This is a genomic window from Devosia sp. A369, from assembly GCF_054489345.1.
Genome location: NZ_JBTMWV010000004.1, coordinates 226668 through 283253, shown reverse-complemented (window position 1 = coordinate 283253; position 56586 = coordinate 226668). Strand labels below are relative to the sequence as shown.

General features: G+C 63.4%; 54 protein-coding genes (2 of these 54 running past the window's edge). 27 read left to right on the top strand and 27 right to left on the bottom strand.

Going from position 1 to position 56586, the window contains the following annotated elements:
• A protein-coding gene (locus ACX3OZ_RS07985; RefSeq protein ID WP_459096939.1) for an extracellular solute-binding protein crosses the window boundary here: on the top strand, positions 1–590 show its final stretch. Its footprint begins 1270 nt before the window's first position; only the last 590 of its 1860 coding nucleotides appear in the window; its start codon lies beyond the left edge, outside the window; it ends in the stop codon at positions 588–590.
• Positions 591–702: 112 nt separating this feature from the next.
• Here the strand turns inward: ACX3OZ_RS07985 and ACX3OZ_RS07980 are convergent, their stop codons facing one another.
• The 9 genes from ACX3OZ_RS07980 to hemP are packed head-to-tail and all read right to left on the bottom strand — an operon-like array spanning position 703 to position 7320.
• Positions 703–1695, bottom strand: a complete 993-nt coding sequence (locus ACX3OZ_RS07980; protein ID WP_459104234.1) for an energy transducer TonB family protein — start codon at positions 1693–1695, stop codon at positions 703–705.
• Positions 1695–2144 (bottom strand): ExbD/TolR family protein, encoded by a 450-nt coding sequence (locus tag ACX3OZ_RS07975; RefSeq protein ID WP_459096941.1) that lies wholly within the window; start codon positions 2142–2144, stop codon positions 1695–1697. Before ACX3OZ_RS07975 ends, ACX3OZ_RS07980 begins: the two co-directional genes overlap by 1 nt.
• On the bottom strand, positions 2144–2830 hold the full coding sequence (gene tolQ / locus ACX3OZ_RS07970; RefSeq protein ID WP_459096942.1) for a protein TolQ: 687 nt from the start codon (positions 2828–2830) through the stop codon (positions 2144–2146). The genes ACX3OZ_RS07975 and tolQ overlap by 1 nt, the downstream gene beginning before the upstream one ends.
• A 2-nt stretch (positions 2831–2832) precedes the next feature.
• Positions 2833–3258: a hypothetical protein gene (locus ACX3OZ_RS07965; RefSeq protein WP_459096943.1), complete on the bottom strand. Its 426-nt coding sequence runs from the start codon at positions 3256–3258 to the stop codon at positions 2833–2835.
• Complete coding sequence (locus ACX3OZ_RS07960) at positions 3258–4082, bottom strand: heme ABC transporter ATP-binding protein (RefSeq protein ID WP_459096944.1); 825 nt, start codon at positions 4080–4082, stop codon at positions 3258–3260. The genes ACX3OZ_RS07965 and ACX3OZ_RS07960 overlap by 1 nt, the downstream gene beginning before the upstream one ends.
• 4 nt (positions 4083–4086) lie before the next feature.
• Complete coding sequence (locus ACX3OZ_RS07955) at positions 4087–5190, bottom strand: FecCD family ABC transporter permease (protein WP_459096945.1); 1104 nt, start codon at positions 5188–5190, stop codon at positions 4087–4089.
• 11 nt (positions 5191–5201) lie between these two features.
• Entirely contained in the window at positions 5202–6080 is an 879-nt protein-coding gene (locus ACX3OZ_RS07950; RefSeq protein ID WP_459096946.1) for a heme/hemin ABC transporter substrate-binding protein, read from the bottom strand.
• 7 nt (positions 6081–6087) lie between these two features.
• Complete coding sequence (locus tag ACX3OZ_RS07945) at positions 6088–7143, bottom strand: hemin-degrading factor (RefSeq protein ID WP_459096947.1); 1056 nt, start codon at positions 7141–7143, stop codon at positions 6088–6090.
• Between the two features lie 9 nt (positions 7144–7152).
• Positions 7153–7320, bottom strand: a complete 168-nt coding sequence (hemP, locus tag ACX3OZ_RS07940) for a hemin uptake protein HemP (protein ID WP_459096948.1) — start codon at positions 7318–7320, stop codon at positions 7153–7155.
• 193 nt (positions 7321–7513) lie between these two features.
• Between hemP and ACX3OZ_RS07935 the strand changes: the two genes are divergently transcribed.
• Positions 7514–9709, top strand: coding sequence for a TonB-dependent receptor domain-containing protein (locus ACX3OZ_RS07935; RefSeq protein ID WP_459104233.1), 2196 nt, complete (start codon positions 7514–7516; stop codon positions 9707–9709).
• Positions 9710–9769: 60 nt separating this feature from the next.
• On the opposite strand, the gene ACX3OZ_RS07930 is transcribed toward ACX3OZ_RS07935, so the two are convergent.
• The 6 genes from ACX3OZ_RS07930 to ACX3OZ_RS07905 all read right to left on the bottom strand — a co-directional run bounded on the left by ACX3OZ_RS07930 (position 9770) and on the right by ACX3OZ_RS07905 (position 16832).
• The gene (locus ACX3OZ_RS07930; protein WP_459104232.1) at positions 9770–10666 is read right to left on the bottom strand and encodes a CehA/McbA family metallohydrolase; all 897 of its coding nucleotides are present in this window, start codon (positions 10664–10666) and stop codon (positions 9770–9772) included.
• A 9-nt stretch (positions 10667–10675) separates the two neighbouring features.
• The gene (locus tag ACX3OZ_RS07925; RefSeq protein WP_459104231.1) at positions 10676–12442 is read right to left on the bottom strand and encodes an ABC transporter ATP-binding protein; all 1767 of its coding nucleotides are present in this window, start codon (positions 12440–12442) and stop codon (positions 10676–10678) included.
• 58 nt (positions 12443–12500) lie between these two features.
• Positions 12501–14045 carry an ABC transporter substrate-binding protein gene (locus ACX3OZ_RS07920; RefSeq protein WP_459104230.1) on the bottom strand — a complete coding sequence of 515 codons (1545 nt, stop codon included), beginning with the start codon at positions 14043–14045 and terminating at the stop codon, positions 12501–12503.
• A 102-nt stretch (positions 14046–14147) separates the two neighbouring features.
• Positions 14148–15056 carry an ABC transporter permease gene (locus ACX3OZ_RS07915; protein WP_459104229.1) on the bottom strand — a complete coding sequence of 303 codons (909 nt, stop codon included), beginning with the start codon at positions 15054–15056 and terminating at the stop codon, positions 14148–14150.
• Positions 15053–15973: an ABC transporter permease gene (locus tag ACX3OZ_RS07910; protein WP_459096954.1), complete on the bottom strand. Its 921-nt coding sequence runs from the start codon at positions 15971–15973 to the stop codon at positions 15053–15055. Before ACX3OZ_RS07910 ends, ACX3OZ_RS07915 begins: the two co-directional genes overlap by 4 nt.
• A complete protein-coding gene (locus tag ACX3OZ_RS07905) occupies positions 15966–16832 on the bottom strand; it encodes a metallophosphoesterase family protein (RefSeq protein ID WP_459104228.1) in 867 nt (288 codons plus the stop codon). The genes ACX3OZ_RS07910 and ACX3OZ_RS07905 overlap by 8 nt, the downstream gene beginning before the upstream one ends.
• Positions 16833–16990: 158 nt before the next feature.
• Here ACX3OZ_RS07905 and ACX3OZ_RS07900 point away from each other — a divergent pair, with 158 nt between their 5' ends.
• The 3 genes from ACX3OZ_RS07900 (at position 16991) to ACX3OZ_RS07890 (ending at position 19150) form a co-directional block, all read left to right on the top strand.
• Positions 16991–17716, top strand: coding sequence for an HAD-IIA family hydrolase (locus ACX3OZ_RS07900; RefSeq protein WP_459097026.1), 726 nt, complete (start codon positions 16991–16993; stop codon positions 17714–17716).
• Between the two features lie 9 nt (positions 17717–17725).
• Positions 17726–18592, top strand: a complete 867-nt coding sequence (locus tag ACX3OZ_RS07895) for a MurR/RpiR family transcriptional regulator (protein WP_459096956.1) — start codon at positions 17726–17728, stop codon at positions 18590–18592.
• Positions 18593–18664: 72 nt separating this feature from the next.
• Positions 18665–19150, top strand: coding sequence for a methyltransferase family protein (locus ACX3OZ_RS07890; RefSeq protein WP_459096957.1), 486 nt, complete (start codon positions 18665–18667; stop codon positions 19148–19150).
• Positions 19151–19169: 19 nt separating this feature from the next.
• Here the strand turns inward: ACX3OZ_RS07890 and ACX3OZ_RS07885 are convergent, their stop codons facing one another.
• Positions 19170–19634, bottom strand: a complete 465-nt coding sequence (locus tag ACX3OZ_RS07885) for an SgcJ/EcaC family oxidoreductase (RefSeq protein WP_459096958.1) — start codon at positions 19632–19634, stop codon at positions 19170–19172.
• 117 nt (positions 19635–19751) lie between these two features.
• On the opposite strand from ACX3OZ_RS07885, the gene ACX3OZ_RS07880 reads away from it, so the two are divergent.
• From ACX3OZ_RS07880 to ACX3OZ_RS07850, 7 genes are all read left to right on the top strand, one after another.
• Positions 19752–20105 carry a hypothetical protein gene (locus ACX3OZ_RS07880; RefSeq protein ID WP_459104227.1) on the top strand — a complete coding sequence of 118 codons (354 nt, stop codon included), beginning with the start codon at positions 19752–19754 and terminating at the stop codon, positions 20103–20105.
• Between the two features lie 364 nt (positions 20106–20469).
• Positions 20470–21798, top strand: a complete 1329-nt coding sequence (ugpB, locus tag ACX3OZ_RS07875; RefSeq protein WP_459096960.1) for a sn-glycerol-3-phosphate ABC transporter substrate-binding protein UgpB — start codon at positions 20470–20472, stop codon at positions 21796–21798.
• Between the two features lie 101 nt (positions 21799–21899).
• Complete coding sequence (ugpA, locus tag ACX3OZ_RS07870) at positions 21900–22784, top strand: sn-glycerol-3-phosphate ABC transporter permease UgpA (RefSeq protein WP_459096961.1); 885 nt, start codon at positions 21900–21902, stop codon at positions 22782–22784.
• Between the two features lie 14 nt (positions 22785–22798).
• Complete coding sequence (ugpE, locus tag ACX3OZ_RS07865) at positions 22799–23647, top strand: sn-glycerol-3-phosphate ABC transporter permease UgpE (protein WP_459096962.1); 849 nt, start codon at positions 22799–22801, stop codon at positions 23645–23647.
• 5 nt (positions 23648–23652) lie between these two features.
• Positions 23653–24693: a sn-glycerol-3-phosphate ABC transporter ATP-binding protein UgpC gene (ugpC, locus tag ACX3OZ_RS07860; RefSeq protein ID WP_459104226.1), complete on the top strand. Its 1041-nt coding sequence runs from the start codon at positions 23653–23655 to the stop codon at positions 24691–24693.
• Between the two features lie 28 nt (positions 24694–24721).
• Positions 24722–25462, top strand: a complete 741-nt coding sequence (locus tag ACX3OZ_RS07855; RefSeq protein ID WP_459104225.1) for a glycerophosphodiester phosphodiesterase family protein — start codon at positions 24722–24724, stop codon at positions 25460–25462.
• 1 nt (position 25463) lies between these two features.
• Positions 25464–26234, top strand: a complete 771-nt coding sequence (locus ACX3OZ_RS07850; protein WP_459096965.1) for a DeoR/GlpR family DNA-binding transcription regulator — start codon at positions 25464–25466, stop codon at positions 26232–26234.
• A 49-nt stretch (positions 26235–26283) separates the two neighbouring features.
• Here the strand turns inward: ACX3OZ_RS07850 and ACX3OZ_RS07845 are convergent, their stop codons facing one another.
• The 4 genes from ACX3OZ_RS07845 to putA all read right to left on the bottom strand — a co-directional run bounded on the left by ACX3OZ_RS07845 (position 26284) and on the right by putA (position 31970).
• The gene (locus tag ACX3OZ_RS07845; RefSeq protein WP_459096966.1) at positions 26284–26787 is read right to left on the bottom strand and encodes a YidB family protein; all 504 of its coding nucleotides are present in this window, start codon (positions 26785–26787) and stop codon (positions 26284–26286) included.
• 93 nt (positions 26788–26880) lie between these two features.
• A complete protein-coding gene (locus ACX3OZ_RS07840; protein WP_459096967.1) occupies positions 26881–27408 on the bottom strand; it encodes a GNAT family N-acetyltransferase in 528 nt (175 codons plus the stop codon).
• The gene (locus tag ACX3OZ_RS07835) at positions 27408–28511 is read right to left on the bottom strand and encodes a M24 family metallopeptidase (protein WP_459096968.1); all 1104 of its coding nucleotides are present in this window, start codon (positions 28509–28511) and stop codon (positions 27408–27410) included. Before ACX3OZ_RS07835 ends, ACX3OZ_RS07840 begins: the two co-directional genes overlap by 1 nt.
• A gap of 63 nt (positions 28512–28574) precedes the next feature.
• Positions 28575–31970 (bottom strand): bifunctional proline dehydrogenase/L-glutamate gamma-semialdehyde dehydrogenase PutA, encoded by a 3396-nt coding sequence (gene putA, locus ACX3OZ_RS07830; RefSeq protein WP_459104224.1) that lies wholly within the window; start codon positions 31968–31970, stop codon positions 28575–28577.
• A gap of 116 nt (positions 31971–32086) precedes the next feature.
• Here putA and ACX3OZ_RS07825 point away from each other — a divergent pair, with 116 nt between their 5' ends.
• Positions 32087–32554 carry an Lrp/AsnC family transcriptional regulator gene (locus ACX3OZ_RS07825; protein ID WP_459096970.1) on the top strand — a complete coding sequence of 156 codons (468 nt, stop codon included), beginning with the start codon at positions 32087–32089 and terminating at the stop codon, positions 32552–32554.
• 67 nt (positions 32555–32621) lie between these two features.
• Here ACX3OZ_RS07825 and ACX3OZ_RS07820 read toward each other — a convergent pair whose 3' ends face one another.
• From ACX3OZ_RS07820 to ACX3OZ_RS07800, 5 genes are all read right to left on the bottom strand, one after another.
• A complete protein-coding gene (locus tag ACX3OZ_RS07820; RefSeq protein ID WP_459096971.1) occupies positions 32622–33659 on the bottom strand; it encodes a sulfate/molybdate ABC transporter ATP-binding protein in 1038 nt (345 codons plus the stop codon).
• A 16-nt stretch (positions 33660–33675) separates the two neighbouring features.
• On the bottom strand, positions 33676–34554 hold the full coding sequence (cysW, locus tag ACX3OZ_RS07815; protein ID WP_459096972.1) for a sulfate ABC transporter permease subunit CysW: 879 nt from the start codon (positions 34552–34554) through the stop codon (positions 33676–33678).
• The gene (gene cysT, locus ACX3OZ_RS07810) at positions 34538–35401 is read right to left on the bottom strand and encodes a sulfate ABC transporter permease subunit CysT (protein ID WP_459104223.1); all 864 of its coding nucleotides are present in this window, start codon (positions 35399–35401) and stop codon (positions 34538–34540) included. The genes cysW and cysT overlap by 17 nt, the downstream gene beginning before the upstream one ends.
• A 426-nt stretch (positions 35402–35827) precedes the next feature.
• Positions 35828–36322, bottom strand: a complete 495-nt coding sequence (locus tag ACX3OZ_RS07805) for a group III truncated hemoglobin (protein ID WP_459104222.1) — start codon at positions 36320–36322, stop codon at positions 35828–35830.
• On the bottom strand, positions 36319–36999 hold the full coding sequence (locus ACX3OZ_RS07800) for a helix-turn-helix transcriptional regulator (RefSeq protein ID WP_459104221.1): 681 nt from the start codon (positions 36997–36999) through the stop codon (positions 36319–36321). The genes ACX3OZ_RS07805 and ACX3OZ_RS07800 overlap by 4 nt, the downstream gene beginning before the upstream one ends.
• An 88-nt stretch (positions 37000–37087) precedes the next feature.
• Here ACX3OZ_RS07800 and ACX3OZ_RS07795 point away from each other — a divergent pair, with 88 nt between their 5' ends.
• The 4 genes from ACX3OZ_RS07795 (at position 37088) to ACX3OZ_RS07780 (ending at position 39039) form a co-directional block, all read left to right on the top strand.
• Entirely contained in the window at positions 37088–37690 is a 603-nt protein-coding gene (locus tag ACX3OZ_RS07795; protein WP_459104220.1) for a superoxide dismutase, read from the top strand.
• Positions 37691–37847: 157 nt separating this feature from the next.
• Positions 37848–38186 carry a ferredoxin FdxA gene (fdxA, locus tag ACX3OZ_RS07790; RefSeq protein ID WP_459104219.1) on the top strand — a complete coding sequence of 113 codons (339 nt, stop codon included), beginning with the start codon at positions 37848–37850 and terminating at the stop codon, positions 38184–38186.
• Positions 38183–38734, top strand: a complete 552-nt coding sequence (locus tag ACX3OZ_RS07785) for a flavin reductase family protein (protein ID WP_459104218.1) — start codon at positions 38183–38185, stop codon at positions 38732–38734. The genes fdxA and ACX3OZ_RS07785 overlap by 4 nt, the downstream gene beginning before the upstream one ends.
• Positions 38735–38757: 23 nt before the next feature.
• A complete protein-coding gene (locus tag ACX3OZ_RS07780) occupies positions 38758–39039 on the top strand; it encodes a DUF6894 family protein (protein WP_459096979.1) in 282 nt (93 codons plus the stop codon).
• Between the two features lie 117 nt (positions 39040–39156).
• Here the strand turns inward: ACX3OZ_RS07780 and ACX3OZ_RS07775 are convergent, their stop codons facing one another.
• Positions 39157–40188 (bottom strand): sulfate ABC transporter substrate-binding protein, encoded by a 1032-nt coding sequence (locus tag ACX3OZ_RS07775; RefSeq protein WP_459104217.1) that lies wholly within the window; start codon positions 40186–40188, stop codon positions 39157–39159.
• 329 nt (positions 40189–40517) lie between these two features.
• On the opposite strand from ACX3OZ_RS07775, the gene ACX3OZ_RS07770 reads away from it, so the two are divergent.
• The 10 genes from ACX3OZ_RS07770 to ACX3OZ_RS07725 all read left to right on the top strand — a co-directional run bounded on the left by ACX3OZ_RS07770 (position 40518) and on the right by ACX3OZ_RS07725 (position 56010).
• Positions 40518–45206, top strand: coding sequence for an NAD-glutamate dehydrogenase (locus ACX3OZ_RS07770; RefSeq protein WP_459104216.1), 4689 nt, complete (start codon positions 40518–40520; stop codon positions 45204–45206).
• A gap of 81 nt (positions 45207–45287) precedes the next feature.
• Complete coding sequence (locus ACX3OZ_RS07765) at positions 45288–46235, top strand: class 1 fructose-bisphosphatase (RefSeq protein WP_459104215.1); 948 nt, start codon at positions 45288–45290, stop codon at positions 46233–46235.
• Positions 46236–46371: 136 nt separating this feature from the next.
• Entirely contained in the window at positions 46372–47637 is a 1266-nt protein-coding gene (locus tag ACX3OZ_RS07760) for an AGE family epimerase/isomerase (protein ID WP_459104214.1), read from the top strand.
• 323 nt (positions 47638–47960) lie between these two features.
• Complete coding sequence (gene nadC / locus ACX3OZ_RS07755; protein ID WP_459096984.1) at positions 47961–48833, top strand: carboxylating nicotinate-nucleotide diphosphorylase; 873 nt, start codon at positions 47961–47963, stop codon at positions 48831–48833.
• A gap of 1 nt (position 48834) precedes the next feature.
• Positions 48835–49665 carry a 3'(2'),5'-bisphosphate nucleotidase CysQ gene (gene cysQ, locus ACX3OZ_RS07750; protein ID WP_459096985.1) on the top strand — a complete coding sequence of 277 codons (831 nt, stop codon included), beginning with the start codon at positions 48835–48837 and terminating at the stop codon, positions 49663–49665.
• A 421-nt stretch (positions 49666–50086) separates the two neighbouring features.
• Positions 50087–50635, top strand: coding sequence for a PadR family transcriptional regulator (locus ACX3OZ_RS07745; RefSeq protein ID WP_459096986.1), 549 nt, complete (start codon positions 50087–50089; stop codon positions 50633–50635).
• Between the two features lie 15 nt (positions 50636–50650).
• On the top strand, positions 50651–51919 hold the full coding sequence (locus ACX3OZ_RS07740; protein WP_459104213.1) for an efflux RND transporter periplasmic adaptor subunit: 1269 nt from the start codon (positions 50651–50653) through the stop codon (positions 51917–51919).
• Positions 51920–51921: 2 nt separating this feature from the next.
• The gene (locus ACX3OZ_RS07735; protein ID WP_459104212.1) at positions 51922–55260 is read left to right on the top strand and encodes an efflux RND transporter permease subunit; all 3339 of its coding nucleotides are present in this window, start codon (positions 51922–51924) and stop codon (positions 55258–55260) included.
• A 122-nt stretch (positions 55261–55382) separates the two neighbouring features.
• The gene (locus tag ACX3OZ_RS07730) at positions 55383–55622 is read left to right on the top strand and encodes a type II toxin-antitoxin system Phd/YefM family antitoxin (protein WP_459096989.1); all 240 of its coding nucleotides are present in this window, start codon (positions 55383–55385) and stop codon (positions 55620–55622) included.
• Positions 55623–55626: 4 nt separating this feature from the next.
• Positions 55627–56010: a type II toxin-antitoxin system death-on-curing family toxin gene (locus tag ACX3OZ_RS07725; protein WP_459096990.1), complete on the top strand. Its 384-nt coding sequence runs from the start codon at positions 55627–55629 to the stop codon at positions 56008–56010.
• Between the two features lie 190 nt (positions 56011–56200).
• Here ACX3OZ_RS07725 and ACX3OZ_RS07720 read toward each other — a convergent pair whose 3' ends face one another.
• Positions 56201–56586, bottom strand: the 3' portion of a protein-coding gene (locus ACX3OZ_RS07720) for an ABCB family ABC transporter ATP-binding protein/permease (protein ID WP_459096991.1). The gene runs 1513 nt beyond the window's last position; only the last 386 of its 1899 coding nucleotides appear in the window; its start codon lies beyond the right edge, outside the window; the stop codon is at positions 56201–56203.

Below are 56586 nucleotides of genomic sequence, written 5' to 3'. Positions count from 1 at the left end.
TGAACCTGCTGACCGAGGCGGGCTATCGCCTCGACGGCAATCGGCTGGTCGATGTCAATGGCACCCAGCTCAGCATAGAACTGCTGATGCACCAGACCACGCTGGAGCCCATCGCGCAGAATTTGGCCACCAATCTGCGCCAGATCGGCGTCGAACTCAGCATCCGCATGGTCGACACGCCGCAATATATCAACAGGCTGCGCAGTTTCGACTATGACATGATCTATGGCAGCTGGACCCAGTCCTTCTCCCCCGGCAACGAGCAGCGCTTCTTCTTTGGCTCAGGCAGCGTCGGTGAGGAGGGCTCGCGCAATTATGCCGGCATCGCCGACAAGGGCATCGATGCGCTAATCGACAAGCTGATCGTGGCCGATGATCGGGAAACCCAGCTCGCCATCACGACGGCGCTCGACCGGGTGCTGCTGCATCACCATTACGTGGTGCCCGGCTATGCGCTGACCTATTCCCGCATCGCCCATTGGAACCGCTTCAGCCACCCGGAAACGCTGCCCCAATTTTCCAACGGCTTTCCCACCATCTGGTGGTGGGACGCGGACAAGGCGGCCCAGACCAGCGGCGCGGGGCAATAGGGTCCCACCCCGATCAAGCCGCCGCAGGCAGGCGGAAGGCAATAGGCCGACAGCAGAAAGTTCTGGCAGCGACACACTTCGATTTCTTCAGCGGCGGGTGGCGGCGAGGACGCTAGCCACCAAATGCCAGTGGGACATCGAACGTCCATGACGATCGATTGGCCGCAGCTGGAATGGCTGGGAAGGGCGCTGCCCGGCCGACGGTGGCGAGGCCTGCCTGGTCCAGGGCGCTGTTGCCTGATGAACGGGCGATGCTCACTTCCGCCACCTGTCCATTGGCGAGAACGGTGAAGCGCACGACGACTTCGCCGCGCTGGCTATTATTACTGCGCAACGCGCGGCGCAGCTTGCGCAGGACGTCGCTGGGATAGCGGGCAATTTCGGCGTCGCCACCATTGCCCTGATCTGCCTGCTGGGCGGTGCTCCCGGCGGAAGCAGCCGCGTCTGCATTGCTGGCGCCACCATTGCCTGCCGTATTGGGGGGAGGCGTTGCCGCTTGACGCGGCACTTGTTGTTGCGACTGGGGATTGGTCGGTTTGCTGGGGCGCACAAAGCTTAGCGTCTGGGGAATGGGCGCTTGCTTGAGGTCTTCGCTGCTGACCGCTTCGATGGTCTCGGACGGCGAGGCCGTTATTGGCTGGCTGGCGAGGCTGTTGAGGGCGGTGGATGTAAGCACGGCAACGTCCGTTATGGCCTCCAATGGCATCTGCGGCTCAGGTGGCGGCTCTGCCACATCCGGCAAGGGAGCTTCAACTGGCTCGACACTGTCCGGCTTCATTGCTTCAATGGCGGGCTCATTTATCGGCTGCTGCGTCTCGGGGGGCAGCGGGGCGATGGCTTCGGTGATGGGCTCGATCGCATCGGGTTTGATCGATTCGATAGGGGGCGGCGTTGTCGCCGCTGCCCCGGCAGAAACGAGATCCAGCGTTGAATCGCTCTGGACCAGAGAGGTTGCATTGGCCGAAACCGAGGACATGGTCACGATGCTGACACTGACGGATTCTGCTGCTGGGGCGTCGTCCGGTTCCGGCCAGGAAAAGCCGACAAAGGCGGCGCCGATGACAGCCACATGAACCAGCACCGAGCCGGATAACGCGCGTTGCATTATTCGGCCTGCTTCCGCTCGGTAATCAGCCCGATCTGGCCATAGCCAGCGGCCGACAACGCCCCCATCACTTCCATGATGGCCCCATAAGCCGCAGTCGCATCGCCGCGCACATAGAGGCGTTCGTCAGTTCCCTGCACGGCCAGCGAAGCTACTGCGGGCACCAGCGCCGCCAGCGTCACCGGCTCATTGTCGATGGAGATGGCGCCGTCAGGGGTTACCGTCACGGTGATCGGCTTACGCTCCAACGGCATGGCCTGGGCCTGGGTTTGCGGCAGGTTTACCGGCACACCCATGGTCATCAGCGGCGCCGCGACCATGAAGACGATCAACAGCACCAGCATGACGTCGACCATAGGCGTCACGTTGATATCGCTGATCGCGCCATTGCGGTCCCTGCCCCGGCCGCGACCCCGCGCGCGCTTCGCTCCGCCAGCGGACATGCCCATCAGGCTTTCCCGGCGTCGAGCTGGCGCGACAACATTGCGACCAGCCGGTCGGCGAAGGCTTCCAGCCGGCCGATCAGCTTGCCCGCTTCGGCGTTGAGCTTGTTATAGGCGATGACGGCCGGAATCGCGGCCAGCAGACCCAAAGCCGTGGCCAGCAGCGCCTCGGCAATGCCGGGCGCCACCACGGCAAGACTGGTATTTTCCGCCGAGGCAATGGCGGTGAAGGCGTTCATGATGCCCCAGACCGTGCCGAACAGGCCGACGAAGGGGCCGGCACTGCCAATGGTCGCCAGAAAGCCCAGGCGCTTTTCCAGCGCACTGCTCTGTTCGTTGACCGCCAGGTCTAGCGCGATTTCCAGCCGCATCTGCAACCCGCCAGCGGCTGTCGCCTGCTCGGCATGGCTTCTGTCCCACTCATCCATGGCCGCAAGAAAAACAGCGGAGAGCCCGCTGGCATCCTTCCCGGCATAGTCGCCGCGCAGGTCCGCCAAGGACTTGCCGGAGGCAAAAGCCCGGTCAAATGCCACCATGTCGCGGCGGGCCCTGGCATAAGTCGAGACGCGATTGGCAATGATCGCCCAACACCAGATCGAGGCCACGAGCAGGGCAATCATGATCGATTTCACCACCCAGTCGGCCTGCATGAACAGGGCGAACATGGAAAAGTCGTGCGTTGGAGTGTCCATGGTCAGATACCGAACGCAATATCGAGGCGCGTGCTGGTCTCGAGCGCATCAAGGCAAATCGAAGCGGGCGCGATCTCTCCCTCGCAGGCGCTGATGTCATTGACGAGGATGCGGCCAAGCCCGTCGCATTGCAGGCCCGCCAGCTGGAACTGCAGCACTTTTGTCTTGCCGTTGCTGAGGTCCTTGAAGTCGAGCGTCACGATGCGGTCAATGCTCCCGGCGACATCGAAGAGGGCCAGCTCAACTGCGGCCCGGTCCAGCTGCCCACCCAGTTGATTGGTGGCGAGGAAGCTGACGCGACATCCGGCCTCGGCGGGCTGGAGCGCGTTGAGTTCGAGAGCGAATTTGGGCGCCGCAACGTCCTGTGCAGCAGCGGATGAACAAAGAAGGGCGAGGCCCAACAGGGTGGCGAAGGGGCGTGTGGTCATCAGGCAACCTTGGTGATGGGATTTGACGCGCCAAGGCGGTCAACGGATTGCGGCAGCACGAAGGGGATGCTGGCAGGTGGAAGGGCGTCAACGCGGAGTTGGCAATCGAAAACCTCGGCGATGAGGTCGTCGGTCAGCACGTGCTGCGGCGTACCGAAGCCGGCCACCTGACCGTCGCGCAATGCCAGAATGGTGTCGGCATACATCGCCGCGAGGTTAAGATCATGCAGGATGGCAATGACGCCACCGCCGGAATCGGCGTAGCGGCGGGCCACATCCATGATCATCAACTGGTGTTTTACGTCGAGGCTGGAGACAGGCTCATCGAGGAACAGGTAGCGCGGCACGCCATCCAGCACGGGCATCCAGACCTGGCACAAGACCCGCGCCAACTGCACCCGTTGCTGTTCGCCGCCCGAAATCTCGCCGTAGTAACGGCCACCAAATCCTGCCAGATCAACGGCAGCCAGGGCCATTTCCGGAATGCGTTTCGCCATGCCCAGCGGCACGCCGGAACGCCCTGCCGTCATCCCCATAGCCACCACTTCGTGCACGGTGAAAGGAAACGGCAAATTGCTCGATTGCGGCAGCACAGCACGCAATGTCGCTGCCTGCATGGTGTTCATCTCGGCGAGGTCCTGACCGTTGATGCTCACCGCGCCGGTATAGGAAATATCCCGGCAGATTGCCTTCATCAGTGTCGATTTGCCCGAGCCATTCGGACCGATCACTGCCGTGATAGCGCCGGGTCTGGCCGAGAAGGAAACATCGCGCAGTATCAGCCGATTGCCCAGACTGACCGCGAGCGATTGCACATTGATCATGGTTTCACCAAGCAAAGGCCGCGCGCTTGCGCAGCAGGATCCAGAGGAAAAACGGACCGCCGAAAGCCGCGGTTACAATGCCGATGGGCAGTTCCGCCGGGGCAACGATGAGCCGGCTGATGGCATCGGCCATCAGCAGAAAGGACGCGCCCAGCAGCGCCGTCGCTGGCAGCAGATAGCGGTGATTGGGCCCGATGATCAGCCGCAGCAGATGGGGCACGACGATGCCGACAAAACCGATGCCGCCGCTGACGGCGACCGAAGCGCCGGTGGCACCGGCCACGGCGACGATGGTCATCAGCTTGAACCGTTGCACCGGTACGCCAAGATGGGCGGCTGTGGCCTCACCCAACGTCAGGGCATTGAGCCCCTTGGCTAGAAAGCCAGCCGCAATCAGCGAACCGACAATGATGGGACCGGATGCGGCCACCTTGGTCCAATTGGAACCCGATAGGGAGCCCAGGCTCCAGAAGGTCAGGTCGCGCAACTGGCTATCGGTCGCAACATAGACCATGACGCCAGTGGCGGCGCCCGCCAGCGCCGCAATGGCGATACCGGCCAGCAGCATGGTGGCGATTGCGGTCTGCCCGCTGCGCGTGGCGACGCTGTAGAGCACAAATGTCGTGACCAGCCCGCCCGCAAACGAGGCGATCTGGAGGCTGTAAATGCCCAGCAACGCCGTGAGCGGGGCCAGCATGGTCGTGCCCAACACGATGATGCTGACCGCGCCAAGCCCAGCCCCGGCTGACACACCCACGAGGCCCGGATCGGCCAAGGGGTTGCGAAACAGGCCTTGCATCAACAGGCCGGAAACAGCCAGGCCAGCCCCGACCAGCGAGCCCAGCAGCATGCGCGGCAGGCGGATATTGTAGATGACGGCATGGTCCCGCAGCGCCTGCTCGGCATGCTCCGGCACGATGCCGAACCAACTGCCAATGATGGCCCATGCCGAGGCGCCTGAGGCTCCGGTGGTCATCGACACGACCACCATCACCAGCAACAGCACGGTCAGGACGACGATGGCGAGACGCCCAAGATTGCTGCGATCCCCCTCGGCCCGTTCAGCCGAGGCAGGATTTTCGCCGGACATTGTAGCTGCACTCGCCATGCGTCCGCTTCCTAGTTTGCGCCGTAGAGCAGGTCGGCGACCTCGTCGGCCGCAGCCGCCGTGCGCGGACCAAAGCCAAGCAGATAGGCGCCCTCCAGACGGTAAAAGGCATCATTCTGGCCCGCGGGGGTCAGCGCGATGGCGGGATTGGCCTTGAGATCGGCATCGCTGGCGCTGTGGTCGCCGCCGCGATCCATCATCAGGATGACGTCGGGAGCCGCATCGATGATCGCTTCCTCGGTCAGCGCCTTGTAGCCGGCAAATTCGTCGATGGCGTTGACCGCCCCAGCCAGCGCGATGATGCCGTCGGCGGCAGTCCCCGTACCCGAAGCCTGAATCTTTCCGCCTTCAGCCGACAGAATAAACAGGATGCGCTTGGGCGCGGCGACCGCAGCGGTGCGGGCCGCAAGATCGACGAACTGCTGTTCGGTAGCGCCGGCGAGTGCTTCGGCCTTGTCCTCAGCCCCAAGCGCCTGCCCCACGGCGCGGATCTTGAGCAGAACGCCCTCGGCCGAATAGCTCTCGGGCACGGTCTGGTATTCCACCCCCGCCTGGCTCAGCACGCCGAGCGCCTCGGGCGGCCCGCTGCCTTCGATGACCAGCAGCGCCGACGGGCTGACCGACAGCACGCCCTCGGGCGCCAATTGGCGCATATAGCCCACATCTGGCAGTGCCAGCGCCGCCTCGGGATAGAGCGCTGTCTGGTCGCGGGCGACGAGTTTGCCCTCTTCGTTCAGCGCGTAGATGATTTCGGTGAGCGAGCCACCGATGGAAACCAGTCGCGAGGTGTCGGTGAATTCGTGCAAATCCTGCGCCGCGACGCCGGACAGACCGAAGGTAAGCGTCAGAAAAGTCGCGCGCGCCAGGCGGCGGATGGGAAGAACGTGCATGGTGGCCTCAGGCTGCATTGGACTGGTTGTGGAGCGGCAGCTGTTCTACGGCAGTGCGCCAATCGGCCCGCTCGTCGGTCCCTTCCTGCCGCTTGCCAAAGAACTGGATAATCAGCTCGCGATTGCCGTCATAGACTTCGATCGAGGTGACGTGACCGTCACTGGTCGGCTTGCGCACTGCCCAAACCGAGGCGATGTGGTCGAGCCGGAGATGGAGATGGAAGGTGTCGTCCATGACGTTGATCCATGGCCCCATCGGCTTGATATTGGTGACCGGGCCAGCATGGATCTGGATGCAGCCATGATTACCGACAAAGGCCATAACCGGCAGGTCCGTGCCCGCAACGGCGGAGAACATCTGCTCCACGGCATTGGCATCGAGCTGCCAGGCAAGGTCCTCTCCCACCATTTCGAGGGCAGAGAGACGGTGCAGATTGAGCTTCTTGAGCAGACCGAAAAACTGGTGCGTATCGGTCATCGCCTGCCACTTGTCGCGCAGAGTGGCAACGTCAGCGGTTTCGCCAAGCGCCGGGACCGGCGGCAGTGGTGTGGTAATGATTGTGTCGACCTGCTCGGCGTGACGCAGATTTGTCACCAGCACCGACCAGGCTTCCAGATTGGTCGCCGGACGCGCATGCACCTTGTGCACGGCCTGGCCCTGTGCGTCGAAAAACTGCAACGAGCGTCGGATAGCGCCGTCCTCGCCGGACTTTTCCACCGCAAAGCCGAAGGCCCATTTCGACGGGAAAATGCGCAGATCGATCTGCTCACCCAGCACCATGGAAGCCATGGGACCGATGACGGCCTTCTCATAGGGACCGATCTTTTCGTGCACCGCGCTCTCGTTGCGGGTCAGCGCCATGACCTCACCGACCGCCGTCAGCCCGTTGAGCAGCAGCGTCAGATCGGGCTTTAGCCGGATGGCCGTGCGGCCCACTTCAGCGGCAACCAGATCGGCTTCCGAGATGGCGTGGATACGGGCAAAATCGCGCTCGCGCATTTGCGGATGCAGTGCGCGCAGGTGCCGTATCTCAGCAGCGGTCTTGGGTGTGGTTTTGTTCAATTTGAGCCCCTATTTCGTCAGGATAAGTTTGTCTTGGCGCGTGATGCGCAGGCGGTACTGCTCGCCGTTATGCAAAATGAGAACTTCGTTCTGGCCGTCGAAAAGCGCGGCACTCTCGACAATTCTGCGACCAGAAACCGGGCGGTAGTCGGGCGGAGGCTCAACGGCGGCAGGCATAATATTCCTTATTTATCAGTCTCATAGGAGAGGTCACAGCGGTGTACGCTTCCGTCCAAGAAAACTTGACTTTCATAGACAGCTTATTTATTCGACGCAATAGGTGATTTTAAGAGTCATGTTTTTGACTCGATCACAGCCAGCCAGCCAACCGCCAGCCAGCATCCCAAAAGACGAGAAACTGGAGTTTGAAATGGGGCTGGTAAAATCGCGTGCAGTCGCGCTGATGTGCGGCGTCGCGTTGGCGGCGGTTGCAGTGCAGGGTGCGTCGGCGCAATCGAGTGTCAACACCACCAATGTGACGCTGCTGGAGCGCTTGGTTATTGGTCTGGGCGGCAAGCCCAAAGTGGCAATCGATACGCCGCAGGCCGTCACGGTGGTCAGCCAGGAGGATATCGACAGGCTTCAGGCCACGACCACAGGCGAAATCTTCGACAATGTGCCGGGCGTTACCATTGTCGGTAGCGACCGCCAGCTTGGCGAGGCCTTCAACATCCGCGGCATCGGCACGACGGAAAACTCGTCGGATGGCGCGCGCGTAATCGTCACCGTCGACGGAGCGCCCAAGTTCAACGAACAATACCGCATGGGCTCGTTCTTTTCCGATCCCGAACTCTACAAGCAGGTTGAAGTGCTACGCGGGCCGGCCTCATCGACGCTGTATGGCGCCGGTGCCATTGGCGGCGTGATCAACTTCACCACCAAGGATGCCTCGGACTTCATCGCCGATGGGGCCACCGGCGCCGTGCGCCTCAAGGAAACGCTGTCCAGCAATGGCCTGGGCACCGCGACGTCGGTGGTTCTGGCGCATCGCGCCAACGAAAACCTCGATATGCTGGCGACCGGAACCTGGCGCCGTTCACAGGATATCGACCTGGCTCAGGGTACCCCGCTCACCGGGTCCGCTCTCGATACGTGGAGTGGCCTCGTCAAGGGTACTGCCCGTTTTGGCGACAACAACGAACAGGTCCTGCGCGCATCCTATCAGCGCTGGTACAGCGAAGCCTTCGATCAGGCCTATGCCCAGACCGGCACTGGCGGCCAGGGTGGCCTGCTCGCGGGTCGCCCCGGCACCCCGCCCAGCACGCTAGGTGGCATGTTCGGCATTATCGATCGCAAGGTGACGGACCAGACGGCGGTGCTGTCCTATGAAAATCCGGATAGCGACAATCCCTGGGTCGATCTGAACGTCAACCTCTCCTGGTCCGACACGCAGAACAACCAGTATAACCATCGCAGTTCCGCTGGCGTGCCCACGCCCCAGACCGGCACCAACGTGCTTGCCGACACCGTCTATGGCTACCGGACGATCCAGCTCAAGGCCGACAATACGGTCGAATGGATCGGCGAGAACTTCGAGAACTATTTCACTTTCGGTCTGCAGACCAGCTCGATGGACCGTTCGGTGACGCGCGCCGCCACCGCCCTGCCCCTGCCGGCTCACCCGGAAGGCAATGAAGGCAAGCTCGGCCTGTTCGCCCAGGATGAATTGATCTTGAACGAGCAACTGACCCTGGTCGCCGGCCTCCGCGGCGATTTCCATTGGGTCAAGGCCACGACGGCCGGCATTCCGGAGATCAATGGCTCGGCCTTTTCACCCAAGCTCGCCGCCCATTACGAGATCAACGACACTTTCGCGATCTTCGGTTCGCTGGCGCATACCGAACGGCTGCCCACGATCGACGAACTCTATTCGGTCGGTGATGCGGTCTTGCCGGCCGGGACCAGTCTTGGCAGCTCGGGCAAAATTGCCAGCCTTGATCTGCGCAAGGAACAGGCCAACACCATCGAAGGCGGCTTTGCCCTGAGCGGCTATGACCTGCTGCAGGATGGCGACACCGTGAGTGTCAAAACCACCGGCTTCTACAGCGATCTCACCGATCTCATCGCCTCCACGGGAACCGCGCCCGTCTTTGGCAATCCCGCTCCGGCGTATTATGCCAACATCGCGGCCGCCCGCATCTATGGCGTGGAAATCGAAGGCGCCTACAACTCCGACAATATCTTCGCCAGCCTCGCTTACACCTTCACCGTCGGTGACGATCTGGTGAGCGGCAAGCCCCTCACCACCGTGCCGCAAAACAAGCTCGTTGCCACTTTGGGCGCTCGCAACACCGAGTGGAATCTCGAATATGGTGCCCGTGCGACCCTGGCGGCAGCCGGTGCCTACGCCATGACGCCGGCAGCAGGCGCCGATGGCCCTTCCGACGCCTACCAGACGGTCGACCTGTTCGCCTCGTGGAAGCCCGATGGCGGTCAGTTCAAGGGTCTTGAAGCGCAGTTCGCGGTGGAGAACATCTTCAATGCCGATTACCGCGAAAGCCTGTCCGCCGACCGCTCCAAGGGCCGCACTTTCAAGCTGACCCTGGCCAAGCAGTTCGACTACTAGGACACACAAAAAGGCCAGCAGCCCTCGGCTGCTGGCCTTTTACTTGGCGCCAGGTCTGGCCTATGCGGCGATGAACATGGGCTGGCCCCAGGCGCGTTTGCCTTGAACGTCGGTCACAACCAGCCGCAGCCAGGAGCCGGCGAAGGGCGCCAGATCGAATTTGGCCTCGACCAGAGCTTCGCCATGATGGGCTTGGGCCTTGGCGCCGTGTCCGGCGACCAAAATGCTCTGGGCCGCTGACGTGCGCACCAGCAGCGTGTCGCCATCACGGGTGACGGAGACGATCTCGGGGCCCTGGCTGGCATAGTACTGGCCGGCCTTGAGCGCGGCGAGCAACAGGTCGGGATCGTTGGCCTCGGCCTTCACCATCACCCAGCCACCAAAGCTATCATCGGATTTGAAGTGCGCGTCGTCCGCAGCAAAGCCGGTCAATCGGCGGCCCTCCTGCAGCAATTGGTCGAGCATAACCACCCCATCGGGGCGGGCCGACAAGCGCTCGCAGGTGTGGTTGTAGATTTCGACCGCATGAGCCGCATCCAGCGACAGACCATCCTCGGTGTTGAGGCCATACCATTGCGGGTGCGCCATGCCGACAAAGGCCCCGGCGTCGCGCGCCCGGCGGGCCAGTTCAGGACCAGTCTCGGTTTCGGCTGGAGCGGCAAAGCTGGCGGGCAGACCGACCGCCAATATGTGCCAGATATCGCCCAGATGGGTCGAGGGCGCGTGCAGCTCGGCGCCGATGATGGTGGTGAAGCCATCTGTGCGATAGGGCGCGGTGTCGGTCAGCGGATAGCTGAACTGCGGCAGGAAGTGATCGGACACGCAGAGGAAGTCATAGCCCTTGGCCTGATAGCGGCGGCAGACTTCTTCTGGCGGCAAGGCGCCGTCCGAACGGTTGGAATGGGTGTGCAGATTGCCGCGAAAGAAGCGACCGGGGGCAGCGAAAGTGTCGAGCATTGGTAATTCCTAAGCAGCGAGAACGAGATGGCCATCACCAAGATCGTCGTAACGCAGCGCGGGGGCCGCATAGTCGATTGGGTGAATAGGAGACGGCAGCGGCACGTTGGGCGGCACGCCCAGATTGTGCCGGCGCGGATCGGGATTGGGCACCGCTGACAGCAAGGCGCGGGTGTAGCTGTGTTGCGGATTCTGGAAGACGGCGGCACGCGGGCCGATCTCGACAATCTGGCCCATATACATAACGGCGACGCGGTGGCTCATGCGCTCGACCACCGCCATGTCGTGCGAGATGAAGAGATACGACATGCCCAACTCGGCCTGTAGCTCAAGCAGAAGGTCGACGACCTGGGCCTGGATCGACACATCCAGCGCCGAGACGGGCTCGTCGGCGACGATGAGTTTTGGCGACAGGGTCAGTGCCCGCGCGATGCAGAGACGTTGCCGCTGACCGCCGGAGAATTCGTGCGGGTAGCGCTCCAGATGCTCTTCGGAGAGCCCGACGCGGCGCAGCAGGCCGACGACACGATCCTGAATGCCGCTGCCGGAATCGACATTGTGGATCAGCAACGGATCGGCGACCTGTTCGAACGCGGTCAGGCGCGGGTCGAGCGCGGCATAAGGGTCCTGGAAAATGATCTGCATGTCGCGGCGCTTTTCGCGCAGCTGTTCGGCCGGCAGGGTCAGGACATTCTCGCCATCCAGCACCACCGAACCGGAATTGGGCTGCACCAGCCGCAGCAGGCTGCGTCCGGTGGTGGATTTGCCGCAACCTGACTCGCCGACCAGCGCCAGCGTCTCTCCCGCAGCCAGCGAAAAGCTCACATCATTGACGGCGTGAACATTGGCTACGTGCCTGTTGAATATCCCCCGGCGCACCGGGAATTGCGTCACCAGATTGCTCACCTCAAGCAGGGGCCGGGTGGGCGCCGGCGCGTCGCCATGCGGACCCACTGTGCCGGCCATGGCGCCAAGCTGGGGCACGGCGGCCAGCAACTGGCGCGTATAGGCCTGCTGGGGCGCGGTAAACAGCGTCTGCACCGCCGCTTCCTCAACCTTGCGGCCATGGCGCATGACGACAACGCGGTCGGCGATCTCGGCCACCACGCCCATATCGTGGGTGATGAACAGCATCGCCATGCCCTCCTCGCGCGCCAGCACCCGCATCAGATGCAGGATCTGCGCCTGGATGGTCACGTCGAGGGCCGTGGTCGGCTCGTCGGCGATGAGTAGGCGCGGCGAGCAGGCCAGCGCCATAGCAATCACCACGCGCTGGCGCATACCGCCGGACAGCTCATGCGGAAACTGGCGGAACCGTCGTGCCGCGTCGGGAATGCGGACTTTCTCGATCAGTTCCAGCGCTGCCTGATCGGCTTGCGCCCGAGATACCGACCGATGGGCACGAACGGCCTCCGCGATCTGATCACCAATGGTGAAGACCGGATTGAGGCTGGTCATCGGCTCCTGAAAGATCATGGCGATCTCGTTGCCACGGATTTCGCGTAACTGCGCGGTGCTCGCCTGGACCAAATCGATCGTCGACCCATCGCGCCGCGTGAACTGCACGCTGCCTTTGGCGAGCTTGCCGCCATTATAGCCGGTGAGACCCAGGATCGACATTGCAGTGACCGACTTGCCCGAGCCGGACTCGCCGACGATAGCCAGGCATTGCCCGGGCGCCACGTCGAAACTCAGCGCGTCGACGGCGGTGAACGGCCCCTTCTCCGTATCAAAGGTTACGGTCAGGTCCTTGAGACTGAGCAGTGGCTGGGTCACGGCAGAAACTCCGATGGGAGAATGGCCGGCAGGACAATCCCGCCGGCCAGGATTGGCATCAGTCGATCGACAGAGAACCAGCGCGGAAATCGAGCACATAGGGGATGTGGCCGGGCAGCGGCGCCCAGTTGACACCCTGGCGGACGCCATAGGCCTCATAGGGTTCGTAGAGCGGCAGAACCGGGGCTTCGTCCTTCACATAGGCCATGATCTCGACATAGGCGGCCTTGCGTTCCTCGATATCGGTCGAGTAGCGGAAGCGGTCCCACAGGCCCTGATAGGCTTCGTTCGGCTGCCAGGTATTGCCGATGCGCGCGCCGCCGGGCGCCCACATGGTGCCGTAGGAGCCGGCCGGATCGGCAAAATACATCGGGTTGGACCAGTTGCGGGTTTCAACTTCCGACAGTTCACCCCAGGCATTGGTGACGTTGAGCGTCATCTCGACGCCCACTGCAGCCCACATCTCCTTGATGGCCTGCGCGGCCAGCAGACCGTTGGTGTAATACACCGCGTCAGTGTCGAAGCGGATCGGGCTGCCGTCATAACCGGCTTCGGCCAGCAAGGCCTTGGCCTTTTCGGGGTCGTATTCGAAGGTGTCGAGCTCAGGCATATGGAGCTCGCCAAACTGGGAATAGCTGTGGCTGGAGGGAACCACGGCCTTGCCGAGCCACAGGGCTTCGTTGAGCAGATCGCGGTCGATGGCATAGCTCAGCGCCTGTCGAATGCGCTTGTCTTCGAGCTTGGGGTTCATCGCGTTGAAGATGACCACATGGAACAGTGGCGTCACCGCGCCTTCGACCCGCAGATTGGGATTGGATTCGATCACCCCGGCCTGATCGGGCGGAATATTGGTGATGATGTCGACTTCGCTATTGGCCAAAGCGGTCAGGCGCGTGGCCAGTTCGGAAATGCGGCGCATCTCGAACCCCTCAAGCGGAGCCTGTTCGCCGTAATAGTCGTCGAAGCGTTCGTAAACGAGGTTTTCACCGGGCTGGAAGCTGGCGATGCGGTAGGGACCGGTGCCCATCGGGGCCAGGGCAAAAGCCTCAAAGTCAGCGATTTCAGCGACCGCCGGGTCGCCGGTGAGCCCCATGATATAGGCCTTGGGCACGATATAGCCCTGCTGGGTGTTGAGCAGGATTTCAAACAGCGGCTCGGGCTTATGGGTGGTGAAGCGCACCTTGTAGGCGTCGAGCGCTTCCACCTTGGCGAAATTGCCGAAGAACTGGGTCTTGATCGACTGATATTCGGGCGTGAGGGCATCGATGATGCGGTGGAACGAGAACACCACGTCCTCAGCGGTCATTTCCGAACCATCGTGGAATTTGACGCCTTCACGCAAGGTGACTTCGAGCGTGGTGGGCGAGGTCTGCTCCCAGTCGGTGGCGAGACCAGGCGAAAACACGGCGCCGGCCTGGCTGTAGTCCTTCTGGATCAGCGGATCGAAGGCATTGACGTAGTTCTGCGAGCCAACATTGGAGTGGTCGCGGCCCGGGTCCACAAAGGAGGACATGTTCTGGGTGCCAACGGTCAGTTCGGCGGCGGCAAGACCGGTGCTGCCGAGCAGCAGGGCGGCGAGAGAGGCGATCAGGCGGGTTTTCATTTCCAACAATCCTGGGTTTTGAAGACAAGGCTCTCCCGCTCTGCGGCCATGCAGACTCTGAGAAGCGGGAAATTCGGGGAGCGGCGGCGCGCGGCCGCCGGTTTATTTGAGGCGCACGTCGAGCGTGTCGCGCAGCCAGTCGCCGATCAGCAGCACCAGCAGGGAAACCAGCATGATCATCAGCGACGGCAGCAGGGCAATCCAGGGGCTCGAGGCCAGATAGTCGCGGCCAAGCCCGACCATCGAGCCCAGTGTAGCGGTCGGCGGCTGCACGCCGAGGCCGAGAAAGGACAGCGCGGATTCGGTGAGGATCAAGCCCGAGAAGGTCATGGTCCAGATGACCACCAAGGGCGAAGCGATATTGGGCAGTACGTGCCGCAGCAGGATGCGGGGCCGCGAAGCGCCGGCAGCAATGGCGGCCTCGATGAAGGGCATGCGCGAGATGGTCAGCACCTGAGCGCGGACGATACGGGCATAGCTTTCCCAACCCGCCAGCCCGATGACGCAGACCAGGACCGGGAGCGAGTTGCCCAGCAGGGCGATGGTGAACAGGGCGATCAGCGTGAACGGTACGGCGATCTGGACGTCGACCATGCCCATGATGAAGGCGCCGACACGACCCCGGCCATAGCCGGCGATGATGCCGAGCGTCGTGCCCAGCACCAGGCTGATCAGGCTGCCGATCAGCGCGATGCCCAGCGTCAGTTGCAGACCGTAGAGCAGGCGCGAGGTCAGATCGCGGCCCAACTGGTCGGTACCGAGCAGATGCTTGGGCACCGCCCCTTCCATACCCACCGGCGGCTTCAGCCGGGCGAGCAAGGCCTGGGCATTGGGATCGTGCGGCGCCAGCACCGGCGCCAGAATGGCGACCAGCACGATGCTGACGAAAGCGACGAGGCACAGCTTGATGGGCAGCGAAGTCTTCCGCCAGATCACAGCCAGCCGGTTGCTGGAGGGGCGGCGGGTGGTGACAGGACGGAACGAGGGAAGCGGCGAAGCGATATCTGTCATGATGCGACTTTCACGCGTGGGTCGATGGCTGCGTAGAGCAGATCGACGATGAGAGAGACGACCACCACCATGCCGGCGATCAGGATGACGCCGAATTGCAGCACAGGGTAATCGCGCCCGATGGTGGCATAGACGATCAGGTCGCCGACGCCCTTGGTTGAAAAGATGGCTTCCACCAGCACACAGCGCGCCACCATATTGGCAACCTGCAAGCCGATAACGGTCACCACCGGCACCGCTGCGTTGCGCAGGGCGTGCTTGCCGATAACCTTGTATTCCGGCAGGCCCTTGGCGCGGGCCGTGCGCAGATAATCCTGCCCGAGCACGTCAAGCATGGCATTGCGGGTGAAGCGGATGATTTCCGCCAGCATGGGCAAAGCGAGAACAATGGCGGGCATCAGGAAATGCAGCGGTGTCGCCGCGCCAGAACTGGGCAGCCAGTGCAGCTGGAACGAGAAGACCAGGATCATCAGGATCGCCAGCACGAAATTGGGCGTGGCATAGCCCATGAAGGCCAGCGTCATCACCGACGACCCGACTGGCCCCTTGCGGTCCAACGCAGCAACGATGCCCATCGGTACCCCGATCACCACAGCCAGAAACAGGCCATAGCCAAACAGGCGCAGCGTATTGGGCAGGCGCTCGGCATAAATGGCGATCACCGGTCGACGTTCAGCCAGGCTCACCCCAAAGTCGCCGGTCACCAGGCCCTGAAGGTAGGTCCAGAACTGGACCCAGGCCGACTGGTCCAGCCCATAACGCGCGGCCAGCGCCGCCTGGATCGCCGGGTCAGATCCGGGTGGCAGCATCATCTCGACGGCATTGCCGGTGAGCCTAGTGGCGCAGAATACCGCCACGATGACCACGGCGATGGTGATGAAGCCGCCGACAGCCCGACGGGCAAGGAACTCAAGCATCTTCGCTGACCGCAGCGGCGGCCTCGGCCTGACGGAACGGAGCGTGCGGCGCCAACCAGGGCCGCGCACCGGAAGCCCGGAAGGGCACGCGGGCGTAGAATGGGTCCTGGCCATGCACCGTCAGGCTCAACTGGCCATCGGCGATCTCGAGCAGCGACCAGGCGGCGGCCGGCTCCGGCATGGTGGTAAAGCGCTCGCTCAGCGACTGCACGGTGATGTGCTGGATGCCGCGAACCGGCGTGATGGTGTTCCAATGGACATGCCCGGAAAGCCAGGCCGCGGCCCGGCCAGTCGCTTCCACGGCGGCGCGCACCGCGTCGTGGTCGGGATAGGTAGAGTAGCCCGGATTGCGTTCGAAATAGTAATTGCCGATCTGCGAATGCCCGGACAGCGGCACATGGGTGGCGATGATCGCCGGGCGCTCATCCTGCTCCAGCGCCGCCACCAGCCAATCGAGGTGAGCCGCACCGGTGGGCTGAAAGCCTGGCGGCACGAGGCGTACATCGGGTTGCCAGGCGATCAGGCGAAAATCGCCAAGATCAATGACCCGGCTCGCCATTGAGCAACCGAAGATGGCCTCGTTGTCGGCAATGCTCAGATTGGCAACGTCGTGGTTGCCCAGCAGATGGACGCGCGGTCCGGCGAACCGGGCCAGCCGAGCCACCACTTCGGTCATCGCGGCGGCATCGGCCTCGGGGCCGGTGTCGGAGATATGGTCGCCCAGATCGAGCACCAGATCAGCGCCCTGCCCTTCCGCCCAGGTCACGAAGTCACCGACCACCGCCAGGGCGTCCCAGCCCTCTTTCTTGGTATGCGACAGCGGGCCGTGATGGATGTCGGTGATGATTGCGATCTTCATGTCTGCCTCGCTGCTCGGCGGAGAATTGCCGTTTGGTGAGGCCAGCGATAACGGGCTTATGTGACAGTAAAATGAAACATGCTCATTTAATGATGTTTGACAAATTGAGGAAAACTCAACACCCTAAAGCGATCGACAAGGAGGCTGATTTGCAGCTTATGACGCGCGCCGCCGGCTATCTGGTGGACCTCGATGGAACCCTGATCAGCGGCAATCTGGTGCTGCCGGATGCGCGCTGGCTGCTGGCGCAGGCCGCCGACCGCTACATGCTGGTCTCCAACAATAGCGAGCACACGCCCGAACTGCTGTGCCGGCATTTGCGCCGCATGGGCCTGCCGGTGCAGCCCGATCGTATCGTGCTGGCCGGGACTTCGGCCATTGACCTGATTGCCCGCAACCAGCCGGGCGCAAGCCTGCTGCTGCTCGGTAGCCAGGCCTTGCGGAACTACGCCAAGCGGCAGGGACTGGATGTGGACGGCACAACCTATGATGTGGTGCTGGTGGCGCGCGACCGGCGCTTCAGCTATGCCCGACTGGCCCGCGCTGCCGAAGCCTTGGCCGGCGGCGCCACGCTCTATGTAGCGTGCCCCGATCGCAGTCACCCCGGCAGCCATGGCCAGCCAGTCCCCGAGGCTGGCGCTTTGGCCGCTGCCGTCATGGCCGCAGCCGGCGTGACCCGCCATATCTGTGTCGGCAAACCCGAACCGCTGCTGTTCGAGGCGGCGTGCCGGCGCCTCGGTATTGCGCCACGCGAGGCCATCATGATCGGCGATAATGCTGACACTGATGGCGAGGGTGCGCGGCGGCTGGGCATGGCGTTTGTGCAGGTGCGCAACGGCGATATCCGCTCCGGCTTCGACGTTCCGTTGAGAATAGCTGTCTAGGATCTGACCATGAGCCGAAACTCCGAACCATCGCTCAGCGGCGTGCTGGATCGCCTGGCGGCGCTGAAGTCCGGCCTGCCCCCCGCTGCAAGGCGCATCGCCGATTTCATCGAGGCCAACGCGCAGGATGTGGTGCATATGTCCGTCACTGAAGTGGCTGAGGGCGCCAATGTCAGCGAGGGCAGCGTGATTGGGCTGTGCCAACAATTGGGCGCCCGCGGCTTCCAGGAGGTCAAGCTGTCGCTGGCGCGCGATCTGGTCCAGCCCATCCAGTTCATCCATGAAGACCTGGCGCGGGGTGACTCGGCTGCGACCGTGATCGACAAAATTTTCCAGTCTGACATGCAGGCGCTCGACGACACCCGCAAAGCGCTCGACGCAGTTGCGCTTGAACGCGCCGTGCAGGCCATCCGTCAGGCAAAACGCGTGGAAGTTTTCGGCATCGGCAGCGCCGCCCCGATCGCCGAAGACGCCAATTATCGCCTGCTGCGCATCGGCATCAATTCACGGGCCGCCGTCGACAGTCACGTCCAGGCTATCACCGCGTCTCTCGCCGGCCCCGATGTTGCCGTGCTGACCATTTCCCACTCCGGCAGCACGGTCGAAACCCTCACCGCAACCCGGCTCGCCAAAGAGGCCGGCGCCACGACCATCGCCATCACCAATTTCGGCAAATCGCCGCTGCTGGCCCATAGCGATATCGTGCTGAACACCCTCGCCCGCGAAACCCAGTTCCGCACCGAGGCTATGACCAGCCGCATTGCCCAGTTGGCGATCATCGACACGCTGATCGCTTGCCTCGCCCTCACCGACTACGACCGCTCCGTCGCCACCATCAACAGCACCTTCGAAGTGCTCGCCAGCAAGCGGGTGTAGCGCTGCTATGATCGGCTATTGCATGGGTGTATGCTGATAGATGCGCAATGAACCCGATTGGGAGCACAGCAAATGTCAGTCACGCGCAACGACGACCATCCAGACGTCATCATGCTACCGCCGTTCATTCTGCTGATCGCGCTGGCCATCGCCATCGGCATGGAATTCACCGGCACGTTGCAGTTCCTGCCGCCAATGTCGGGGGCGAGTTGGGCGCTTTATCTGGGGGTGGTGCTCCTCGTTGTCGCACTCGCGCTTGGCGTATCGGCCATCCGAACTTTTACCAAGGTGGGCACCAATCCCTCCCCGCACCAACCCAGCCTCAAGCTGGCGACATCAGGGCCTTATCGCTTCACCCGCAACCCGATGTATCTTGGCTTCGCCATGATCCTTGCCGGGTTGAGCCTGACCTTTTCGCTCGATTGGGGAATAATCCTGGTGCCGGTATTGCTGGTGCTGCTGCATTATGGCGTCGTCACTCGCGAAGAAACCTATCTGACGGCCAAGTTTGGTCAGCCCTATCGCGACTTCATGAGCCGGACCCGCCGGTGGATCTAGTGAGCGCCGAGCTGGATGATCAGCTGCGATAGCTGACGGAGCGGAACGTTCCGTCGGGTTCCACCAGATTGGTTTCCATGTGGGGCACGATATCGGTGTTCTGCGCGGAAGCGCAGCTCCAGCCGTCGTCGCGCCGATGGACGACAAACGACAAAATGGTGTGGCGCACAGCAGGCCGGGCACCCTCCGGCGTGGCGGTCTGGCCCTCGAGGCGGACCCTTGCATGCACCACCGCGATAGCGTCGGTCAGCGACTTCACCTTCAATTCCACCAGCCGCAGCGTCGACGCATCGAAAATATGCTCGAAGCCATAGGCATGTGCCTTCCGGATCGCCGCGCGATCATGCCACCACAGTCCGGTGACGTTGACGAATTCAGCGTCGTCGTCGAACAGCGATGCCAACTTATCCGCGTCTCGCTGCCCCCAGGCCTCGACGAAAACGCGCGCGATGCTTTCCTGTTCGTTGAGTGGGCTGTAGTTCAAGCTGGCCTCTTCTCGTGATCGTCAATCACTGGGAACTTAGCGGCTTCGGCGGTCGAGATCGCGGTTAAATCGCGCTCCGGGTCGCTTAATGCGAATCGGGGGCCTGGAAGAAACACCTTGTTAACTTCGTCCGGTGACACTTCGTCCATCATGAGCAAGCCCTATATTCTGAACATATATGAACGCGCGGCCCTACTGGCGCTGTCGAAACACAAGCAAATACCGGCGCATAGCGACGCCAATCCTGGCTTTGGCCGGGCCCATCTCGACGCGTTGCTCGGGCTTGGCCTGGCCGCTGTCGTGCCGTCCCAGACCGATCCGAAGCGCAATGACTTTCGGATTTCGGACGATGGCTGGCGCTGCATGTTCGGTCTCTCCAAAGCGCAGATCGACGGCGACGCAGACCGCGCGCCAGCGCCTTTCCGGGTGTGGCAATGGCCACTGCCGGCCGCCTTCAAAAAAGCAGCTTAGATAGCGCTGCCGGCCCGGCGGGGTTACCACCGGGCCGGCAGTTCTTCCCAGCAATCGGCCGACGTCCTGCTCGATCCAACGGATCGCGGGACGCCGTTGGCACGCGCGTGGGGCGTTCTTCCTGACATCGCCGGCATCCGTCGCGGCCTATGGCGGCGATTGCACGCCCGCGTCTGCTGTATGACCGCCCAGCAATCGGCCCGTCACACGACCTTCATATGAACACCCTAAGGGTCTCGTCGCGGCGAATAACGCCGCTCCAACGTTCACTTGAACATCTCCCTTTGCCAAATGAACATCGCGTTGCTACGACTTGGCACGCGAGGACGGAGATCCTTTGCTTAATAACAGGAGGAACCACCCCATGAAGAAACTAGCGCTGCTGATGACGGCCGGCGTGATCGCCGCTCTTGCTTCCGCACCCCACGCCACCGCGCAGACCGAAATTTCCTGGTGGCACGCACTGGATGCCGAACTGGGCAAGAAGCTGGAATCGATCGCTCAAGGCTTCAACGCCAGCCAGCCAGACTACAAGATCGTGACCACCTATAAGGGCACCTATCCCGAAACCCTGACCGCCGCGATCGCAGCGTTCCGCGCCAATGAGCAGCCCGCCATCGTGCAGGTTTTTGAAGTCGGCACCGGCACCATGATGGCAGCCAAGGGCGCCGTGAAGCCGGTTTACGAACTGATGACCGAAAACGGTCAGCCATGGGATCCGACCGCATTTCTCGCCCCCGTCGTGGGCTATTATTCGGACACAGACGGCAACATCCTGTCGCTGCCGTTCAACTCGTCCACCCCGATCATGTACTACAACAAGACCGCCTTCGAAAAAGCCGGCCTTGACCCCAATGTCGCGCCCAAGACCTGGGCCGAAGTCGAAACTTTCATGAACCAGATCGTCGATTCCGGCGCCGCCAATTGCGGGTTGAGCAGTGCCTGGATCTCCTGGATCCAACTGGAAAACCTGTCGGCCATCCACGACCAGCCCTATGGCACGCTGGAGAATGGCTTCGGCGGCCTGGCCACCGAATTCACTTTCAACGGCCCGGTCCAGGTCAAGCATTGGGAAAACCTCAAGAAGTGGTCGGACGAAGGTCTCTACCAGTATGGTGGCCCGGTCGGCGGTCCTGATGCCGCACCGAAATTCTACTCGGGCGAATGCGCCATCTACATGAACTCGTCGGGCTCGCGCGCTGGCGTGATCGCCAACTCGAAGGACTTCGAAGTCGGCTTTGCGCCCCTGCCCTATTATGACGACGTGACCACCGATCCGAAGAATTCGATCATCGGCGGCGCCACCCTGTGGGTGCTCAACGGCAAGGATGCCGAGGTCTATAAGGGCGTTGCTGAGTTCTTCACCTATCTCAGCCAGCCTGAAGTTCAGGCCGATTGGCACCAGTTCACTGGCTACCTGCCGATCACCAACGCTGCCTATGATCTGGGCGTTGAGCAGGGCTATTACGAAGCCAACCCGGGTTCGGACGTGGCGATCAAGCAGATCACCCGTGGCACCCCGACCGCCAACTCCAAGGGCGTCCGCTTTGGCAATCTGAGCCAGGCTCGTACCGTGGTTGATGAGGAATTCGAAGCGCTGCTCGCTGGTAACAAGACGGCCCAGGAAGCTCTGGACTCAGCCGTTTCCCGTGGCAACGAGATCTTGCGCGAATTCGAAACGACCAATCAGTAACGAACTTTAGTCGGGGCCGGATAAATCCGGCCCCGTTTTCCATGCGCTAAGCTGGCGGATGGCCCATTGCGGCTTTCCGTCAGTAGCCCGTGCGAGGACCCATGCAGACCAAACGCACCGTATTTCCCAACAAGCTGCTGCCCTATGCGCTGTTGGCGCCGCAATTGACGGTCACGCTGATCTTTTTCATCTGGCCCGCATTGCAGGCCGTTAAGTCCTCGTTCGAGCGCGAAGACCCTTTCGGTTTCAAGACCACCTTCATCTGGTTGGAAAACTACCGGAAGATTTTCGCCGATCCGAACTATCTCGGCTCGCTCGGCCGCACCGCCCTGTTTGCCCTGTCGGTGACCATTCTGGCGATGGCGGTCTCCCTGCTGATGGCCGTCGCGGTCAATCGGCTGCTGCGCTCGGGCAAAATCTACACCACCCTGTTGGTCTGGCCCTATGCGGTTGCGCCGGTGGTGGTGGGCATTCTGTGGTGGTTCATCTTCAACCCGTCCATTGGCATCGCGCCCTATATCCTGCGCGGCATGGGCATTGCCTGGAACCATCGTATCGAGGGCAACCAGGCGATGATCCTCATCATCATCGCTGCGGCCTGGAAGCAGATTTCCTACAATTTCCTGTTCTTCGTGGCCGGGCTGCAATCGGTGCCGCAATCACTCAATGAGGCCGCTGCCATTGATGGCGCTGGCCCGTTCAAGCGGTTCTGGACCATCGTCTTCCCGCTGATCTCGCCCACGACGTTCTTCCTGCTGATCATCAACATCAACTACGCCATGTTCGACACGTTCGGCATCGTCGACGCGACCACCATGGGCGGTCCGGCCCAGGCGACCAATATCCTGGTCTACAAGGTCTATACCGACGGCGTGCTGAATTTGAACATCGGCTCGTCGGCGGCCCAATCGGTGATTTTGATGATGATCGTCATCGCGCTCACCGTCGTGCAGTTCCGCTTCGTCGAACGCCGCGTACAGTATTAAGGGGCTGACACAACATGGTTGAAAACAGACCCTTCCTGGATTTCCTCACCCACCTGGTGCTGATCATCGGTGTGGTTATCGTGGTGTTTCCGGTTTATCTGGCGTTCATCGCCTCTACCCATGGTCCGGGTGAATTCGTCAGCGGCGTCGTGCCGCTGCTGCCTGGACCGCATATGGTCGAAAACTACAGCACCATCTGGAATGAAGGCCTCACCAGTTCCGGCGCGCCGCCGATCTGGGTGATGATGATGAACTCGCTGATCATGGCGGTGACCATCGCCGTGGGCAAGATCGCCATCTCGCTGCTGTCGGCCTATGCCATCGTCTATTTCAAGTTCCCGTTCCGCCTGCTGGCGTTCTGGGTCATCTTCATCACGCTGATGTTGCCGGTCGAAGTGCGCATCATCCCCACCTTCAAGGTGGTGGCGGATCTTGGGATGCTCAATTCCTATCTGGGCCTGACCCTGCCGCTGATTGCCTCGGCCACGGCGACCTTCCTGTTCCGCCAGTTTTTCCTGACCATTCCGGAAGAGCTGATGGAGGCCGCGCGGGTGGATGGTGCCGGACCGATCAAGTTCTTCCGCGATATCCTGCTGCCACTGAGCCGCACCAATATCGCGGCGCTGTTCGTCATCCTCTTCATCTTCGGGTGGGTGCAGTATATGTGGCCGCTGCTGGTGACCACCGACAGCCGCTATTACACCATCGTCATGGGCATCAAGCGCCTGGCCGCCAGTGCCGACTCCGAGCCGCTTTGGCATCTGGTGATGTCGGCCGTCATCCTGGCCATGCTGCCCCCCGTACTCGTCGTCATCTCGATGCAGCGCCTGTTCGTCAAAGGCCTTGTGGAAACGGAGAAATAATAACAATGGCAAGCATCGACATCAAAGGCGTCAAGAAGGTCTATGCCGGCGCCGTCACCGCGATCCACGGCGTCGACCTGACCATCCCCGATGGGGAATTGGTCGTGCTGGTGGGGCCGTCGGGCTGCGGCAAGTCCACCCTGCTGCGGATGATCGCCGGCCTCGAAACCATCACCGAAGGCACGATTTCCATCGATGGTGCGGTGGTCAACAACAAGGAGCCGGCCGAGCGCGACATTGCGATGGTGTTCCAGAATTATGCGCTCTATCCGCATATGACGGTGCGCGGCAATCTGGAATATGGGCTCAAGAACCGCGGCACCCCGCGCGACGAAATCGACCGCCGCGTCAACGAAGCCGCGCGGATTCTGGAAATCGACGCCTTTCTCGACCGCCGTCCGCGGCAATTGTCGGGTGGGCAGCGCCAGCGTGTCGCCATGGGCCGCGCCATCGTCCGCCAGCCCAAGGCCTTCCTGTTCGACGAGCCGCTGAGCAATCTCGATGCCAAGCTGCGCGGGCAGATGCGCATCGAAATCAAGCGCCTACAGCGGAGCCTCGCCACCACCAGCGTTTACGTGACCCACGACCAACTCGAAGCCATGACCCTGGCCGACCGGCTGGTGGTGATGAATGGCGGCCGCATAGAGCAGGTGGGCGTGCCGCTGGCCCTCTATGAGCGGCCGGAGACGCTGTTCGTCGCCGGCTTTATCGGCTCGCCGCCGATGAATTTGATCGATATCGACTATCTGCGCGACAAGGGTGAACTCAATCTGCCCGCTGGCACGGATCTGGTGGGCATCCGCCCCGACACCATCCATATGGCCCCACCCGAAGAGCCGCATATCACACTGCATGCCACGGTGGAGCTCTACGAACCAATCGGCGGCGAGACCCATCTGCATATGCGGCTGGACGGCAGTGGCCAGGTGATCGTCGCCGCCGTGCCGGCGCGTACGGCAACGCGCGAAGGCGCTTTGGCGTCGCTCTATGTCAACTCGACGGACCTGCATCCGTTCAATCGTGAAACCGGGCGCCGCACCGACTGAAACGGGCGCGCCATCAGGGAATAAGACAATGACCGAACGCCGCCCTCGCAGCACCGAGGAAGTTCAAGCTCATCGCGGCGCCTCTGCCGTGGCCCCGGAAAACACCATCGTCGCCTTTCGCGCGGCGCGCGACCAGGGGGCTACCTGGGTCGAACTCGACGTGGCCCTGCTCGCCGATGGCACGCCAGTGGTGATCCATGACGTCACGCTCGACCGCACCACGAGTGGCAAGGGTTCGCTGGGCGACATCGTTGCCGCCGATCTGGCGGGGCTCGATGCCGGCCTCTGGTTTGGCCCGGAATTCCGGGGCGAAAAGCTGTCGCCCCTGCCCGAAGTGCTGGATGCATTGGCCGAGCTGGGCATCAACGTCAATGTGGAGATCAAGCAGCACGAGCATCACAAATCGCTCGAGCAGCTGACGCGCACGGTGCATGACTGCCTGCGCAATCGCCCGCCCAGCGTGCGGGTGATGATCTCGAGCTTTGATGCCGAATGCCTCAAGGCGATGCACCAGCTCGACCCGTCTTACGAGCTGGCCATGCTGTGGAGCGAGTTGCCCGCCGACTGGCTGGATGTCGTCGCGGCCATTCCGGCCACCGCCATCCACCTGCACTACCGGGCGCTCAGCTTCAACGTGCTCGACCGGGCGCGGGAGCGCGGCATCGTCGTCCGCACCTGGACCTGCAACGATCCGGCACAAATGGCTCCCTTCTGGGATGCCGGGCTGGGCGGCGTCATTTCCGACAATCCCCGCCTGTTCCTGGAATAAGATGTCGGCCCCCAAGCTCTCCCACCGGCAGAACGATATCCTGGCGCGCATCGGCGCGCGGGGGGCGCAGCAGATCGACCTGTTGGCGCAGGAATACGGCCTGACCACGCAGAGCATTCGCCGCGATATCAATGTGCTCTGCGCGCTGGGGCTGGCGCGGCGGCTGCATGGCGGGGTCGATTTGCCGGTGATGCCGCAAAATACCCCGATCAATGCCCGCGCCGGCCTGCATAGCGACGCCAAGCGCCGGATTGCCGCCCGCATCGCTGCAGACATCCCCAATGGCTCGACGGTGTTTCTGGGCATCGGCACCACCGTGCGCTTCACCGCTGAGGCGCTGCGCCTCCATGTCGGGCTGACGGTGGTGACCAATAATATCGAGGTGGCGCTGATCCTGGGTGAGATGGCTGGCATCGAGCTGCATCTGGCCGGCGGCGTGTGGCGCGCCAATGACCGCGACGTGGTCGGCCCCGAAACCATCCGCTACTTTGAAAAATTCCACGCCACCCATGCCGTGGTCGGCGCCGGCGGGCTGCACCCCACCAGCGGGGCGCTCGATTTCAGCTATGAAGACGCCCAGATCACCACAGCCATCCTGCAGAATTCGCGCACGCGCTATCTGGCCGCCGATGCCAGCAAATGGATGCGCACCGCCGCCGTCCGCGTGGCCTCGCTATCGGAATTCAGCTATTTCGTGACCGACGCGATGCCGCCCCAGGCGGCCACCGAACAGAGCCTGCTCAAGAGCGGCGTCACCGTCGTGCTGTGCTAGCAAAGCGCTTCCCGCAGACTGAGTCCGCAGGAAGCATTGTCACGGGGCGCTAGATCAGCTTCGAGGCTTCCTCGGTGCTGGGGATACGGCTATCCGGGGTGAATTTGTCGACGGCATCGGGCAGGTTTTGCGACAGGCGCGAGAGCAGCTCGTCGCGGGTTAGGCCAGTCTGCTTTTGCAAATCATCCAGCGTCTCGGGGCCGATAGCCTGCGCCAGCTGATCGGTCTCGAGGCGGCGGGCCGGACCGTCCTTGACCCAGGAATCGGCGACATCGCCCTGCCCGTTGGCGCGGAAGGTTTCGAGCAGGCTGCCGAGGCCGGCATTGATCACATTGCCAAGCGAATTGGGATTGCTGCTATCGCCGCTGAACAGATCGCCCAGCGCGCCGCCCAGATTGTTGGCATTGCCGCCCGGCTGGCCACTGCCCATGGCGGGCTGGGCCGAACCATCACCGACGCCGGTGTGACCGGCCTGCTGGCGCTGGAGGAACTCACCGATCTTGTCGCGGTTCTGATAGCCGGCAACCGCCAGCAGACCGAGAAGCGCAGTCATTGAGGGCATTCCACGAGCCATAGTCGTTCTCCTTAGATGATGGAGAACAGAACTAGGCTGGGGAGTGAAAGTTCCCCGCCGCCGCAGCTGTGATCAGTCGGCGCGCGAAGCGAGGCGCTCGAGCAGGACCGTCGCATCACCCTTATAATTGGTGCGAGCATATTCGACATAGCCGAGCGCCGCAGCGAGACGGAGCGAGGCGGCATTGTCCGGGTCGATCATGCAGACCGAGCGGGGCACCGACGGGTCGGCCCAGGCCAGCAGCGCCGTCAGCGCTTCGCGCGCGAGGCCCCTGCCGTGATAGTGCGGCAGCATGGCCCAGCCGGCCTCCGGCGTGTCGCCAAAGGGCGGATCGATCTCGCGCTGGAAATTGGCGAGGCCGAATTCGCCGACGACCTCCCCTGTCTGCCGGTCGGTGGCCAGGAAATATCCGTAACCCAGCAGTTGCCAATGGCCAGCATAGGCAAGGATGCGCCGCCATACTTCCTCGGGCGTATTGGGCCGCCCGCCGATGAAGCGGGTGACCTCGGGATCGGCCCAAAGCCGGCTGCAGCCGGAAAGATCATCGGCGGTGTGACCCCGCAGGATGAGCCGCTCGGTCTGCAGCGTCGGCGCAACCATCAGACGCCGCCGACCACGGCGTCGCGCGGCATGTCGGAGAGGATTTCGGCAACCCCATTGCGGATGATGACGATCTCTTCGAGGCGCAGGCCGAACTGGCCCTGCAGGTAAATGCCGGGCTCGATGGAGAAGCACATGCCCTCTTCCAGCACCGTCTCGGAAGTGGCGGTGATGTAGGGCGTTTCGTGGATATCGATGCCCAGGCCATGGCCGGTGCGATGGAGGAAATTGGGACCGTAACCGGCGGCGGTGATGACGTCGCGGGCGGCCTTGTCGATATCGCTGGCCTTGGCGCCGGGCTTGGACGCTGTGATGGCGGCGGCGACGGCGCGATCAAGGATGGAATGGATCTGGCCAAAACCCTCTGGGGCCGCGCCGAGATAGCCGACGCGGGTCATGTCGGACGGATAGCCATGGATGCGGGCGCCAGTATCGATCAGCACCGCATCGCCGGCCTTGAGCGGGGTATCGCCGGTGTGGTGATGCGGGAAGGCGCCATTGGGGCCGAAGCAGACCGAACAAAACTCGGTGGTGGCGCCATTAGCCTTGTAGAACTCGCGGATGGCGGTGGCCACTTCGCGCTCGGTGATGCCGGGGCGCAAGGCGGCAAAGCCGGCAGCCATGGCGGCGTCATTGAGCACGGCGCTCTTTTTGAGCGCATCATATTCGGCGTCGTCCTTGCGCGAGCGCAGATAACCCACCGTGTCGTCGGTGAAGCGGCGATGCGCGCCGGGAAGTGCATCGAGCACCAGCAGGGCAAAATCAGCGCGCATGGTTTCGTCGAGCACGATGGAGGGGCTGATGCGCGGCACGCCAGTGGCATCGAGCAACTGGACCAGCGCGGCATGGGGGCCATCGGCATCGGTCCAGGGGAAGAAGGGCAGATCGGTGTTCTGGCGGGCGCTGTCGACATTGAGCGCCGGCATCAGGAAGCCGGCAAAGCTCTGGCTGACCATCAGCAACACCGGGCGCTCGTCGCCATGCGGCGACAGATCGGCCAGATAAAGCATGTGGCTGGAGGGGCCGATGACCACCAGATCGGTTTTGGTGGCGGCCATGCGGGCGCGGAGCGCTGCCATGCGGGTGGTGAGGACGGGATTCATGGGAGACTCCGGGACAATAGGGGTGGCAGTGTTTCAGCCGTTGGCGAGCAGGCCGTCAAGGGACTATCCCGCCTGAGCCAGCAGGCTGGCATTGCCGCCGGCGGCCGTGGTGTCGATGCAGACATGGCGTTCGAGCAGTAGCCGAGGGGCTTCGTCCACCGACGTCAGCAGCGGCAGGATGGCGCCATCGCGGGCGCTGAGGGCGATGCGGATGGCGCGTAGCGTGCTGTCAGCGGCGAAATAGGCCACCGCTTCGAAGCTGGTGGAATGGCTGAGCGTGTCGAGGTCGAGCTCGGCGAGGATGGCTGTATTGCCGAGCGTCGCGGCCATGATCGCCTGGGCCTGCTGATCGGCCGGGGTGGGGCCAAGGCAGAGGACGCGGCCGCGCGGGGCGGTGTGGAGGATGTTGCTCTCGCCGGTGGGACCTGGGAGCGGCAACGCAGCGGTCTCGGCGGGGCGTAGGGCCTGAGTGAAGCGCGGCAGATAATGCGGGCCGCCTGCCTTGGGGCCTGTGCCGGAGAGGCCTTCGCCGCCAAAGGGCTGCGAGCCCACCACCGCACCGATCTGGTTGCGATTGACGTAGATATTGCCGGCGCGGACGCTGCTGGAGAGGGCGCGCACGCGGGAGGAAATGCGGGTATGGAGGCCAAAGGTGAGGCCATAGCCCGCGGCATTGATGGCGGCGATCACCGCATCAAGCTCGCCAGATTTGAAAGTAGCGACGTGGAGAACGGGGCCGAAGATTTCTTCCTTGAGGGCTTCGATGCCACTGACGCGCAGCACGGTCGGGGCGACGAAATGGCCGGTTTCCGGCGTCTTCAAGCGATGAATCAGATTCCCCGAACGCGCGTAACTATCGATATGTGCTTGGATTTTTGTCCGTGCGGCTTCGTCGATGACCGGGCCGATATCGGTGGCCAGCGCCCAGGGGTTGCCCAGCGTCAGTTCGTCCATTGCCCCCTTCAGCATCTCAAGCGTGCGCTCGGCGGCGTCCTCCTGCACATAGAGGATGCGTAGGGCCGAGCAGCGCTGGCCGGCGGACTGGAAGGCGGAGGCGAGGATGTCGCGCACCGCCTGTTCCGGCAGCGCGGTCGAATCCACCACCATGGCGTTGAGGCCGCCGGTTTCGGCGATCAGCGGCGCCATGGGGGCGAGATTGGCGGCCATGGCGCGGTCGATGCGGCGGGCGGTCGGCAGCGAGCCGGTGAAGACGACGCCGGCAATGGCGGGATTGGACGAGAGGGCAGCGCCGACTTCACCGCCACCCGGCAGCAGCTGGATGGCGTCGGCGGGGATACCGGCCTGGTGCATCAGCTGCACGGCGCGGAAGGCGATCAGCGGGGTCTGCGGAGCGGGCTTGGCTAGCACCGGATTGCCGGCGACGAGTGCAGCCGCAATCTGGCCGGTAAAGATGGCCAGCGGAAAATTCCACGGCGAGATGGCGGCGAAGGGGCCACGGGGGGACGCGAGTGGCTGGGCCTCGGCTTGCTCGGCGTAATAGCGCAGAAAATCAACGGCTTCGCGCAATTCGGCAACGGCGTCGGCCCAAGACTTACCAGCTTCGCGGGCGAGCAGCGCGAAGAACTCGGCGGCGTTGGCCTCGTAGAGGTTGGCGGTAGCTCGGAGGAGATTGGCGCGTGTGGCGGCTGGGGTTTGGGACCAGGTGGAGGTGGTAGCGGCCGCGATGGCGATGGTGAGATCCTGGGTTGAGGCGCTGACCACCGAGCCAAGGATATCAGAGGCTTCGGCGGGGTTGGTCAGTTCTGTGGCAGGCCCCCTCACCCGACCCTGCGGGTCGACCGCTCCCCCGAAGAGGGGCGTGGCGTGCCATTGCGTTGTGTGGAAGGCGTTGCGGGCGGCGTCCATGGCAGGGAAGGCGACGGGGTCGGTGAGGTCGAGGCCGGCGGAGTTTAGGCGGGGGGCGAAGATGGCCAGAGGCGCGGGGATGGCGGAGCTGGGGATCGAGGCCAGGGCCTCAATTTTGCTGATCGGGTCTTCGGCGACCACGCTGGCGGGAATGTCGGCGTCGGCGATTTGATAGACAAATGAACCGTTTGCGCCGTTTTCGAGGAGGCGGCGAACCAGATAGGCCAGCAAATCCTTATGCGCGCCGACCGGGGCATAGATGCGGGTACGGGTGCCGTGGTTGCTGCGCAGCACCTCATGCAGGCGCTCGCCCATGCCGTGCAGGCGCTGGAACTCAAAGCTGTCATTGAAGCGCCCGGCCTCGGCGGCGAGATGCAGCACGGCGGCGGCGGTGTGGGCGTTGTGGGTGGCGAATTGGGCGTAGATGGAACTGGCGGCGAACAGCTTTTTCGCCGCGGCGATGTAGCTGATATCGGTGGAGGCCTTGCGGGTGAACACCGGGTAGCCGTCGAGGCCAAGCACCTGCGCGCGCTTGATCTCGGCGTCCCAATAGGCGCCCTTGACCAGCCGGACCATGATGCGGCGATCCAACGATTTGGCGGTGGCGTCGAGCCAGTCGATCAGCGGCAGCACGCGTTTGCCATAGGCCTGAACGACGACGCCGAAGCCGTCCCAGCCGGCGAGTTCGGGCGTGGCGAGGACTGCGGCAATGATGTCGAGCGACAGATCGAGGCGGTCGGCTTCTTCGGCGTCGATGTTGAAACCCATATTGGCAGCCTTGGCGGCCAAAGCGAGTTTGCGAGTCAATTCAACCAGTTCGGCCATGACGCGGTGGCGTTGCGCGAACTCGTAACGCGGGTGCAGCGCGGAAAGTTTGACGGAAATGCCGGGATTGTCGCGCACGGATGCGGCGGTGCAATGGGGGGCCAGGCTGGCGATGGCGGCGGCGTAGGCGTCGAAGTAGCGGGCGGCGTCGGCGCTGGTGCGGGCGGCTTCGCCGAGCATGTCGTAGGAGTAGGAATAGCCCAGAGCCTCGGGCTTTTTGGCGTTGACGATGGCTTCGTCGATGTTGCGGCCGAAGACGAATTGGCTGCCGAGCAGGCGCATGGCCTGGGCCACGGCGGTGCGGATGACCGGCTCGCCCAGCCGGGCGATGGCGCGGTGCAAAGCGTTTTTTGGGCCGACTTCCGGGTCGCCTAGGACGTCGGCGGTAAGGCTCAGGGCCCAGGAGGAGAAGTTGACTAACTGATTGGCGGAGCTACCGAAATGGCTGGCCCAATCGGAGCCGCCGACCTTGTCATGGATCAGCGCATCGACGGTTTCGGCATCGGGAACGCGCAGCAGCGCTTCGGCCAGCGACATCAGCGCGACGCCTTCGTCGGTGGCGAGGCCATATTCGGCGAGGAAGCTCTCCATCAGGCCGAGGCGATTGCCCTTGCGGACGGTGGTGACCAGGGTTTCGGCCTGCGCCGAGATCGTCGCGCGGTCGGCGGAGGAGAGTCCGGTGGCGGCGATAAGTGCTTGAACCAGCTGGGTTTCGTCGGCGAGGTTGTGGGCGCGGAGGGACTGGCGGGCGGTGATGATGGCGGACACTGGAAGCTCCTGAGACGAGATGAGAGTGCCAGAGACGCGATAGGCGTTTCGCCTGATTGTGTGGAAGTTCGTGGCGGGAGGCGTTATCTTGCGGGCGTTCGGCAGGAGCTTCGCCCATGAAAACCGTCAGCTACGAGACATTGGACCAGATCGATCGCAATATCTTGCGGGAGCTGGCCGCCGACGGACGGATCAGCGTGGCGGAGCTGAGCCGGCGGGTGAATTTGAGCAAAACCCCTTGTCAATCAAGGATTTCGCGGCTGGAGAAGGCTGGGTATATTCTGGGCTATCGGGCGGTTTTGGACCCAAAACGGCTCGGATTGCCGCATGTGGCATTTGTCGAGGTCAAGCTGAGCGATACGCGCAAGGCGGCGCTGGCGGCGTTCAACCAGGCGGTGCGGGCCATCCCCGAAGTGGAGCAAGCCCATATGATTGCTTCGAGTTTTGACTATCTGCTCAAGGTGCGGACCAAGGATATCGCCGATTATCGCGAGGTGCTGGGCGAGCGGATCAGCGCCCTGCCCCATGTCGCCCATACCAGCACCCATGTGTCGATGGAGGCGGTGAAGGGCGACGAAGAATAGTCAGCTTGCCGCCAGAAAGGGGCAGTTTTCTTGCAGCATGCTGACAGTTTTCTTGCGGTTTTCTGCCTCAACCCGCCGGGAACAGGGTCCAGCGGCGCGGCCGGAAGGCGATGCGGGTTTTTTCGCCGGCCGGATGATCGAAGGGCAGGTCGATTTCGACCTTGTAGCCTTCGCCGCCGATTTCCAATTCGACGCGTCTGGTGCCGCCAACGCGACGGGCGGTGCTGACCACGCCGGCGAGCGAGGCGTCGGCCTCGATCAGGTCGATATCATGCGGGCGGAAGAACAGCCGGGCCTCGCCCTCCGGGGTATCGCCGGCGGGAATACCGATGGCGCGACCGCCGACCCAGAGCTCGTTGTTTTCGACCGTAACGGGCAGTTCGCTGGATTCACCGATAAAGCCGAAGACGAAGGGCGAGGTGGGGTGGTCGTAAACCGTATCGGGGGAACCGACCTGTTCGATGCGGCCCTGGCTCATGACGCAGAGGCGGTCGGAGAGTTCGAGGGCTTCTTCCTGATCATGGGTGACGAAGACGGTGGTGTGGCCGGTGCGGTCATGGATTTCGCGCAGCCATTTGCGCAGCTCGCGGCGGACCTGGGCGTCGAGGGCGCCGAAGGGTTCGTCGAGCAGCAGCACCGCCGGCTCGATGGCGAGAGCCCGCGCCAGGGCGACGCGCTGGCGCTGACCACCGGAGAGCTGGTTGGGATAGCGCTTTTCGAGACCGGAGAGCTGGACCAGATCGAGCAGTTCCATGGCGCGGCGGCGGATTTCGCCGGATGGGGGACGGCTGGAGCGCGGCCGGACCTTTAGGCCAAAGGCGATATTGTCGAGAATGGTCATGTGGCGGAACAGGGCATAGTGCTGGAACACGAAGCCGATATTGCGCTCCTGCACGGTCTTTTCCGAAGCGTCGGTATCGCCGAAGAAAATCTTGCCGGCGGTGGGCATTTCGAGGCCAGCGATGAGGCGCAGCAAGGTGGTCTTGCCCGAGCCGGAGGGGCCGAGCAGCGCGATCAGTTCGCCCGAATGAATATCGAGCGACACATCATGCAGCGCCGGGAACCGGTCGAATTCCTTGCGCACATTTTGAACGCGAACTTCCATAGACTCTTGATCCTATTCAGTGATTGGCGCTGGCGGCGATTTCTTCGCCGAAACGCCATTCCAGCGCCGACTTCAACACCAGCGTGACCAGCGCCAGCATGGCCAGCAGGGAGGCCAGGGCGAAGGCCGCCGTGGCGTTATATTCATTGTAAAGCATTTCCACCTGCAGCGGCATGGTGGTGGTCTGGCCGCGAATCTTGCCTGAAACCACGGCGACGGCGCCGAACTCGCCCATGGCGCGGGCATTGCACAGCAACACGCCATAGAGCAGGCCCCATTTGATATTGGGCAGGGTGACGCGCCAGAAGGTCTGCCAGCCATTGGCGCCCAATGACAAGGCGGCTTCCTCGTCGCCGGTGCCCTGATCCTGCATCAGCGGGATCAGCTCGCGGGCGACGAAGGGGAAGGTGACGAAAATGGTGGCGAGGACGATGCCCGGCAGGGCGAAGAGGATTTCGATGCCGTAGGATTTGAGGAAGGGGCCGAGAAAGCTCCCTGCCCCGAACAGCAGCACATAGACCAGCCCCGAAATCACCGGCGACACCGAAAACGGCAGGTCGATCAGGGTGATGAGGAAGGCCTTGCCCTTGAACTCGAATTTGGCGATGGCCCAGGAGGCGGCGATCCCGAACACGACATTCAGCGGCACGGCGATGGCGGCGACCAGCAGGGTCAGGCGGATGGCGGCCTGGGCGTCCTTTTCACCCAATGCGGCCAAGAACCCGCCAATGCCCTTGAGAAACGCCTCGTGGAACACGGCGTAGAGCGGCAGCAGCAGCATCACCCCCATAAAGGCAAAGGCGATGGCGATCAGCAGCCACTGCACAGCGCGGCTTTCGCTGGTGGGGGAGACGCGGCGCTTGGTCCGGGCGCGCAGCTTAGTTGCCATAACCATACCTCCGCCGGCTCCAGGCCTGAATGAGATTGATGGCGAACAGCATCAGGAAAGAGATGATCAGCATCACCGAGGCGATGGCAGCGGCGCCGGCATAATTGGTTTCTTCGAGGCGGATGACGATCAGTAGCGGCGCGATTTCCGAGACGAAGGGGATGTTGCCGGCGATGAAGATGACGGAGCCGTATTCGCCGACGGCGCGAGCGAAGGCCAGGGCGAAGCCGGTGAGAATGGCGGGCATCAGGCTGGGCAGGATGACCCGGGAAATGGTCTGAAAGCGGTTGGCGCCCAGGGTGGCGCTGGCCTCTTCGACCTCGTGACTGACCTCTTCCAAGATGGGCTGGATGGTGCGGACGACGAAGGGCAGGCCGATGAAAATCATGGCGATGACGATGCCAAGGGGGGTGTAGGCGATGCGCCAGCCGAGCGGGGCGAATAGCGAACCGATAGCGCCATTGGGCGCATAGATTGCGGTCAGCGCGATGCCGGCGACGGCGGTGGGCAGGGCGAAGGGCAGATCGACAATGGCATCGAAAATGCGACGGCCGGGAAAGCGGTAGCGCACCAGCACCCAGGCGATCAGTGTGCCGAACACCACATTGACGGCGGCGGCGATGAGCGCGTTGACGAAGCTGACGCGGAGTGCGCCGAGCACGCGGGCATCGGTGGCGGCTTTCCAGAAGCCTTCGGGGCCGAGCCCGGCCGAGCGGATCGCCAGGGCGACCAGCGGAATGAGGATGATCAGCGAAAAATAGCTCAGCGTGAAACCAAGCGTCAGCCCGAAGCCGGGAATGACACTGGGCTGGCGGAAAAATCCGCCACGACGTGGGCTCCCAACGCTGCTCAAGCGACGGCCCGGAAGGCGGCAGTCTTGGCGGTATAGTTCATCTCGACCTCCCTACCCGGTTCGCGCTGACCCTAGTGGATTGGTCGCGTTTCTCAAGGCGAGCGGTGGCGTTTGGGTGCGGGGTTTAGAGAAAAATATTCTGTTTGGTGGGGGTGCGGGGGGATTTTCGGCGGGGATGTGGGGGGATTGGGTGGATGGGGAGAATATTGGTGCGCGGCGGGGTGTGGGGCTAGCCAACCCCCACCCTTGATCCCTCCCCGCAAGGGGGAGGGTGTCGACTGCACGCCCGGCGCATTCATCCACGGTGTCACCCCGGCCTTGAGCCGGGGCCCATCCCCCGATCACGCCGGTAACACCCATCTCAGGCTGGGTCCCGGCTCAAGGCCGGGATGATATCGCGTTTGTTGGGGCGACGGGCCCCGCCAGCTACTTCGGCGGGGTCCAGCTCGGGGCGGGTTCGCGTTCCAGGGGCGACAAATTGATGATGTCTTCGCCGCGGCGCATGGCGATGTTCATGCGGAAGCTGTTGCCGATGCGTTCGGAGCGTTCGATGAACAGAGCGGCGATGTGGGGCGGGCACAGGGTTTCCACGGTGCGGCGGAACAGGGCGAGCCAGCGCCTGAAATGGGGGTCGGCCAGTTCGGGGATGGCCATGTGCTTGGGCATGGGGCGGCCGGCATAGCGGCCGGTGCCGAGCATCATCGAACTCCAGAAATCGGTGATGATATCGAGATGATGCGGCCAGGCTTCGGGGGCGATGATGCGGTTGAAGACCGGGCCAATCAGGGGATCGAGGCGCACGTCGGCGTAGAAGCTGTCGACGACGGCGCGGATCAGCGCCTCATCCAGATCGGGCGGGGTTTCCCAGCCGACGCGCTGGTGGCGGGTGCCCAGAGGCGGGCGGGGATTGTCGTCGCTCATGCGTCGGTCTCGCGGATGGAATAGGAGCAGCGCCGGGCGCCGGCCACGATGTGCTCGTTGCGCACCACCTGGGTCTGGGGGCCTAGCACGGCGCGGAACACGTCCAGCTCGGCGCGGCAAAAGCCCTGGCAGGCAGTGGCGGCAGCGCAGATGGGGCAGTGGTTTTCCACCAGCAGCAGCGAGCCATCGGGCTGTTCCTGCCAATCGGCCATATAGCCTTCGGCGGAGCGCAGATCGGCGAGCGCCGCCACCTTGTCGCGCAGGCTGGTGCGGTCGGCCAGTTCGGCTTCGTAGCTGGCGCGGGTTTCGGCTTCACGGGCGGCAATCAGGGCGTTGAGCGCGCCTTCACCCAGCGTATCGCGGACGATGCCGAGCAGTTGCACGGTCAGCGCGGCGTGGGTGTCGGGGAAACGGGACTGGGCGGCTGGGGTGAGGCTCCAGCTCTGGGTGGGGCGGCCGACGCCGCGCGCTTCGCTGGTGGCCGCGACCAGGCCTTCCTCGGCCAGCCGGGCCAATTGCTGGCGGGCGGCCTCGCCGCTGGTGCCGAGCAGGCTGCCCAAGGCGGCGGAGGACAGCGCGCCATGCATCTTGAGCGCCATCAGCACCCGCTCGGCGGGGCTGCGCGGCGACCAGGTCACCGTTTCGGGCGCGGCATTTTCCAAGTTCAGACTTGACATATTGGCTGCGGAGGTTTTCAAAGTCATTGCTTGGAAATTAACTGGCGCGGCATGGAAATGCAAGCGCCGCCCATAAAGGAGCTCCACGATGGCCTTTGAACTTCCCGCCCTGCCCTATGCGCATGCCGCCCTTGCCGAACGCGGCATGAGCCAGGAAACGCTGGAGCTGCACCATGACAAGCACCATCAGGCCTATGTGACGGCGCTGAATGGGTTCGTGGAGAAGAATGCCGATCTGGCCGGCAAGTCGCTGGAAGAGATCATCGCTTTCGCCAACGGCAAGGCCGAGCTGGCGCCGGTGTTCAACAATGCCGGGCAGCACTGGAACCACATGCATTTCTGGAATGCGCTGTCGCCCAAGGGTGGTGCGCTGCCGGGCAAGCTGGAGGCCAAGATCGTCAGCGATCTGGGTTCGGTGGAGGCGTTCAAGGAGCAGTTCAAGACGGCGGCGACGAGCCAGTTCGGTTCGGGCTGGGCCTGGCTGGTGCTGGGCACTGACGGCAAGCTCAAGGTGACCAAGACGGCGAACGGGTCCAATCCGCTGGCGACCGGCGAAGGCAAGGTGCTGCTGGGGCTGGATGTGTGGGAGCACAGCTATTACGTCGATTTCCGCAATCGTCGCCCGGATTATGTGAGCAACTTCCTCGACAAGCTGGCGAATTACGAGTTTGCGGAAGCGAATTTGGGGTGAGTAATTCCGCCCTCTCCCCGCCGTCATTGCCCGGCTTGTCCGGGCAATCCATTGCTGACGCCGCGCTGGCGGATGGATGGATCACCCGGACAAGCCGGGTGATGACGGCAGTGGGGGACTTAAAGCTCAGCCCACAGCAGCTGGTTCGAGAACACCAATGACCTATGTCGTTACCGAAGACTGCATTGCCTGCAAGCATATGGATTGCGTGGAGGTTTGCCCGGTGGATTGCTTCTACGAGGGCGAAAACATGCTGGCCATCAATCCAGACGAGTGCATAGATTGCGGGGTGTGCGAGCCGGAGTGTCCGATCGATGCCATCAAGCCGGACGGCGAGTCGGAGATGGCGCCGTGGATCGAGCTTAACCGCAAATATGCACGGCTCTGGCCGAACATCACCGAAAAGGGTATCTCGCCAGACAACGCCAAGGCCATGGAAGGCGTGCCCAACAAACTCCGCGACCTGTTTTCCGAACAGCCCGGAGAAGGATCTTGAATAGTCTGATGGCTGATTTCGACCTGCCCGATGCGATGCGACTGCACCCTCCCCGCCGGCCGGTGGTGGGCAATAGTGAATTCCGTGCGGCGATGGCGGCGATGGCCTCCACCGTCAGCGTGGTGACGGCGCGGCGCGGCGATGAGCGGATCGGGCGCACGGTGACAGCGATGCTGTCGCTGACGGTGAACCCGCCGACGGTGCTGGTGTCGATCGATATCATGAGCCGGCTGGCCGATCTGATCGCCAAGACCGGCGGGTTTTCGCTGGCCATGCTGGCCGATGACCAGGCGGCGGTGGGCGATGCCTTTGCCGGGCGCGTGGATCCGGATCAGCGCTTCAATACCGGCAAATGGGGGCAATGGCCGTCGGGGCATCCGATGCTCGAAGGGGCGGTGACGGCGCTGGATTGCGACGTGATCGGCTCCATCGAAACCGGCAGCCATGTGCTGTTTGCCGGGGCGGTGGTGGAGGCGGAAACCACAACCGGTCGGTCGCCGTTATTGTGGCAGCGCCATCAGTATCACAGGCTCGACGGCGTGGAATGAAGCTGGCAGACTGGGAGGCGCTCATGCCCCGGTATTTTTTCCATTATCGCACTGACGACGAGCTGATCCCGGATCGGGATGGCAGCGAATTGCCGGATCTGGAAGCCGCCGAGCACAATGCGGCGGCGCTGGCCAAGGCGATTGTCGAGCGCGCGGCGAGCAAGGGCGACGATACGCGGCTGCCGCGATCCATCGAAATCACCGACGCGGCGGGGGAAGAGCTGCTGTATCTGGTGTTCTGGGCCGGGCCGAAGCTGGGCGCGGATGGGGATGAGAAGCCGGTGGAGAAGGCGACGGTGCATTGAGCTCCCCGTCGAGGGGTGTTTTGGCCACGATCATCGTGGCTCTCCCCACCCCCTCCTAGCCTCCCCCGTCAAGGGGGAGGTATCGTTCGGTGGGTGGGGAGGCATTGCAGCTCAAGCCTACTGTGCCGGAGCGCCGGTGTAGATCTGGTCGAAGATGCCGCCGTCGCCGAAGAATTTGGGCTGGGCTTCGCGCCAGCCGCCGAAATCGGCGATGGTGACGAGATTGACCGGGCCGAAGCGGGCGATGTCTTCGGGGGCCGCCAGTTCGGGCTTGAAGGGGCGGTAGTAATTGGCGGCGGCGATGGCCTGGCCTTCGTCGGAATAGAGATATTCGAGATAGGCCTGAGCCAGATCGGTGTTGCCCTTTTTCTCGGCATTGCCGACGACCAACGCCACCGGCGGTTCGGCCAGGATCGAGATCGACGGCGTGACGATGTCGAAGGCGTCGGGGCCGAGTTCCTCGAGCGCCAGATAGGCCTCGTTTTCCCAGGCCAGCAGCACATCGCCAATGCCGCGCTGGACGAAGGTGGTGGTGGAGCCACGGGCGCCGGTATCGAGCACCGGGACGTGCTTATAGAGGTCGGTGACGAAGGCCTGCGCCGTTTCGTCAGTGCCGCCCGGCTGCGCCTTGGCCCAGGCCCAGGCGGCCAGCAGGTTCCAGCGGGCGCCGCCCGAGGTTTTCGGATTGGGGGTGATGACTTCCACCCCCTCCTTGGTCAGATCGCCCCAATCGGCAATGGCCTTGGGATTGCCCTTGCGGACCAGGAAGACGATGGTCGAGGTGTAGGGTGCGTTGTTGTTTTCAAAGGTGCCGCGCCAATCGGCAGGGATCAGCGTGGGGTCGGCGTCGGAAATGGCGTTGATGTCGCTTTCCAGCGCCAGCGTCACCACGTCGGCTTCAAGGCCGTCGATGACGGTGCGGGCCTGGGCGCCGGAGCCGCCATGGGTGACCTGGATGGCGACGGTTTCGCCTTTGGTCTGCTGCCAGTGGGCGACAAAAGCCTCGTTGAATTGCTGATACAGCTCGCGGGTGGGATCGTAGCTGACATTGATCAGGGTGCGATCCTGCGCATGGGCCGTCACCGCAAACCCCAAGGTCAGGGACGCGGCAAGAACGGCATAAGCAAAGAAAATGGGGGCATTCTTCATCTCTGTCTCCCGATGAGATCGATGACTAAAAGACTACCACTACACTAGAGTATCGCAAGGCGACGCGCGGCGGCCAGAGGCCCGCCAAAGAAAACGGTTTGCCAAATTCGGGCCGCAACACGAAAAACACTCATCGTGCAGCGGGAAAACGCTATCTGGACGCAATTTCATTCCAGAAGCTGCCTGGCCTCATCTTACCACTTCCGGGCCGATACGCACCACTTCCGCACGGTCTAGTGATGATTTCGGGCGCTGACATCGTTCGAACGGATGGCAGACAGGCGCAACGGCGTTGCCTAGAGTGGCCGTGCGAATTGGGGAGTCTTCGAATGGACCTGGGACAATCGAACCGTCTGGCGCTGCTGGACCGGGCTGCGGCACTGACGGGCGAGGAAGCCGGGTTTGCCCGCTTTCTCAAGGCGGGTGCGCTGGCGACCGATGGCGAGGATCTGGAGCGGCAGGCGCCGGCCCAATTCGAGGCGGCGCTGCGGCAATCCTATCAGCTGCTGCTGGCCTATGATGGCGATGACAGCCGGCTGACGGCGACGCCCCCAACCCAGCCGGGCGAACCCTTGGTGCTCGATATCGTCTCGCCGGACATGCCGTTCATCGTCGACAGCGCGCTGGCGGCGGTGCGGGCTGCGGGCGGCACGGTGCGGCTGTTCACCCATCCTGTAGTGCGGGTGGATAATGGGCAGGTGAGCGAGGGCACCGGGCGGGCGCTGAGCGTGCTGCATATCCACAGCGACCCGGTGGCCGATATCGATGCGCTGCGCAGCGAACTCGAAACCACCATGGCCGAAGTGATGCGGGCGGTGCGCGACTGGCAGCCGATGCTGGAGCGGCTGCGCCGGGCCATTGCCGCGCTGGAAAGCGCGCCGAGCGGGCACAGGGACGAGCCGCTGCGCTTTCTCGACTGGCTGACCGAGCATAATTTCACCTTTCTGGGGATGCGCGAATATCGGTTGGCGGGCGACGGGCTGGAGCCGGTGGACGATAGCGGGCTGGGCATTTTGCGTGACCCGAATTTGAAGGTGCTGCGCAGCGGGCCGAGCTTTGTCGAGTCGACGCCCCAGCATGCCGATTTCATGGCGTCCAACGAGCCGCTGCTGGTGACCAAGGCCAATCTGCGGGCGCGGGTGCACCAGCGCGTGCATATGGACTATGTCGGCGTCAAGATTTTGGACGGCGACGGCAAGGCGCAGGGCGAATTGCGCATTGTCGGCCAGTTCACCGCGCAGGCGCAGGCGACGCCGCATACCGAAGTGCCGATCATCCGCCGCAAGATTGCCGAGGTGATGCGGCGCTCGGGCGTCGACCCGCTGGGCCATGCCGGGCGGGCGCTGCTGAGCGCGCTGGATAGCTATCCGCGCGATGAGCTGTTCCAGATCGGCGTCGAGCAATTGTTCGAATTTTCGAGCGTGATAGCGGGGCTCTATGACCGGCCGCGGGTGCGGGTGCTGCCGCGTATCGACCGCTTCGACAATTTCGTGTCGATCCTCGTTTATGTGCCGCGCGACCGCTATGACGGCGAGGCGCGGGCGCGGATCACGCAATATCTGGCGAAAATCTATGACGGCCGACTGTCGGCGTTTTATCCGCATTTCCTTGAAGCGGAGCTGGTGCGGCTGCATGTGATCATCGGGCGGCTGGCGGGACCGACGCCGCAGCCGAGCCGGGCCGAGCTGGAGGCGCAGGTCGATGCGCTGACCGCCAATTTCGGCGACATGCTGGTGGCCACGGCGCCCGACCCGGCGACGATCAGCGATTATCGTGGGGCGTTTTCGGCGGCGTATCAGTCGCGCAATGCAGCGGCAGATGCCCATGACGATATCGCGGTGCTGCGCACGCTGGGCGACGGCGCCGGGGTGGCGATCAGGCTGCGGGCGCGCAGCGGCACCGATGGAGCGCTGGGGCTGAAATTCTACCATCGCGCCAGCCCAATTCCGCTGAGCGACCGGGTGCCGATGCTGGAGGCGTTCGGCTTTCGGGTGATCGATGAGCGCACCTATACGGTTGAGCCGCGCGACGGCGTGGAACGCTATCTGCATGACATGGTGCTGGAAGCGGCGGATGGCAGCAGCTTTGACGTGGCGACGCGCGGCGCGGCGGTGGAATCCGGATTGCTGGCGGTGTGGGACGGGCTGGCAGAAACCGACCGGCTCAACACGCTGGTGACGCGGACCAGTCTGGGCTGGACGGATGCGGCGCTGCTGCGGGCACTGTCGCGCTATCTGCGGCAGATCGGCATTTCCTATTCGCAGCGCTATATCGCCGATGTGCTGGTGAAGCAGTCGGGGGCAGCGGCGGCGCTGGTGGCGCTGTTCGATGCGCTGCACAATCCGGCGGTGAGCGACCGCGAGAGCCGCGCGGCGTTGGCGCGGCAGGATATTGCGGCGGCGCTCGACGCCATGGCCTCGCTGGATGAGGACACCATCATCCGGCGCTTTCTCAATCTGGTGGAAGCCTCGGTGCGGACCAATGCCTTCCAGCGCTATGGCGATGGCAAGCCGATGCCGGCGCTGGCGATCAAATTTGACAGTGCGCTGGTGGACGGCATGGCCGCGCCCCGGCCCTATCGGGAAATCGCCGTCTATTCGCCCCGCGTGGAAGGGGCGCATCTGCGCTTTGGCGCTATCGCGCGCGGCGGCATTCGCTGGTCGGACCGGCCGGAGGATTTCCGCACCGAAGTGCTGGGGCTGGTGAAGGCGCAGCAGGTGAAGAATGCGGTGATCGTGCCGGTGGGGGCCAAGGGCGGCTTTGTGCCCAAGCTGCTGGTGCCGGGCATGGCGCGCGAGGCGATGCAGGCCGAAGGGGTGGCCGCCTATACGATTTTCATCGGGGCGCTGCTCGATGTGACCGACAATCTGGTCGATGGCGCCGTGGTGCCGCCCGCCAATGTGATGCGGCGCGATGGCGACGATCCCTATCTGGTGGTGGCGGCGGACAAGGGCACGGCGAGCTTTTCCGACACGGCCAATGGGATCGCGGTGGGGCGCGGCTTCTGGCTGGGCGATGCCTTCGCCTCGGGCGGCTCGGCCGGCTATGACCACAAGAAAATGGCGATCACGGCGCGCGGCGGCTGGGAATCGGTGAAGCGGCATTTCCGCGAGCTGGACCGCGATATTCTCAAGCATGCCTTCACCGTGGCCGGGGTCGGCGACATGAGCGGCGACGTGTTCGGCAATGCCATGTTGCTGAGCCGGGAAATAAGGCTGGTGGCGGCGTTTGACCACCGCGATATCTTCATCGACCCCAATCCCGACGCGGCGGCGAGCTTTGCCGAACGGCAGCGGCTGTTCGCCCTGCCCCGTTCGAGCTGGCAGGATTATGACAAGGGGCTGATTTCGGCCGGTGGCGGGGTGTTTTCGCGGAGCCTCAAAACCATTTCGCTGACGCGGGAAATCCAGGCTGTGCTGGGGTTGAATGGCGAGCACGCCACGCCGACCGAGGTGATCTCGGCCATTCTCAAAGCCGAGGTCGACCTGCTGTGGTTTGGCGGCATCGGCACCTATATTCGCGGCGCCCAGGAAACCAGTGCCGAAGTGGGCGACCGGGCCAATGACGCCATCCGGGTCAGCGGCAGCGAAGTGCGGGCCAGGATCGTCGGCGAAGGCGCCAATCTGGGCGTGACGCAGCGCGGCCGCATCGACTATGCGCTCAAGGGCGGACGAATCAATACCGACGCCATCGACAACTCGGCCGGGGTGAATTCGAGCGATCTCGAGGTCAATATCAAGATCGCGCTGGCGCCGCTGCTGGCGAGCGGGGCGCTGGGGCTGGACGCGCGCAATGTGCTGCTGGTGAGCATGACCGACGAGCTGGCGGCGCTGTGCCTGCGCAATAATTATCTGCAGGGGCTGGCGCTGTCGCTGGCGCAGCGGGCGGGGCTCAGCGAATTGCCGGACCACCGCGAGCTGATCGAACGGCTGGAAACGCGCGGGTTGCTGGATCGGGCGGTGGAGTTTTTGCCGAGCGATGCGGCGCTGGATGCGCGGGCCGCAGGCGGTCAGGCGCTGATGCGGCCGGAGCTGGCGGTGATTTTGGCCTATGCCAAGCTGACGCTCTATGACGATCTGCTGGCGGGGATTTCCATTGATGATCCCTATCTGGCCGATGAGCTGTATCGGTATTTCCCGGAAATCCTTCACACGACTTACCCCGACGCGGTGGCCGAGCATCGGCTGCGGCGCGAGGTGATTGCCACGGTGCTGGCCAATGCGATGATCAATCGCGGCGGGCCGGCTTTTGTCAGCGATCTGACGGCGGCGACCAGCGCCAGTCCGGGCGAGGCGGCGCTGGTCTATGCGGCCACGCGGGACGTGTATGGGCTGGGCGCGCTCAACCGGGCCATCGATGCGCTGGATGGGCAGGTGGCCGGGGCGGTGCAGTTGGAGCTCTATGCCGAGGTGATGGCGCTGCTGCGGCAGGAGAGCCTGTGGTTTTTGCGCAATGCCGATGTGACGCAGGGCGTGGCCGGGCTGGTGGCACGGCATGCCGGGGGCGTCGCGGCGCTCAAGGCGATCCTGGGCACCAGCCTGCCGGCGTCGCTGCGCGAAGGGGTGACCTTCATGGCAGCGGAACTGATGGCCAAGGGCGTGCCGGGGGAACTGGCGCAGCGCATCGCCGAATTGCCGGTGCTAGGCTACGCCAGCGATATCGTGCTGGTCAGCGAGCGTGCGGGTGTCTCGGTGGCCGAGGGCGCGGCGGCGTTCTTCGGGGTGTTCGCGACCTTTGCGCTGTGGCCGGTGATCGAACAGGGGCGGACGATTGCGCTGAGTGATCGGTTTGAGCGGATGGCGCTGGACCGGGCACTGGCCAATCTGATGCGGGCGCAGCGCGACCTGACCGCCGATGTGCTGAAGACCGAGGGCGGGCTGGCTGGTTGGGCGACACGGCAGAAGGCCGGGATTGCGCGGACGGCGAAGGCGGTGGCGGAACTGACGCAGGGGGAATTGACGGTGTCACGGCTGAGCGTGGCGGCGGGGTTGCTGGCGGATCTGGCGCGGGAGATTTAGGGGCGTGCTGCGAAAGTGGGGCTTGTTTGCAGGGGCGGCTTGGGGAGAGTGTGGCCTTCCTTTCGTTCCGTGAGTGCCCCCATGACCACCACCCTGCCCCAATGGCTTGCTGCCCAGACTGTCGATCCGAAACTGGCCTCGGTGGTGGCGAGCATGGCGGCGGCGAGTGCGGAAATCGCAGGCGTATTGCGGCTGGCGCCGATCAGCGGACAGACCGGGCTGGCCGGGCACACCAATGTGCAGGGCGAGGCGCAGAAGACGCTCGATATCGTCTCAAACGACATTGTTTTGAATCACATAGGGCAGAATCCCAATGTGTCGATTCTGGTGTCGGAAGAGCTGGATGAAGCGGTTCAGCTGCCGAATCAAGGACGCTATCTGGTGGCGACCGATCCGCTGGATGGATCTTCAAACCTCGACGTAAACGTCACTGTGGGCACGATTTTTTCAGTGCTGGAGGCCAGCGGCGGACTGTTGCAGCCCGGCACGGCGCAAGTGGCGGCGGGTTATGCGGCCTATGGGCCGGCGACCAGCCTGGTGCTGACCTTTGGGCAGAACGTGGCGGCGTTCACGCTGGATGCAGCCGGGGTGTTCGTGCTGACCGGCGACGGGCTGCAGATCGCCAAGGCGTCGGGGGAATATGCCATCAACACGGCGCGCGAGCGGTTTTGGGATGCGGCGACGCGGGGCTATGTGGACGAGAATGTGGCCGGGGAAACCGGGCCGGCGGGCAAGCGCTACAATATGCGCTGGGTCGGCTCGATGGTGGCGGATATCCATCGGATTTTGATGCGGGGTGGGATTTTCATGTATCCGCTCGATAGCGAGACTGTGAGCAAGGGCGGGAGGCTGCGGCTGCTCTATGAGGGCAATCCGATGGCGCTGATCGTCGAAGCGGCGGGGGGCGGCGCGACGACGGGGCAGCAGCGGATTTTGGAACTGATGCCGAGCGAGATTCACCAGCGGGTGCCGGTGATTTTGGGTTCGGCCGAGGAAGTGGCGCGAGTGGAAGGCTGGTATCGGCGGTAGGCCATACTGCGCGCGTCACAAGTGTAGAGCCCTCGGGTCAAGCCCGAGGGTGACGATCTGGGGTGATCGCGCCTTGGAAATTGCAACGTTGCGATGCTCCGGCTATAGCTCGGTCACTCAGCATCCCGGAGCAATCATGACCGACGCCAGCCTGCCCAACACCAATTCGACCCCGTGGCCGAGCCGGCCGTTTCATCGGCAGTATCTGATGCGGCAGGCCAATAATCTGTTCGATTTTTTCCAGGCGCCGTCGATCAATCCCAAGGGTGGGTTTTTCGAGCTGGAGGATGACGGCAAGCCGATCGATGCGGATAATTCGACGCGGCAGATCCATGGCACGGCGCGCATGGTGCATTGCTTTGCCATTGGCAGCCTGATCGGGCGGCCGGGCTCGGACGAAATCGTCGATCACGGCATGCGCTATCTCTGGGAAAAGCACCGCGATGCCCGGCACGGCGGCTATATGTGGTCGCTGGATGACCATGGGCCCAAGGATTCCAGCAAGCAGGCCTATGGCCATGCCTTCGTGCTGCTGGCAGCCTCGAGCGCCAAGCTGGTGGGGCATCCCCTGGCCGACCAGATGATCGCCGACGTGACCGAAGTGATCAACACGCGGTTCTGGGACGAGAAAAGCGGCTCGGTGCGGGACCAGTATAACCAGAACTGGAGCCAACTGCTGCCCTATCGCGGGCAGAACGCCAATATGCATATGACCGAAGCGCTGATGGCGGCCTATGAGGCGACGGGTGACAAAGCCTATCTGACCAAGGCCGAGCGGATCGCCGAGCTGATCATCCTCAAGCATGCCGTGCCGTTGGGGCACCGGGTGGCCGAGCATTTCGACGATCAATGGGTGCTCGACAAGGATTATGAGGGCAATGAAATGTTCCGCCCGTCCGGCACCACGCCGGGGCATTGGCTGGAATGGGCGCGGCTGCTGTATCAGCTGTGGGTGCTGGGCGAAAAGCGGCTGAGCTGGGTGACCGCGGCGGCGCGCGAGCTGTTCCGCCAGTCGATCGAGCTGGGCTGGGACAAGGCCCATGGCGGGTTTTTCTATACGCTGGACTGGGACAACAAGCCGATCATGCGCGAGAAGCTGTGGTGGCCGGCGAGCGAGGCCATCGGCGCGGCGGCCTATATTTCGGCCTTCGACAATGAGGATTATTTCCAGAGCTGGTATCGCAAGCTGTGGGACTATGCCGAGAACCACGTGATCGACCATGTGCGGGGCGGCTGGCTGAGCGAACTCAAGGAAGATCTGACGCCGACGTCGCGGCTGTTTGTCGGCAAGCCGGATATTTATCACGCGCTGCAGGCGTGTCTGATCCCGCTCTATCCGGCCACGGGGAGCCTGACCAAGGCGATTATCGAGGCGGATCATACGGTGAAGCATTTGGTGTAGCGGGGCGCTCGTCGCACTGGTGCGTGTGGCTCCACCCCCTCCTGGCCTCCCCCATCCCCTCCTGGCCTCCCCCATCAAGGGGGAGGTATCAGATCGGGGTTGGGGGGGATGGTGCCATTTTGGTGGATGTGGTGCACTGCGCTGTCCCCGCCCTCGGGGCCAAACCACCCCCACCCTTGATCCCTCCCCGCAAGGGGGAGGGTGACGACTGAGAAATCGTATTCCAAGCACCTTGAAGCCAGTTGCAAAAGCATGCCCCGTTAGGCGGTTGCCAGTGTTGGCTGGCGCGCGTAGAGCAGCGTCACTGATTGAGGAGCCAGAAGATGTCCCGCCCTGCCCGCTTGCCTGCCCAATTGCCGCGTGTGCTGGTTGACCGTGCGGTCGCCGCGGCGCTGGAGGAAGATCTGGGGCTGGCGGGGGATTTGACCAGTCAGGCGACGCTGCATCCCGAGGCAAAGGCCACCGCGACGCTGTCGGCGCGCGAGGCCGGGGTGATTGCCGGGCTGGAACTGGCGGCGGCGGCGTTTCGGCTGGTGGGCGATGGCGTGGTGTTCACGCCGGCGCTGGCTGATGGCGATGCGGTGGCCGTTGGTGGGCTGGTGGCGACGGTGACCGGCCCGGCGCGGCTGGTGATGTCGGCCGAGCGGGTGGCGCTGAATTTTCTCAATCATATGAGCGGCATCGCCACGCTGACCCGGATTTACGCCGATGCGGTGGCGGGGACCGGGGCGCAGATCTGCGACACGCGCAAAACCACGCCGGGGCTGCGGGCGTTCGAAAAATATGCGGTGCGGTGCGGCGGCGGGGCCAATCACCGCTATGCGCTGGATGACGCCATCCTGATCAAGGATAACCATATCGCGGTGACCGGCAGCGTAACGGCGGCCTATCAGGCGGCCGAGGCGTTTGCCGGGCATCTGGTGGCCATCGAAATCGAGGTGGCGAGTTTGGCCGAGCTGGAAGAGGCGCTGGCGGCCGGGGCGCGGGTGATCCTGCTCGACAATATGGACAATGAGTTGCTGCGGCAGGCAGTGGCGATCACTGCCGGCCGGGCCAAGCTGGAAGCCTCGGGTGGGGTGAAGCTGGAGCGGGTGCGCTCGATTGGCGAAACCGGCGTCGATTATATCTCCACCAGCCAGATCACCATGGCGGCGACCCCGCTCGATCTGGGGCTCGATGTGGTGGTGGAGGCTTAAGGTGAGTGTGACCATGCAGGCGCCGACCGATCAGGCTTTGACCAGGCTGGCGCTTGAGGCGGCGATTGCCGCGGCGCGACTGATTTTGGATGTCTATGCCCGGCCGATTGCGGCAGAGACCAAGGCAGATGGCTCGCCGGTGACCGAGGCCGATGCGGCGGCGGAAGCGGTGATCCTCGATCTGCTCAAGCCGACCGGCATTCCGGTGCTGGGCGAGGAAAGCGTGGCGGCGGGGATCATTCCGGTGCTGGGCGAGCGCTATTTCGTGGTCGATCCGCTGGACGGGACCAAGGAATTCATCAAGCGCAATGGCGAGTTCACCGTCAATATCGCGCTGGTGGAGCATGGCGTGCCGGTGATGGGCGTGGTGCTGGCGCCGGTGACGGGCGAGACCTTTGTCGGCGACGCTTCAGGCGCCTGGTTCTGCAATACGCTGGACGGGATTGTCGGCGAGCGGCGGGCGATTGCGGTGGCCGGGGCGGAACGGCTGCGCATTGTGGCCAGCCGATCGCATGGGCATAAGGCGCTGGCGTCCTTGTGTGAAACGCTGGATGTAGAGGCCGATGTGTCGGTCGGCTCGTCACTGAAATTCTGCCTGCTGGCGCGGGGCGATGCGCAGCTTTATCCGCGATTTACCCCGACTTCGGAGTGGGACACGGCGGCGGGACAGGCGGTGCTGGAGGCGGCCGGCGGGGCGGTGGTGACGCTGGATGGGGCGCGGATGACCTATGGCAAGAAGGCATCGGGGTTCTTGAATTCGTATTTCGTAGCGGCGGCGAGTGTGGAACTGGCGCAGCGGGTGGCGGCGGAAATGGTGAAGTTGCTGGATTAGGGAACTTCGGCGGTTTGGCTCCACTCCACCAGACTGTTCACGTTGGTCGCGTCTCGGTCGTATCGGTTCGTTCGCCTCCCTCCCCCTTGAGGGGAGGGATTGAGGGTGGGGGTCGTCCAGCTGCCCGCAATGCCACCCCCTCCCCGGCCCTCCCCTCAAGGGGGAGGGAGGGCATGGGGGCTCGCTGAGGTCGAGCATAGGCTGCTGTTTCGCGGGACAATCCATAGATCGCGCCGCTGCGATCATTTCAGGATGGGTCCCGGCTCAAGGCCGGGATGACATCGCGGTCGTTGCCTGAGCCATGCAACCTGATCTTAACTGCTCTGCTGGATGAATCGCGGCGGATTACTTGCGCGATGGCGGCTGGGCATATACAGAACCGGCATATACCGGCCCGGCATATGCCCGGCGGAGCCAGCGCATGAACGTCAGAACCCTATGCCTATCGATCCTCTATGACGGGGAAGCGACCGGATATGAAATCCGGCGGCTTTGCGTTGAGGGCGAGTGCTCCTATTTCGTCGAAGCCAGCTTCGGCTCGATTTACCCGGCCCTGGCCCGGCTCGAAGATGCTGGTCTGGTGACCAGCCGCACCGAGCAGCAGAGCGGCAAGCCAGCCAAAAAAGTCTATTCGATCACCGACGCAGGCCGTGCGGCCTTCGCCGAGGAACTGGCAGCACCCTTGGGCGAGGACATGTTCCGCAGCCCATTCCTGCTGTTTGCGCGTTTTGCCCATATCCTGCCGCGTGAGCTGGTGGAGATGCGGGCCAATGAATTTTTGCAAAATAATATCGAGGCCCATCGCAAGCTCGAAGACGCCTTCTCGCAGCGGGAAAGCAACGCTTCGGACGCCTGGGTCATAAATTATGGTCGTGCGGTGATGGAGGTTGCCGAACGGCATATGCGCTCCCATATGCACGAACTGATCACTTTGGCGCGAGCCGAGCCGGGCAAAGACGCGGCTGAATAATAGGGACGAGACCGAATGCGTGCACTGTTTTCCTATGGCGTAGCCCTGCTGATCCTGCTCGGTATCGGCGGCTGGCTGGCAACCGGAACCCTGGTTGTCGGTGGTAATGGCCCAGGCAAGGGCGAAACCAAGATTATTTCGGTGATTGAAGGCCAGGAAAATGGTCCTCTCGCCACGACGCTGGGCGAGGCCGGCATACTGGCCGAGCACCCCCATCCCGAAACCGATCCGACCCTGACCATTGCCCAACGCAATGCTGCGGAAAATGGCGGCTCGGCCCCGGTGCCAACGGTGCAGACGGTGACCTATACCGCCGAGCCGATGAAGATTGACGTCCCCCTGCGCGGGCGCACCCAGGCCAAGGCCTCGGTCGGCGCCGTGGCGGAAACTGCCGGCATTGTCGATGCGGTGCATGTGACCAAGGGCCAGACCGTGGCGGTGGGCGATGCCCTGTGCACGCTGGACCAGGGCACCCGCGTTGCCGCCGTGGCGCAGGCGCAGGCCGGGCTGGAACAGGCCAATGCGGGCCTCGTGCAAGCCCAGCTCGATTTCGACACCAATGCCGAATTGCGGACGAAAGGGCTGGCGGCACCCAATACCGGCCGGGCCCTTGACGTGGCGCTGAGCGGCGCCAAGGCTTCTGTGTCCTCGGCACAGGCCGGGCTCGACAATGCCCAGGCTGAACTCAACCGTACCGAAATCAAGGCCAAGGTGGCCGGCGTGGTGCAGGACCCGGTGGCAAACGCCGGCTCGATGCTGGGCCAGGGCCAGCCCTGCGCTACCATCGTGCAGCTCAACCCCATGGTGTTCCTCGGCCAGGTGCCGGAATCGCGCATCGGGCTGGCCAAGCTGGGGCTCGACGCGGTGATCACCACGGTGACCGGCGCCAAGATCGACGGCAAGGTGACGTTCATCTCGTCGGTGGCGGACAATGCCACCCGCTCCTTCCCGGTTGAAATCGAATTCGCCAATGACGATCTGTCCATTCGCGACGGGGTGACGGCGGAAGCCATCGTGACCCTGGGCACCGCCCCCGGCCATCTGCTTCCGCAGTCGGCCCTGACGCTGGACGATGAAGGCACGCTGGGCGTGCGCACGGTCGAGGACGGGTTGGTGGCGTTCCACGAGATCACCATCGTCAGCGATACCCGCGATGGGGTCTGGGTCACCGGCCTGCCGCTGCGCACCGATGTCATCACCGTGGGCCAGGAAAATGTTACCGCCGGCCAGGCCGTGAAGGCCACGGCCGGTGAAACTCCCACCGCAAGCGCAGAAAGCGTCTGATCATGGTCGAGTTTATCGTCAAAATCCTCAGGATGCCGCGCGTCGTCCTGACGGTCATGGTGATCATGCTGGCGGCGGGCATTTCGGCCTATATCTCGATGCCCAAGGAGAGCTTCCCGGCCATCGATGTGCCGTATCTCTACGTCTCGATCAGCCAGACCGGCGTGGCCCCGCGCGACGCCGAAAACCTGTTGGCCAAGCCGGCCGAGGAAGAACTGGCCAATCTGCCGGGGCTGGTCAATATCAGCTCGACCTCGACCACCGGCCACGCCTCGGTGTTCCTTGAATTCGATATCAATACCGACAAGGACAAGGCGCTGAACGATACCCGGGCCCGCATGGACGCGCTGCGCTCCAAGCTTCCCAAGGAAGCCGATGATCCAAGCGTCAATGAAATCGATCTCGTTGGCATGCCGATCATCTCGGTGGCGGTCTATGGCACCGCGCCCGAAAAGGAACTGGTGCGCCGCGCCGAAGACCTGCAGGACGCGCTGGAAGGCATTGGCGAAGTTCGCGAGGCCGTGCTCTCGGGCGCCCGTGACGAAATCCTCGAAGTGCGCATCGACCTGCTGCGGCTGGAAGCCTATGGGCTGACCGCCAACCAGCTGTTTGACGCGCTGAGCCGCAACAACATGGTGGTGCCCGGCGGCACGCTCAATACCGGCCAGGGCGCGTTCAATATCGAGGTTCCCGGCCTCATCACCAATCCGCAGGACGTGTTCGCGCTGCCGCTCAAGACCGATGGCAACACCGTCGTGACCTTTGGCGACGTCGCCACCATTACCCGCACGCTGTCCGACGCCACCGATTACACCACGGTCAATGGCCAGCCGGCGCTGATCCTGGGCGTGTCCAAGAAGCTGGGCACCAATATCATCGACGTGTCCGACAAGGCGCGCGCGACCACCGCGACGCTGGCCGAAAGCTGGCCGGAGGGTGTGCATTACAGCTTCTTCCTCGATCAGGCCGAGACCACCACCAGCCTGTTCCGCTCGCTGGAAGCGGCGGTGCTGACCGCGGTGGCGCTGGTGCTGATCACCTGCGTGGCGACGCTGGGCATCCGCCCGGCGATCATGATCGGCATGTCGATCCCGCTGTCCTTCATGATGGCGTTCCTAGTGGCCCAGTCGCTGGGCATGACCATCAACATGATGGTGATGTTCGGACTGGTGATCGCCGTGGGCGTGCTGGTGGACGACCCGGTGGTGGTGGTCGAATATGCCGAGCGAAAACTGCAGGAGGGGGTGTCCAAGAAGGAGGCCTTCATCCTGGCGGTGCGCAAGATGTTCGTGCCGGTGGTGGGGGCTACGGCGACCACGCTGGGCGCGTTCATTCCGCTGCTGTTCTGGCCGGGCATTATCGGCAAGTTCATGAGCTATCTGCCGATGATCGTGATCATCGTCATGGTGGCGTCGCTGATCTCGGCGCTGATCTTCATGCCGGTGATCGGCGCGGTGATCGCCTCCACGCATATCGATCCGAAGGCCAAAGAGGCCGCCGATACCGTGATGTATGCCGACAAGTTCGACTCCAAGAAGGTCAAGGGCCTGACCGGCATCTATGTGCGGATGCTGGAGCATTTGCTGCATTGGCCGTTACCGACGCTGGCGGTGGGCTTCGGCATCATCGCCACGATCTTTGTCACCTATGCCACCCATCCGACCGGCACCGAGGCCTTCCCGGCCTCGGAGCCCGAATTCGCCACGGTGGCCGTGGTGGGGCGCGGCAATTATTCGCCGGAAGAAATCCGCGATATGCTGGCCGATATCGGCGACGAGATCATGCAGGTCCAGGGCATCCAGGACGTGATCATGCAGTTCGGCGCTACCGGCGCCTTCGGCACCACGCCGCCGGATACGATCGGCAATTTCCAGCTGCAGTTGGTGGATTATAATAATCGCGTCAAGGCCGAGGAAATCTTCGCCAATATCCGCGAGCGCGTCGCCGGCTTTGCCGGGCTCGATATCCAGGTGCTGGCGGCCGAAAATGGTCCGCCGGCGGGCAAGGATATCAATCTGCGCGTCGAGAGCACCAATTACGATGATCTAGTGCCGACGGTGACCGCGATCCGCCAGCATCTGGAAAGCATGCCGAACACGGTCGACATCGAAGATGGCCGCCCCTCCCCCGGCATTGACTGGCAGATCACCATCGACCGCAACGAGGCCGGAAAATACGGCATCGGGGTGCGCGAGTTGGCGCCCTATGTGCAGCTGGTGACCTCGGGCGTCAATCTGGGCACCTATCGTGATGCCGAGACCGGCAAGGAACTCGACATCAAGGTTCGCCTGCCCAAGAACGAGCGCACCTTCGACGCGCTCGACTCGATGCGGATTGCCACGGCGCAGGGCATGATCCCCGTCAGCAATTTCATCGAGCGGACCGCCGTGCCCAAGGTCGCCAATATCCAGCGGCGCAATCAGGTCTATCAGATGCCGGTTGCTGCCGGCCTCGCCAACCTGCCGGAAGGGGTTTTTGTCGCCGACCGGGTGGCCGAGTTGCAGAGCTGGATTGCCGAACAGCCCTTCCCCGAGCGGGTAACCATCGCCTATGGCGGCGCTGAAGAGCAGATGGGCGATGCCAACGCGTTCATCGTGCAAGCCTTCGGCATGGCGATGTTCCTGATCTTCTTCATCCTGCTGCTGGAATATAACAGCTTCTACCAGGTGATGGTGACGCTCTCGACGGTGATCATGTCGGTGGCCGGCGTGCTGCTCGGCATGCTGGCGACGGGCATGAGCTTCTCGGCCATCATGACGGGTCTGGGCATCGTGGCGCTGGCGGGTATCGTGGTGAAGAACGGCATCGTGCTGATCGACACCTACAACGACTATAACCGCCACCAGCATGTCGAACCGGTCAAGGCCATGCTGCTGACCGCTGCGCAACGCGTGCGGCCGGTGCTGCTGACCGCGTTCCTCACGGCGCTGGGCGTGATCCCGATGTGGGCCAATCTGGAGTTCGACTTCATCCGGCGCGAAATCGTGCTGGGCGGCATTGCCGGCTCCTGGTTCATCCATCTCAGCGCCGCGCTGGTTTCGGGGCTGTTCTTCTCGACGGCGCTGACGCTGATCATGGTGCCGGTGATGGTCACCGCGCCGACCGTGATGTGGGCCCAGATCAAGTGGGTCATGGAGCGGTTCGGCCGGATGCGCGGCGCGGGCCGGGTTGGTCAGGCCGTGGCGGCGCCAGCGGGTTTTGACGGCATGGCCGTGGAAATCCCGGCCGATGCCGATGGCAGCAAGCGCTATATCGTCAGCCCGGATGCCGGGCTGGTGGAGAAGGAAAAGAACGGCGTGACCGTGGTCAGCCGACCGGACCGCCCCGAAGCGGCGGAATAGACTAATTGAGGAATGAGGAAAGGCCCGCAGCGATGCGGGCCTTTTTTGTTCGCGACGGCCTTGCCAAATTAGCTATTTTGGCTATATTTTCATCTTAGCTAATTTAGCCAAGGAGACGCGCCATGGCCGCGATGACCGCTACCGATGCGAAGAACAAATTTGGGCAGGTGCTGGAGATGGCGCAGGCCGAGCCGGTTCGCATCCAGAAGAATGGCCGTGACGTCGCCGTCGTGCTGTCGGCCGAGCAGTATGGGGCGCTGGTGGCGCAGAGCGACGCGCCGCGCGTTAACCCGCTGATCGTCAAGCTACACGGCGAGAGCATCAAGCGCTGGGGCAAGGTGTACGAAGCCCTGGCGAAATAGCCCCATGGCCCCGCGCATCTATCTCACCCTTGATGACGTGCTCTGGATTCATCAGGAGCAGTTGCAACACTATGGTGGCGCGCCAGGCGTGCGCGACCAAGGCTTGATCCTTTCCGCGCTATGGCGCCCCCAAACTGGCTATTATGCCGATGTGATCGAGGAGGCATCGGCGCTGTGGGAGAGCCTGGCGATGAACCACGGCTTCATTGACGGTAACAAGCGCGTGGCACTCGCCAGCACTATTCTGTTTCTGCAAGCCAATGGTGTCACCCCAATCGGCGAGGAAGATGACTGGATCGCCTTCATCTATGGGAACCTTGAGGCCGGTACATTTCGCAAGGATGTGCTGGAGCAATGGCTGCATGAGCATACGGAGCCGCTGGAGTAGCAGCGGCAGCCGTTAGATTTTAGCCCGACCGTCATTACCGGGCTTGTCCCGGCAATCCAGCGATGACCCCACGTCCGCTGGACCACCCGAACAAGTCGGGTGGTGACGGGGCGGAGAAATCTCGGGATGGGTCCCGGCTCGAGGCCGGGATGACATCGAGCGTTGGGGGCAGTAGTGCTGCCACCCTGCCCTATTCGCCGGCGGGGGTGCCGCGTTTGACGAAGCCGTCGGGGTCGTTGGCAGTGCGCAGCAGGAGCTGTTCTTCGGCCTCGGTGGCCTCGCGCTGGCGGTTCCACATCTGGGCGTAGAGGCCGTCATGGGCCAGTAGCGCAGCATGATTGCCGCGTTCGGCGACGACGCCGTCGCGCAGCACCAGGATCTCGTCGGCATTGACCACGGTGGACAGGCGGTGGGCGATGACCACGGTGGTGCGGTTCTTCGAGACCACGTCGAGAGACGACTGGATGTCGCGCTCGGTCTTGGTGTCGAGCGCCGAGGTTGCCTCATCGAGGATGAGGATGGACGGGGCCTTGAGGATGGTGCGCGCGATGGCGACGCGCTGCTTCTCGCCGCCGG

Bases quoted from the DNA above. Each gene is read 5' to 3' on its own strand.
- ACX3OZ_RS07980 (WP_459104234.1), bottom strand. From the start codon at position 1,695: ATGCAACGCGCGTTATCCGGCTCGGTGCTGGTTCATGTGGCTGTCATC.
- ACX3OZ_RS07975 (WP_459096941.1), bottom strand. From the start codon at position 2,144: ATGGGCATGTCCGCTGGCGGAGCGAAGCGCGCGCGGGGTCGCGGCCGG.
- tolQ (WP_459096942.1), bottom strand. From the start codon at position 2,830: ATGGACACTCCAACGCACGACTTTTCCATGTTCGCCCTGTTCATGCAG.
- ACX3OZ_RS07965 (WP_459096943.1), bottom strand. From the start codon at position 3,258: ATGACCACACGCCCCTTCGCCACCCTGTTGGGCCTCGCCCTTCTTTGT.
- ACX3OZ_RS07960 (WP_459096944.1), bottom strand. From the start codon at position 4,082: ATGATCAATGTGCAATCGCTCGCGGTCAGTCTGGGCAATCGGCTGATA.
- ACX3OZ_RS07955 (WP_459096945.1), bottom strand. From the start codon at position 5,190: ATGGCGAGTGCAGCTACAATGTCCGGCGAAAATCCTGCCTCGGCTGAA.
- ACX3OZ_RS07950 (WP_459096946.1), bottom strand. From the start codon at position 6,080: ATGCACGTTCTTCCCATCCGCCGCCTGGCGCGCGCGACTTTTCTGACG.
- hemP (WP_459096948.1), bottom strand. From the start codon at position 7,320: ATGCCTGCCGCCGTTGAGCCTCCGCCCGACTACCGCCCGGTTTCTGGT.
- ACX3OZ_RS07935 (WP_459104233.1), top strand. From the start codon at position 7,514: ATGGGGCTGGTAAAATCGCGTGCAGTCGCGCTGATGTGCGGCGTCGCG.
- ACX3OZ_RS07930 (WP_459104232.1), bottom strand. From the start codon at position 10,666: ATGCTCGACACTTTCGCTGCCCCCGGTCGCTTCTTTCGCGGCAATCTG.
- ACX3OZ_RS07920 (WP_459104230.1), bottom strand. From the start codon at position 14,045: ATGAAAACCCGCCTGATCGCCTCTCTCGCCGCCCTGCTGCTCGGCAGC.
- ACX3OZ_RS07915 (WP_459104229.1), bottom strand. From the start codon at position 15,056: ATGACAGATATCGCTTCGCCGCTTCCCTCGTTCCGTCCTGTCACCACC.
- ACX3OZ_RS07910 (WP_459096954.1), bottom strand. From the start codon at position 15,973: ATGCTTGAGTTCCTTGCCCGTCGGGCTGTCGGCGGCTTCATCACCATC.
- ACX3OZ_RS07905 (WP_459104228.1), bottom strand. From the start codon at position 16,832: ATGAAGATCGCAATCATCACCGACATCCATCACGGCCCGCTGTCGCAT.
- ACX3OZ_RS07900 (WP_459097026.1), top strand. From the start codon at position 16,991: ATGACGCGCGCCGCCGGCTATCTGGTGGACCTCGATGGAACCCTGATC.
- ACX3OZ_RS07895 (WP_459096956.1), top strand. From the start codon at position 17,726: ATGAGCCGAAACTCCGAACCATCGCTCAGCGGCGTGCTGGATCGCCTG.
- ACX3OZ_RS07890 (WP_459096957.1), top strand. From the start codon at position 18,665: ATGTCAGTCACGCGCAACGACGACCATCCAGACGTCATCATGCTACCG.
- ugpB (WP_459096960.1), top strand. From the start codon at position 20,470: ATGAAGAAACTAGCGCTGCTGATGACGGCCGGCGTGATCGCCGCTCTT.
- ugpA (WP_459096961.1), top strand. From the start codon at position 21,900: ATGCAGACCAAACGCACCGTATTTCCCAACAAGCTGCTGCCCTATGCG.
- ugpE (WP_459096962.1), top strand. From the start codon at position 22,799: ATGGTTGAAAACAGACCCTTCCTGGATTTCCTCACCCACCTGGTGCTG.
- ugpC (WP_459104226.1), top strand. From the start codon at position 23,653: ATGGCAAGCATCGACATCAAAGGCGTCAAGAAGGTCTATGCCGGCGCC.
- ACX3OZ_RS07855 (WP_459104225.1), top strand. From the start codon at position 24,722: ATGACCGAACGCCGCCCTCGCAGCACCGAGGAAGTTCAAGCTCATCGC.
- ACX3OZ_RS07850 (WP_459096965.1), top strand. From the start codon at position 25,464: ATGTCGGCCCCCAAGCTCTCCCACCGGCAGAACGATATCCTGGCGCGC.
- ACX3OZ_RS07845 (WP_459096966.1), bottom strand. From the start codon at position 26,787: ATGACTGCGCTTCTCGGTCTGCTGGCGGTTGCCGGCTATCAGAACCGC.
- ACX3OZ_RS07840 (WP_459096967.1), bottom strand. From the start codon at position 27,408: ATGGTTGCGCCGACGCTGCAGACCGAGCGGCTCATCCTGCGGGGTCAC.
- ACX3OZ_RS07835 (WP_459096968.1), bottom strand. From the start codon at position 28,511: ATGAATCCCGTCCTCACCACCCGCATGGCAGCGCTCCGCGCCCGCATG.
- ACX3OZ_RS07825 (WP_459096970.1), top strand. From the start codon at position 32,087: ATGAAAACCGTCAGCTACGAGACATTGGACCAGATCGATCGCAATATC.
- ACX3OZ_RS07820 (WP_459096971.1), bottom strand. From the start codon at position 33,659: ATGGAAGTTCGCGTTCAAAATGTGCGCAAGGAATTCGACCGGTTCCCG.
- cysW (WP_459096972.1), bottom strand. From the start codon at position 34,554: ATGGTTATGGCAACTAAGCTGCGCGCCCGGACCAAGCGCCGCGTCTCC.
- ACX3OZ_RS07805 (WP_459104222.1), bottom strand. From the start codon at position 36,322: ATGAGCGACGACAATCCCCGCCCGCCTCTGGGCACCCGCCACCAGCGC.
- ACX3OZ_RS07800 (WP_459104221.1), bottom strand. From the start codon at position 36,999: ATGTCAAGTCTGAACTTGGAAAATGCCGCGCCCGAAACGGTGACCTGG.
- ACX3OZ_RS07795 (WP_459104220.1), top strand. From the start codon at position 37,088: ATGGCCTTTGAACTTCCCGCCCTGCCCTATGCGCATGCCGCCCTTGCC.
- fdxA (WP_459104219.1), top strand. From the start codon at position 37,848: ATGACCTATGTCGTTACCGAAGACTGCATTGCCTGCAAGCATATGGAT.
- ACX3OZ_RS07780 (WP_459096979.1), top strand. From the start codon at position 38,758: ATGCCCCGGTATTTTTTCCATTATCGCACTGACGACGAGCTGATCCCG.
- ACX3OZ_RS07775 (WP_459104217.1), bottom strand. From the start codon at position 40,188: ATGAAGAATGCCCCCATTTTCTTTGCTTATGCCGTTCTTGCCGCGTCC.
- ACX3OZ_RS07770 (WP_459104216.1), top strand. From the start codon at position 40,518: ATGGACCTGGGACAATCGAACCGTCTGGCGCTGCTGGACCGGGCTGCG.
- ACX3OZ_RS07765 (WP_459104215.1), top strand. From the start codon at position 45,288: ATGACCACCACCCTGCCCCAATGGCTTGCTGCCCAGACTGTCGATCCG.
- ACX3OZ_RS07760 (WP_459104214.1), top strand. From the start codon at position 46,372: ATGACCGACGCCAGCCTGCCCAACACCAATTCGACCCCGTGGCCGAGC.
- nadC (WP_459096984.1), top strand. From the start codon at position 47,961: ATGTCCCGCCCTGCCCGCTTGCCTGCCCAATTGCCGCGTGTGCTGGTT.
- ACX3OZ_RS07745 (WP_459096986.1), top strand. From the start codon at position 50,087: ATGAACGTCAGAACCCTATGCCTATCGATCCTCTATGACGGGGAAGCG.
- ACX3OZ_RS07740 (WP_459104213.1), top strand. From the start codon at position 50,651: ATGCGTGCACTGTTTTCCTATGGCGTAGCCCTGCTGATCCTGCTCGGT.
- ACX3OZ_RS07735 (WP_459104212.1), top strand. From the start codon at position 51,922: ATGGTCGAGTTTATCGTCAAAATCCTCAGGATGCCGCGCGTCGTCCTG.
- ACX3OZ_RS07730 (WP_459096989.1), top strand. From the start codon at position 55,383: ATGGCCGCGATGACCGCTACCGATGCGAAGAACAAATTTGGGCAGGTG.
- ACX3OZ_RS07725 (WP_459096990.1), top strand. From the start codon at position 55,627: ATGGCCCCGCGCATCTATCTCACCCTTGATGACGTGCTCTGGATTCAT.